Source organism: Geothermobacter hydrogeniphilus (genome assembly GCF_002093115.1).
GTDB classification, from domain to species: Bacteria; Desulfobacterota; Desulfuromonadia; order Desulfuromonadales; family Geothermobacteraceae; genus Geothermobacter_A; species Geothermobacter_A hydrogeniphilus.
On sequence record NZ_NAAD01000016.1, the window covers coordinates 57,672 to 105,387 of the forward strand.

Genomic DNA, 47,716 nt, shown 5'->3' on the forward strand with positions numbered 1-47,716 from the left:
ATACGTTCAAATCCGACGAGATTGATCGTGGCGAGCGTGCCAAGTGGGTGACCGCCAGCATCCTCCTGCCGCTTGGCAGCCCGTTGCTGATCGGTGCCCTATTCACCAAGAAACTCAAGGACAGCTACGAATTCGTCCTCAAGCAGGAAACCCCCCAGGTGGCCCGGCAGGATCAGGAAAAGGTCGCTTTCTGAGTTTTCTTCCCTCTCCGCAGAACTTGAGGCAGACCCCCATGGGCCTGCCTTTTGTATTTTCAGAACCCGTGTGTCCCTTGCCGGCAGACAGCACAAGTCATGGGTCTGCCCGGGTTTCCCCAAAATCACCAGCAAACCTGCGGGTGCGCTTCAGGTTTTTGAAAAGCACATTCAGACCAAGCACTTGCACTCTCCTTCCAACAGGGACTCACGGAGTCAGGTCTTTGTAAGACGGGCCTGGTGTGATGGTTGACAATCCTGTCCCGGTTGATAAACTGCACCCTCTGGCTCAAGATTGTTATTGTTTCCTGATTAAGGCGCGCTTAACTGTTGAGGAGGAGAATCATGGCTGATCTGAAAGGCACCAGAACCGAGCAGCATCTGCAGGAAGCATTTGCCGGCGAATCCCAGGCCAATCGCAAGTATCTGGCCTTTGCCAAGCAGGCTGAAATCGAGGGTCATGCCCATGTGGCCAAACTGTTCCGGGCTGCTGCCGCCGCGGAAACCGTTCACGCTCATGCCCATCTGCGGGTACTCGGTGGCGTGGGTGATACAGTCACCAATCTCAAGGAGGCGGTCGCGGGCGAAACCTTCGAGTTTACCGATATGTATCCGGAGATGATCCGTGAAGCAACCAATGCCGGGTTTGATTCGGCGCTGAAAAGTTTCTCCTACGCCAATACCGTGGAGAAAGTTCATGCTGAACTGTACCAGAAGGCTCTGGACAGCCTTGGCCGTAACGTTGAGATCGATTATTATGTCTGTCAGGTCTGCGGCAATACCATCGAGGGGGCCCCGGATGGCCCCTGTGAAGTGTGCGGCGCGGCGATTGCCGCGTTCAGAAAAATCGATTGAGGCCTGTTGGAAAAGAGCTTAGCAAGCCGGGCCCGCAGGCCCGGCTTTTTTATTGCGGCCGGTTGCCGTTGCCCGGTCCGGCTGATGGGAGGTTGTTATGGAAAAGTGTCCTGTTTGTAAAGAAGAGAGCAAGGGAAAATATTTCTGCAAAAACTGCAAGACCGTTTTTCGTTGCCCGACACAGGGCTGCGAATATGAAATCCGCAAACGCGACCTGGAGACCTGTCCCAAGTGCGGTCTTATTTTCGAAGACTATGTGGAACGCCGCAAGATGTATCGTATGTGCCCGAAGTGCAAGAAAAAACAGGGCGTTTCCGATCCCCAGTGCCGCTATTGCCGCTACTGGTTCAACTGTCCGACCTGTGGTCACAAGGTGCCATCGACCAGTATGCTGACCTGTCCGCGGTGCGCCACCAGTCTGCGCTGAATCGCTGGTTCCGATCCGTTTCCCGTGCGGCCCGCCCTTCCGGCGGGCCGTTTTTCTTGGACAGCCGCCGCCAAGCCTGATACTTTTCTGCTAAGCTACTGTTATCCCATAGTTATTGTCCTTCCTGTCAGCACCTCCAGTGGAATGTCGACCGCATTGCCGGGGGTGTCCATGAGGTGACCACAGTGCTTGACGCCCTTCTCTGGCTGCTGCTGACGGCGGTTTCGATGCTCACCGCCGGGCACGCTCTGCTCAACAAGCGCGATCCGCGGGCCGGGTTGATCTGGGTGCTGCTCTGCTTCTTTCTGCCCGGTATCGGCGTGGTTCTCTACTGGTTGCTCGGGGTCAACCGCATCCGCACCCGCGCCCGGGATGTCCAGTCCCGCGGCGAAGAGCGTCCCTGGCCCGAACCGAGCATCAGCTACTGGCATCCCCGCTTCAGTTACGATCCGATCTTCCTGCATGAGAACAACCATGCTCTGCTCGCCCTGGCCGACAGTGTCACCCGCCGGCCGTTGACCTCGGGCAACCGGGTGGTGCCGATGTTCAACGGCGAGCAGGCTTACCCCGCCATGCTGGAGGCGATCGCCGCCGCCGAGCGGGAAATCAACCTCGCTACCTATATCTTCGGTTCCGGGGCCACCGGCAAGAAATTCATCGCTGCCCTGGAAGCCGCCGCCGCCCGTGGCGTGACCGTCAGGTTGCTGATCGACGCCCTCGGTGAACGCTACAGTTTCCCCCCTGTCCGGCGGCTGATCCGCGACCGGAGAATCAGGGTATTGCGTTTCCTGCCGCCCTCCCTGTTCGGGCGCGGCATCCATTTCAACCTGCGAAATCACCGTAAGCTGCTGATCATTGACAGCCATGTCGGTTTCACCGGCGGGATGAATATTGCCGACCGGCACCTGGCCGCCGATGTCAAGAATCCCCGCGCCACCGCCGATGTCCATTTTCGTATCGAGGGGCCGGTGGTCGGCCAGCTGCAGGAGGCCTTCTGGGAAGACTGGTCGTTCGCCAGCGGCGAGAAGTTTCGGAATCCCGAATACCCGCCGCCGGTGGAGCGGGGGGCGGCCTTCTGCCGTGGTATCAGCGCTGGTCCCAACGAGGATTACGACAAACTGCGCTGGATTTTGATCGGTGCCTTCAACAGTGCCCGCCACCGGATCCGCATCATGACCCCCTACTTCATCCCCGAACGGTCGTTGATCGCCGCCATCAATGCAGCCGCCCTGCGCGGTGTCGATGTCGAGCTCATCCTGCCGGTGAAGAACAATCTGCCCTATGTCGCCTGGGCGGCGCGGGCCTATTTCTGGGAGCTGTTGCGGCATGGCACCCGCATCTACTATCAGCCGCCGCCCTTCGCCCACAGCAAGCTGCTGCTGGTCGACGACCACTACAGCCTGGTCGGATCGGCCAACCTCGACCCGCGCAGCCTGCGTCTCAATTTTGAGTTCAACCTTGAAGTCTTCGACCGCACCCTGTGCGATCAGCTCAGTGAACATTTCGACGCCATCCGTGTCAGATCCCAGCAGATCACCCTCGCCGAAATCGATCAGCGCCCGCTGACCATCAAGCTGGCCGACTCCTTCTGCAAGCTGTTTTCGCCGTATTTGTAAGGGGTTCTTGATATCCGGCGAAGTGTGGTTGTGTCCCTGCCGGCGCTGAAAACGATTTAAATAAATGCTGAAATCCTGAATCAGTGAGCTTATTACCGGCGAATAGCGCAAATCATTAACCTGCCTGCGCTTCCTAAAAATCACCGGCGAACCTATGGGGGCGCCTTAGATTTTTGAAAAGCACAGGCAGGTCAGGCACTTGCACCCTTCATCCGGCACAAACCCACTGATTCAGGGAAATGTTTCAATGAATAGCGAGCGGAAGGTGGGTTGAGCGACCCCGGAACTTCGGGCGCCGAGTTCAGGCGGCCCAGCCGTAATCATCCCCCTCGACGCATTCGCTCATCCCTTCCAGAAAGGACTTCTCCTGCGGGTCGTTGATCAGTTCCGCAACGCCGTGGTTGACCGACCAGCTGCTGCCGCAGATCCGGCATTCGGTGATGTTTTCGTAAAAACCCTCGGCATGAAGGTCGAGATTCTTTTGTTCCTGCTCAAGACTTTTGCAGACTGGACAGTGCATGGTGAGCCCTTTTTCTTATGTGGTTTAAATTACCATTTCGTAGTAGGCACTTTACTCCACGGGGTCGCCATGTCAAGGGAAATATCAGCAAAAGACATTATAAAATAAGGATTTAGCCATGCTGTTGTTTTGCTTGACATACTTATTTTTTATAAAATGCGTTTTGGCGCAGAAGGGTGATTTTGAGTCTGATCTTATCTTCGCGGAATAATTAAGAGAATACTTGAATCAACCGGGATTCTGTTTTTCCCGCACCTACCACCATGCGATGTCTTGCTACGGATATCAGGGTACCGGTTCTTTATCACTATCAGATCAATCCACACCACAGTTCCAAGACGCCTGCTTTTTCATACAACAAAAGCGGCCTTTTCAGGCCGCTTCGTCGTTGCTGTCCGCGGTTTTTTTCTCTTCCTTCCGAACCGGAAGGTCACAGGCGTCGGACATTCAGGTGGAAACACCCATTTTCGGCAGGATCCACTTCTGTAGAACAATCCAGACGGCGACGATGCCGAGCATGATCCAGATATCCATGATCGGGTCCTTTCTCTGTCGACCGGGATGGTCAACTCATTCAAATATCAATATATTGCATTTGCCTGACAGATGCAAGCTCCGGTGATCGTGATCCGGTTCGGGGAAATGCTGTCGGGAGGGCGGGATACCGGTGGGGCAGGGGGCGGGCAGGTCACGACGTCATGCAGATCGGGACCTGCCCGGCGTTATTCATTCAGGCGTTGTTGAGTTCGTCGATATATTTTTCCGCGACAATCGCCGCCACGGCGCCGTCGCCGACCGCGGTGGCGATCTGTTTGAGCAGTTTCTTGCGGACATCGCCGGCGGCAAAGACCCCCGGCATCGAGGTGCGGCATTCGGCATCGGTGAGGATATGACCGTCGGTGTCGAGGTCGAGGACGCCGGCGAGAAAGTGAGCCTTGGGGGTCACGCCGATGGCGACAAACAGCCCCTGCAGCGGCAGGTTGCGGACCTCTCCGGTCCGCGTGTCCCGCAGGTCGACCGACGTCATGCCGCTCTGGTCTCCCTTGACCTCGCTGACGACACTGTTCCACACCATTTCAATCTTGTCGTTGGCGAACACCCGGTCCTGCAGCAGCTTGGTGGCGCGCAGGCTGTCGCGGCGGTGAACCAGGTAGACCTTTTTGGCGAAGCGAGTCAGAAACAGCGCCTCCTCGGCCGCGGTATCGCCGCCGCCGACGATAGCGATCTCCTGTTCGCGGAAGAAGGCGCCGTCGCAGGTGGCGCAGTAGGAGACGCCACGGCCGGTGAATTCGACTTCACCGGGAACGCCGAGCTTGCTCGGTTCGGCGCCGGTGGTGATGATCACCGCCCGGGCTCTCAGTTCCTCGCCATCGACGGTCAGCACCTTCTGCCCACCGTCGAGACGCAGTCCGGTCACATCGCCGGTGGTGGTTTCAAGGCCGAATTCCTGACAGTGCTCCTGGAAGCGGATCATCAGGTCGGGGCCGTCGATGCCGCCGGGGAACCCGGGGTAGTTTTCCACCTTGGTGGTCGTCATCACCTGGCCGCCCATGATCATTTTCTCGATCAGCAGGGTCTTCAGCCGGGCGCGCGAACTATAAAGACCGGCGGTCAGTCCTGCCGGGCCGCCGCCGATAATAACAACATCGTAGAGCTTGTCGGACATCTGTTCTTCTCCTTGGTAAAGTAGCGGCAACTCTAGCACATCGACCGGGCGGCTGTGAACCTTCCGACGATTTTTTGACTTGCCTGCAGCCGGGGCAGGCGCTAGCCTGTGGCGGTATGAAAGGATTGCGACGATTTCTGATCTGGGGGCTGGTCTTCTGTGTCCTGCTGGCGGGGATGGACCAGCTGCTGCTCAAGGTTCCTCTGCCGGCGCCGGGTGTGCGTGAGGTCCAGGTCTTCTACCGTGACTTCCGCAATCGACTGCTGGCCATGTTCGGGGCCACCGGTCGGCCGAGTATCGAACAGCTGATCGACGCGGCGGAGAAAAAACCGGCTGTCAAGCCGGCGACGGCCGTTGTCCCCTTGAAAACAGCGGTGCCGGCCGTCGGCAAGACGTACGTTCCGAGCCGGCGTTACCTCTACGTCGATCAGGACGGCGCCCTGCAGTTCGCCGATTCGCTGCAGCAGGTACCGCGGCGTTTCCGCGCCAGCGCCCAGCCCCTCAAGGACTGAGCCGTTCCCTTCTCACAAGGATTGCCCATGAACAGCGACGATAAGGATTTTGATCCGAATGAAGAGGAAGATTTCGCCGCCCTGCTGGAGCAGAGCCTGAGCACAACCGGTCTCCGCATCGAACCGGGACAGAAGGTCGAGGCGAAGGTTCTGCAGATCGGCAGCGAGTGGATTTTTCTCGATGTCGGCCAGAAAGGGGAGGGGGTCCTCGATGTCAGGGAGCTGCAGGATGCCGACGGGCGGCTGACGGTCACGGTCGGCGATACCCTGGCGGTTTACTTTATCTCCAGTGCCGGCGGCGAGTTGCGTTTCACCACCCGTCTCGGTGGCGGCGCTTCGGGCACCGAACAGCTGGAACAGGCCTGGCAGGGGGGGATCCCGGTCGAGGGACGGATCGAGAAGGAAATCAAGGGGGGCTACGAGATCCGCCTTCCCGGGGGCGTCCGATCCTTCTGTCCCTTCTCCCAGCTCGGTCTGCGGCGGGAGGAGAATCCCGAGACGTTGCTGGGCCAGACCCTGTCCTTCAAGATCAGCCAGTTCAGTGAGCAGGGACGCAACATTGTCGTTTCTCACCGCGAGATCCTGGAGGAGGAGCGGCGGCAACAGCGCGAGGAATTGCGGACAACCCTCAAGGATGGGCAGGTTGTTCAGGGGACGGTCACCAACATCCGTGATTTCGGCGCCTTCGTTGATATCGGCGGCATCGAGGGTCTGCTGCCGATTTCCGAAATCAGTTACGGGCGTGTCGAGGACATCAACGAAGTCCTCCATGTCGGCCAGCAGCTGGAGGTGGCGGTGAAGTCCTGTGACTGGGAAAACAACAGGTTTTCCTTCAGCCTGCGCGACACTCTGGCCGACCCCTGGGACCGGGTGGGAACCGTTTTCGCCGTCGGCACCACCCATACCGGCACCGTCTCGCGGCTGGCCAACTTCGGCGCCTTCGTCACCCTCGATGAAGGCCTGGACGGACTGCTGCACATCTCGAAACTGGGCGGCGGCCGCCGCATCAGGCATCCCAAGGAAGAACTGATGGTCGGCCAGCAACTGCGGGTGACCATTGAACAGGTTGATCGCGAGGCGCGGCGGATTTCCCTGGCTCCGGCGACGGAAGGCGAAACCGGAGAGCAGAACAGCTATCTCGAACAGCCCTCTTCCGGGGGGATGGGCACCTTTGCCGACCTGTTCAAGGCGGGGATGAAAAAGAAGTAGCCTTTTTCCACCCCCGGCAGCAGGAGGCCGAAAAACCACGCTCCCCAGGCTGAGCAAAAATGCCCAGATGCAAGGCGTCCGAAAGCCTGCGGAATAAGGCGTACCGGAAGGTACGTCGTTGACGCAGGGGGAGGACAACGCAGCAGATGGGCGTTTTTCCTCAGCCGACTAGGGCAACTTGCCGTAGACCTCCGGTCGCCGGTCATCGGCGCAGGGGATCTGGGCGCGATAGTCCTGCAGTTGCGCGAATTCGAATTCGGCAATCAGTTCGGTGTCGGTTGCCCCGGCTTCGGCAAGAACGTCGCCGCGCGGTTCAATCAGCAGGCTCATACCGAAAAAATCGAGTTTGCCCTGCACGCCGCAGCAGTTGGTGGCGGCGATGAAGAGCTGGTTCTCGATCGCCCGGGCGCGCAGCAGGGTTCGCCAGTGATCCTGGCGCGGTTTCGGCCATTCGGCCGGAAGACAGATGATCTCCGCCCCTTCCAGGGTCAGCTTGCGGAACAGTTCGGGGAAGCGCAGATCGTAGCAGATTGCCACGCCGAGCCGACCGACACGGGTCGTGACCACCAGACTCTCTTTTCCGGAACTCAGAAACCGGTCTTCCCCCATGAAGGAAAACAGGTGCAGCTTGCGGTAACGGCCCGCTACCCGCCCCCGGTCGATGACGTAGGCGGTATTGAAAACATTCTCCCGCTCTTTTTCCGGCAGGCTGCCGACAATGACCATCCCGCTCTCTTCGCTGATCCGACAGAGCTCGTCCAGGACCCGCGGCGTTTCCATCGCCAGTTCCGGCAGTCGCTTGTAGTCGTAGCCGCAACTCCACATTTCCGGCAGAACGGCCAGTTGCGCACCCTGATCGGCGACCCGGCCGAGGGCGGCTGTCGCCTTCACCAGATTTGTTTTAATTTCACCCAGGGCGATGTGGAACTGAAGACTGGATACCTTCACGCGAGACAGCATAAAACCTCTCTTTGAGAAAAACAGAACGCTGTTTTTATATATCGATTCAGAGTCCTGGAAGATGTGTCAAAGAATTATTATAGCCAACCCGCGGGCAGCCCACAAGCCCGGTCAGGGCCCCGGATTTGCTTGACACCCCCGGAGGGCGGTGCTACAAAACAAGGCGTTTTAAAGGTCCGTCGGGAGGAGACGGGCCTGCTTTTGTTCCACTGGCCACCCCGAAACATTCTGTCCGTGCCGCCCCCTGCCGGCCGGTGTGGATTCCAATCAGGCTTGCCTGTTCAGGAGGACCCGTGAAGCACTTATTTTTGTCCGTAATGTTGTGTCTGTTGGGGAGTTCGTCAGTTCTTGCGAGTGAAGGTGCTCCCCAGATCGATACCGCCCTGGCGAGTACCGGTTACGGCTATCTCGCGCTGATTCTCTTCGTCGCCGCCTACGCGCTGGTGATCCTGGAAGAGAAAATCCACCTGCGCAAAAGCAAGCCGGTGCTGCTGGCGGCCGGTGTCATCTGGGTCCTGGTGGCGCTCGCCTACGCCGCCATCGGCGATCACCACGCTCCCGAAGTGGCGATCCGCCACAACCTGGTCGAATATGTCGAACTGTTCCTGTTCCTGCTCTCAGCGATGACCTATATCAACGCCCTGACGGAGCGCAACGTATTCCAGGCGCTGCGTTCATGGCTGGTACTCAAGGGCTTCACGCTGCGTACCGTCTTCTGGATTACCGGCCTGCTCGCCTTTCTCATTTCGCCGATTGCCGACAACCTGACCACGGCGCTGCTGATGGGGGCGGTGGTCATGGCGGTGGCGCGTGACAATACCAAGTTCGTCGTTGTCGCCTGCATCAACATTGTCGTCGGCGCCAATGCCGGCGGTGCCTTTTCTCCCTTCGGCGATATCACCACGCTGATGGTCTGGCAGAAGGGACGGGTTGATTTCATTGAATTCTTCGCCATCTTCCTGCCGTCACTGGTCAACTGGCTGGTACCGGCGCTGATCATGAGTTTTGCCGTTCCCAAGGAGCGTCCGGAAACCCACGGCGAGATGGTCACCATGAAGGTCGGCGCGCGCCGCATCATGTTTCTTTTTCTGCTGACGATCATTACCGCGGTCTGTTTTCATCAGTATCTCAACCTGCCCCCGGCGGTCGGCATGATGCTCGGTTTCGGCTACCTGGCTTTCTTCGGTTTCTACCTGAAACAGAAAGATCTGCGAGCCGTGCACACCGGGGACAATCCGCTCGATATCACCGGGCATAATGTCGGCGGCGACGGTCATGACGCTCCGGGGTTCGATCTGTTCCGCAAGGTCGCCAAGGCGGAGTGGGACACCCTGCTCTTCTTTTACGGTGTTATCCTCTGCGTCGGCGGTCTGTCCCAGTTCGGCTACCTGGCGCTCGCTTCCAACTATTTCTACACCGACCTCGGTCCAACCTGGGCCAACGTGCTGGTCGGGGTCCTGTCGGCGGTGATCGACAACATCCCGGTGATGTTCGCGGTGTTGACCATGGATCCGTATATGTCGCACGGCCAGTGGTTGCTGGTGACTCTGACCGCCGGAGTCGGCGGCAGCCTGCTGTCCATCGGTTCCGCGGCCGGGGTCGGCCTGATGGGAACGGCCCGCGGCAAGTACACATTCGGCCAGCACCTGAAATGGACCTGGGCCATCGCTCTCGGCTACGCCGCCAGCATCTGGCTGCACTTGATTGTCAATGCCCACCACATGAACGATTTTCACTGAGGGCGGCGGCTGAAAAGCACCCGTCTGCTTCGTTGCTCCCGGTCTCGGTCGCTGCGGAGTAGCTGCCGCTACACCTCACTCCCTCGGCCGGGAGGCGCCTCGCATCCGGGCACTTTTGAGCCGCCTCGTTCTCCGGGGCGGCTCTTTTGTGTTGCCGGAGCACTTCTCCCGTGTCAGGTTTTCCCAGCCTCCAGCTCCCTCTTGGCTTCCGAGGCAAATGGGGCTAGATTGTGTCCATGTCCGGCCTCTACCTGCATATCCCTTTCTGCCGCCGTAAATGCCCCTACTGCGACTTCTATTCCCGGGATGATTGTCTCGACCAGCTGGCCGATTATCATCAGCTGCTGATTCGCCAGCTGCAACTGGCGACGGCCGCCGGCTGGCAGGGCCCTTTTGCCACCGTTTTTTTCGGCGGCGGCACCCCTTCTCTGTTGGCTCCGGCCCAGCTCGGTACGATCCTGGAGGCTGTTGCCGCCGGCCCCGGACTTGCCGCCGATGCGGAAATCAGCGTCGAGATCAATCCGGGGACTCTCACGATGAACTACCTTGAGGATCTCAGGGCCTGCGGCGTCAATCGCCTGTCAATCGGCGTGCAGAGCATGAATGACCGGCGTCTGCGGCAGCTGCGGCGGCTGCATGACGTCGTCGCGGTCAGAAAGGTCGTTGCCCGGGCCCGGGCGGCCGGCTTCGAACAGATCTCCTGCGACCTGATGTTCGCCCTGCCGGGACAGACCCCCGCGGAACTCGCAACCGACCTCGAGCGGCTGCTGGAGCTGCGGACAGAGCATGTCTCCATCTACGGCCTCAGTCTCGAAGAGGGAACCCCCTGGGGCCGTGATCCGCGACCGGCGCTACCGGAGCAGGAAACCTACGCGGAGATGTACGAACAGATTCATCATCGTTTGACGGCCGCCGGTTACGGGCATTATGAGATTTCCAATTTTGCCCGAGCGGGCGCGGAATGCCGCCACAATCTCGGTTACTGGCGGCGGACCGCCTGCCTCGGCCTGGGGGCGGGGGCGCACAGCTTCTGTTCCCGGGCCTGGGGGCAGCGGTTGGCGGTCCCTCCGGATCTGGACAGTTACCGGTCCATGCTGACAGCCGGGATCGACCCGATGCGGTCCCTGGAGAAGTTTGACCGCCGGGGGGCGATGGCGGAAACCGCTTATCTCGGTCTGCGAACCGCCGTCGGAGTGGATGTGGCCGCATTTCAGGAGCGTTTCGGATGCTCTTTTGATACCGTTTTCAACGCCCCTCTGGAGCGCCTGGCCGGGCAACTCACGGCGTGTGATGGCTGCCGGCGTTTCGGCTGGCGGCAGTGGCTGATCTACGATCGGCTGATCCGCGAATTTCTTTAACTTAATCAGATATTTTTTCCATTCCGGCCGCCTTGACAAAGGTCGGGGGCGTTGTTATTTTGTACGCCGCTGGCACTCGAAGACTGAGAGTGCTAACAGAGGACCGGCGGCAGCAGCGCTGTTGGAAAAGGAAGAAGGGCCGGTTTGTCCGGCTCCATTTTTTTCTCGGGTGTCATTATGTCAACCGAACTTGGCGAACGTAATCGTAGTATTCTTGAGGCGATTATCGAAGAGCATATCGCCACCGCCGAACCGGTTGGTTCGCGTACCGTGGCCAAGCGGCACAAGCTCGGCCTGTCTCCGGCCACCATCCGCAACGTCATGGCGGACCTGGAGGAGTACGGGTTTCTGCAGTCGCCGCATACGTCCGCCGGCCGGGTTCCGACCGAAAAGGGCTACCGCTTTTACGTCGACTCGCTGCTGCAGGTGCGCAAGCTCAACAGCGCTGAACGAAAACAGCTGGAAAGTCGTTACCAGCTGCGCGGACGCAAGGTCGAGGAAGTGTTGCGTGATGTCAGCAAAACCCTCTCCTCGATTTCGCATTACACCGGCCTGGTGATGGCGCCGCGGCTCGAAACCACGGTCTTTCGGCACATTGAATTCGTACCGTTGTCCGAGGGACGGGTGCTGGTCGTCTTCGTTACCCGTAGCGGCCTGGTGCAGAACAAGATCATCGAAACCCGTGAGCCGATTTCCCGTCGAGAACTGGAACAGATCTCCAATTACCTGAACCGGACCCTGGCCGGGCTTTCCATCCAGCAGGTGAAAGAAAAGATTTTCGCTGAAATGCAGGAGGAAAAAGCTCGCTATGATCGGCTCATGAGTCGTACTCTGGAGCTTTCCCGGGAAGCACTGAAGGAGAACCTCGGCGGCGAAGTCTTTATCGAGGGGACCAGCAATATTCTTGATCAGCCGGAATTCGCGAATGTTGAAACCATGCGCGGCCTGTTCCGGGCGTTCGAGCAGAAAAGCACCCTGATTGACCTGCTCAACCGCAGTCAGCAGGCGGACGGGGTGCAGATTTTCATCGGCAGTGAGCCGGGCATCACCGGCATTCAGGGTTGCAGCCTGATCACCTGCCATTACGCCAGTAAACGCGGCACCATCGGGGCCCTGGGTGTGATCGGCCCGAGCCGTATGAATTATTCGTCGGTCATTCCCGTTGTTGACTACACCGCCCGCCTGTTGAGCCAGGTGCTTGACGGCGATCTTGACTAGGAGTTGATTCGCAGTGGCTAAAAAGAAAGTGACCAAGCAGCAGAACCAGGAACCGGAAGAAAAATCGACCGGGAATCTGCAGCCGGAGGCTGAAACCGAAGAGGTCGGGGCGCAGGCCGCCACCGAAGACCTGGCGGCAGAGCTGGCCGCCGCTCGCGAAGAGGCCGGTAAAAACTGGGATCTCTATTTGCGCAGCCAGGCCGAAATGGAAAACTTCCGCAAGCGGATGCAACGCGACAAGCAGGACGCGCTGCGTTTTGCCAACGAAGGGATTCTGCGTGAAATCCTGCCGGTCATCGACAATCTCGAGCGGGCGGTGGAGCATGCCCGGGAGAACGATACCGATACCGCCGGTTTGCTTGAAGGGGTTGAGATGACCCTCGACCAGTTCGCGCGCGCCCTCGAAAAGTTCGGTGTCAAACCGGTCGACGCGGTCGGCAAGCCTTTCGACCCCGCCTGCCATGAAGCCATGGGGCAGGTGGTGACCGGTGAGATTCCGCCCAACAGCGTTGTCCAGCAGTTGCAGAAAGGCTACCTGCTCAATGAGCGCCTGTTGCGTCCGGCCCTGGTGATGGTGGCCAAGGCCCCTGAGGTTGAAACAGAGCAGACAAGCGATTCCTCCGCATCCGAAGCGGAAGAAAAACCACAGACCAGTGAAGACTGAGAACAACAGAGTTCAAAGGAGGATATAAACCCATGGGAAAAGTCATCGGAATCGATCTCGGCACCACCAACTCGTGCGTTGCCGTTATGGAAGGCGGCGAACCGAACGTCATCGCCAATGCTGAGGGGGCCCGGACAACCCCGTCGATGGTTGCCTTCGCCGAAAATGGCGAGCGGCTGGTCGGTCAGCAGGCCAAGCGTCAGGCGGTCACCAATCCGGAAAACACCCTGTTCGCCATCAAGCGCCTGATCGGTCGCAAGTTCGACGGCGAAGCGGTGCAGAAGGATATCGAAATCAGCCCCTTCAAAATCATCAAGGCGGACAACGGGGACGCCTGGGTCGAGGCGCGCGGCAAGAAATACAGCCCGCCGGAAATCTCCGCCATGGTGCTGCAGAAGATGAAGCAGACCGCTGAGGACTACCTCGGAGAAGAAGTCACCGACGCGGTGGTCACCGTGCCGGCTTATTTCAACGACTCTCAGCGGCAGGCGACCAAGGATGCCGGCAAGATCGCTGGACTCAACGTGCTGCGCATCATCAACGAGCCGACTGCCGCCGCGCTGGCCTATGGTCTCGACAAGAAGGATGAGCAGAAGATCGCCGTCTTCGATCTCGGCGGCGGCACTTTCGATATCTCGATTCTTGAACTCGGCGACGGAGTGTTCGAGGTCAAGTCGACCAATGGCGACACCTTCCTCGGTGGTGAGGATTTCGACCAGCGCATCATCGATTATGTCGCCGACGAATTTAAAAAAGACCAGGGCATCGACCTGCGTGGCGACAAGATGGCCCTGCAGCGGCTCAAGGAAGCGGCCGAGAAAGCCAAGTGCGAGCTTTCCAGTTCGATGGAAACCGACATCAACCTGCCCTTCATTACCGCCGATCAGTCGGGACCGAAGCATCTCAACATCAAGCTCTCCCGCGCTAAACTGGAGAGTGTCTGCGGCGACCTGCTGGCGAAACTGAGCGCACCCTGCAAGACCGCCCTCAAGGATGCCGGGCTGTCCGCCTCCGAAATTGACGAGGTCATCCTGGTCGGCGGCATGACCCGCATGCCGGCAGTGCAGGAGAAGGTCAAGGAGATCTTCGGCAAGACCCCGTCCAAAGGGGTCAACCCGGACGAGGTGGTCGCCATCGGCGCCGCCATCCAGGGCGGTGTTCTCAAGGGCGAAGTCAAGGATGTGCTGCTGCTCGACGTCACGCCGCTCTCCCTCGGCATCGAAACCCTCGGCGGGGTGATGACCAAGCTGATCGAGAAAAACAGCACCATCCCGAGCAAGAAGAGCCAGGTCTTTTCCACTGCGGCCGACAATCAGCCGGCAGTTTCGGTACACGTGCTGCAGGGTGAACGGGAGATGGCGGCCGACAACAAGACCATCGGTCGTTTCGAACTGACCGACATCCCTCCGGCGCCGCGCGGCGTACCGCAGATCGAGGTCACCTTCGACATCGATGCCAACGGCATTCTCAATGTCAGCGCCAAGGACCTCGGCACCGGCAAGGAGCAGTCGATCCGTATCACCGCATCTTCCGGACTGTCGGAGGAGGAGATCGAGCGGATGGTCAAGGAAGCCGAAGCGCACGAAAGCGAAGACAAGAAGAAACGCGCGCTGATCGAGGCCCGCAACCAGGCCGACGGCCTGATCTACACCACCGAGAAGGCCCTCTCCGAGCATGGCGACAAGGTGGATGCAGGAACAAAAACCGAGATCGAAACCGCTCTTCAGGCACTCAAGGGAGTTCTCGACGGGGACGACGCGGAGGTCATCAACCAGAAGGCCGAGGCCCTGGCCCAGGCGTCGCACAAACTGGCCGAGATCATGTACCAGCAGGCCCAGGCCGAAGGCGGTGAAGCGGCGGCCGCGGGCGAGGCCAAGCCGGATGACAACGTTGTCGATGCCGAGTTTGAAGAGGTCGACGACAGCAAGAAATAATGGTTCCCGAAGGTCGGAGCGGCCGGTACGGCTGCTCCGACCGCCTGTTTTGCCGGTGTTTCCCTGATTCAGGGGGCCGCCTGGACAACAGTCAGAACCTGTCCCCCCGAACAGAATGAGGACCCTTGGCCAAGCGCGATTATTACGATATCCTCCAGGTCAACCGGAACGCCAGCGAAACTGAAATCAAGAAGGCCTACCGGAAACTGGCGATCAAGTTTCATCCCGACAAGAATCCCGGAGACAAGGCCGCCGAGGAAAAGTTCAAGGAACTTTCCGAAGCCTATGCGGTGTTGTCCGACGCTCAGAAACGGGCTCACTACGACCAGTTCGGCCATGCCGGCATGGAAGGAATGGGCGGATTTTCCTCCGGTGGATTTTCCGGCAGTCCGTTTGAGGACATCTTCGGCGATATCTTCGGCGATATCTTCGGCGGTGGTGGAACCCGTCGCGGCAGTCGTGGACGTCGCGGGGACGATCTCCGCTACAACCTGACGATCAGTTTTGAAGAGGCGGCTTTCGGTCTGGAAACCAAGGTCCAGATTCCCCGCCATCAGCCCTGCGATTCCTGCGGCGGCAGCGGCGCCCGCAAGGGGACCGCGCCGCGAACCTGCGGCACCTGTCAGGGGGCCGGGCAGGTCCGTTACCAGCAGGGCTTCTTCTCCCTTACCCGCCCCTGCCCGGACTGCGGCGGCCAGGGGACGGTGATCGAGAACCCCTGCCCCGAGTGCCGTGGCAGCGGCCATATCCGGGGCAAGAAGGCCCTGTCCCTGAAGATTCCGGCCGGGGTCGAGTCGGGCAATCGACTCAAACTGCACGGCGAAGGTGAACCGGGAACCGGCGGCGGCCCTCCGGGCGATCTGTATGTGGTGATTACCGTCAAGGACCACCCGCTCTTCCAGCGGGAAGGAAATGACGTCATCTGTGAACTGCCGATTTCCTTCACCCAGGCGGCCCTCGGCTGCGAATTTGAAGTACCGACCCTTGACGGCAAGATGCGTCTCAAGGTCCCGGCCGGGACCCAGTCGGGCAAGGTTTTCAAGCTCCCTGGCAAGGGTATTCCGGTGCTGCAGGGTTACGGCCGTGGCGACCAGCTGGTGGTGGTCCGGGTTGAAACCCCGACCCGGCTGACCCCCAGGCAACGGGAACTGCTGGAAGAATTCGCCCGCGAAGGGGGCGAGGATGTCAACCCGCTGGGCAAGGGATTTTTTGACAAGGTCAAGGAACTGTTCGACTGAAATGGTCGAGTTGCACTGAAGGAGGTTTCATGATGCGGCGCCTGCTGCTGATTCTGCTGCTGGTCCTGATCGGCCAGGCCCCGGTTGTTCTGCCGGCGGTCGAACTTCCCGGCAGTCTTGCGAGCCGGCCGCTGACCGAACGCGAGACCTTCGAACGCGGGCGGGCCGCCTATCTTCAGGGAGACCTGGACACCGCTCTCGGCCTGTTGCGTGGTTTTGTCGTCCGCTATCCCCATTCCTCATTCAATTCCCGGGCCTACCTGACCCTGACGCGGATTTTTTACCAGCGGCAGCAGTATGCCGACGCCAGGCTCTACCTGGAGCGGATTCCGGAGCTGGAAGAAACACCGGAAGGGCGTCTGCTGCAGGGGGCGCTCGACATCGCCGAGGGGGATCCTTCGCACGGCGTGGAGCGCCTGAGCGCCCTGTCTCCCGGCGATCTGCTGCCTGCCGACCAGGTCCTGCGGGCGGACGCCCTGGCCCGCGGTCTGGCGGCTGAGCAGCGGACGCTGGAGGCACTGCTGGTGCTGCACCGTCAACTGGCAACTGAAAACACAGCAGCCGGGGATCGAACAACCCTGCTGCGACTGGCCCACGAGTTGCTCGACTCCCTGGATGCCGCCGACCTCGACGAAGCCGCGTTCATGTTCACCGGCACCGCCATCGGCCAGGATGCCCTGCTGCAGCAGGCGCAGCGCCTGGTTTCCCGGGGACAGACCGAGCAGGCGTTGCCACTGGTCCGAAAGCTGGTGGCCGATCCGACCCCCTTTGCCTACCGGCGCGACGCGGTGCTGCTGCTCGATCGGTTGACCGGTCAGCCCTGGCTGCAGCGGGCGGTGGGCATCATGCTGCCCCTTTCCGGTCGCTATGCCGCCTTTGGTGAACTGATCCGCAAGGGAATGGACCTCGCCCTGCAGCTGCATCCCGACAGCGGCATCCGCTTTATTTACCGTGATGTGGCCGGTGCCGAAGATGCCGCCCTGGTTGTTGACCGGCTGGCCAACGAAGAGCGGGTCATGGCCCTGGCGGGGCCGATTACCGGCACCCGTGCCCTGACGGCGGCCGGTCAGGCCCAGCAGCAGCAGGTGCCGCTGATTTCCCTCTCCCAGCGTGACGGTATCCCCGAACTCGGCAACTACATTTTTCGCGATACCCTGACCAGTCGGCTGCAGGTCCGGGCCCTGGCCCGTTACGCGGTCGAGGAAAAGGGCTACACCTCCTTCGGCATTCTGCGCCCGCAGAACCGGCTCGGTGAGGAGTTCGCGCGCCTGTTTTCTGAAGAAGTCCTCGCTCTCGGCGGGCTGGTGGTCGATGAGGAGGTCTATCCGACCGATGCCACCGATTTCAGGCGGCAGATCAGGATGCTGATGGGGCAGGATCCCGAAGCGCCGGACGAGCCGGCGGAGATGACCGAGGAGGAGCAGCTTGAGGACCTCTTCGTCCCTGATTTTCCGGCGGTCGACTTCGATGCCCTGTTCATTCCCGATTATGCCGACATGGTGGCTCTGATCGCCCCCCAACTGCCTTTCTACGGGATCGAAAATATTCCGCTGCTCGGCATCAACGGCTGGAATTCTCCTGACCTGGTCCGCAATGCCGGCCGCTATGTCGAGGGCGCGGTTTTTCCGGACGGTTTCTTCCGTCACAGCAGCTACCCCTTCGTCGAGGACTTTGTCCGTCTCTACTATGACCGCTACGGCGAGGAGCCGTCGATTCTTGAGGCTCAGGGTTTCGATGTCGCCGGACTGCTGCTGAGCATCCTTGAACGTCCCGACGTCACGACCCGCGAGGATGTGCGCCTGGCTCTCAGCCGGCTGAGTCATTATCCGGGAGTGACCGGTGCCACCAGTTTCGATTTCCAGGGGGAGGCGGAGAAGGAACTCTTCCTGCTGCAGGTCCAGAACGGCCGTATCGTGCAGATCAATTGATCATGCGACCCTTCTGCACCCAACGTCTGTCGCTGTTGCTCTGCGGACTGCTGTTCGTCATCCTCTGCGGATGCGTTCCGCCTTCGGCATCGGTTTCCCCGGCGGAAGCCGAGGGCGACGCGATGGTGACCGGTGTTGCCGGCCGGGTGGTTGATGCCGGCGGCAAGCCGGCGGCCGGGGCCTGGGTTTATGCCTACCGCAGTGACCGCACCGGGCTGCGCGGCCCGGCCGATTTTGCCGCCCGGGTGGATGCGGACGGCAGCTACCTGCTCGATCTGACCGAAGGAAATTACTGGCTGGTGGCCCGCCTGCGCCAGGGGCGAGCCGACAGCGGACCGCCGCGACGTGGAGACGCCTGGGCGCCTTACCAGCGCAACCCGGTGCGGTTGCAGGCGGGGTCCGTCGAACGGGTCGATTTCATTCTGCAGAAGGTTGTCAGCCCGACGTTGTTGCGTCAGGGCAGCCTGGTCAGCGGCGATACCGGCTTTTCCGGAACCCTGGTCGATGCCCAGGGGCAACCGCTGGCCGGAGCTTTCGCCCTCGCCTACCGTGACGCCGACCTGCGGCGGATGCCCGATTTCACCTCCACACCGGCGACCGAGCGGGGACGCTTCACTCTCTTCGTCAGCCGGCCGGGACACTACTGTATCGCCGCTCGGCTCAAAACCCGCGGCCAGCCGCAGCCGGGTGAGCCCTACGGGGTCCTCGGGCGGGGGAAAGCCGGCTGTCCCAGGGTTGAAGCGGGGCAGATTCTGGATGTCGGCCCTATCGTCCTCAGCCCTTTTCACCAGTAACCGGCCGGGCAAAAACCTCCCTCTGCGGCGTTGCCCTCACCCCGCAAAGTCTTCCTCCCCCAGGTCGAGCAGAGCGTGCAGCATGGCGACCTGGGGCATCTCCGCGCCCACCGCCGCCGCCCGTTTCAGGGGTTCCGCGTAGATCGCCGCCAGTTCCAGCGGCCGCTGCTGCTGACGGTCAATCATCATGCTCGGCCGGTAATGGTCCATCTGCCCGGTCATCGTCAGCAGTTGGCCGATAAATGCCGGTCCGTCAATCGTCTCGCGCAGCCCTTGGCGGTTGGCGGCGGCGACCACTTCCGTCATCATCTTTTCGACCAGGGCGCGGCTGCCGGCATGCGCCAGAAGTTCGGTCACATCCCGCCCGGTCAGGGCGCAGAGGCCGTTGAAGGGGATATTCCAGACCAGCTTTTCCCAGCGGCAGCGCAGCAGATCGGCAACCGCCTCGCAGGGGATGCCGGCTGCGCAGAACCGCTCGGCCAGTTCTTTGGCCCGCGGCGTCAACCCGGCGGCGAATTCCCCTAGGCGGATGCGGCCCTCGCCGAGGTGCAGCACCTCTCCCGGTTCACCCCGGTTGGAACAGAGAAAAGCCACGCCGCCGAGGATCCGTTCGGCGCCGAAGGCGGTCGCCAGCAGTTCCTCGTTGCCGAGCCCGTTCTGCAGGGTGAGAATGGCCGTCCGCGGCCCGAGCAGCGGGCGGACCAGATCGACCAGTACCGGGTTGGCGAAGGTCTTCAGGCCGACCAGCACCAGGTCGACCGGGCCGATTTCGCGGCTGTCGCGATAGCCCCGGATTTGCGGCAGATGGAAATCCCCATGGACGGAACGCACAATCAGTCCGTCCCGACGGAGGGCTTCATAATCACGCCGCAGCAGAAAGTGCAGATCCTCTCCGGCGCGCTGCAGCATGGCCCCGTAGTAGAGGCCGAGGGCACCGGAACCGACGACGGCAATCTTCATGGCAGGACTCCTCCAGGTCGGGTCGTGATGGATCAGAAGCGGGTCCGCCATTTCAGCATGGCTGTCTTGCGGCCCAGTTCCAGGTCGAGACCGTGGCGGTCGCGCAACCGCTGCAGGGTGTCCAGGCGTTGGTCGCGGTTGGACTTGTGGGCGCCGTTGACGGCATTGTAGATGTTGCCCGAATACCAGCCCAGTTCGAAAAAGACCAGGATGCCGCCGAGAACCTGGTTGTCGTTGTCGAATGCCTCGATGGCGGCAAGAATAAAGGCGGCGTTGAGCGCGAAGGAGATGCCGGCGTCACGAGTCCGGCCGACATAGAGCTGCCCGGCGCCAGGCAGCAGGGCCGACAGGCTGCCGGCCAGGAGAGGGGATTTTTCCTCCAGCTGCCGCAGCAGGTCGAGATCGGCCGCCAGTTCCGCGGCCTGTGGCTGGGCCAGGCGGGAGAGTTCGTTCCCGGCGGCGGAATAATCCTGTTGTTCAATAAAGGTCCAGGCAACCCGGTATCGGGCCGAAGGAGCCTGCTCCGGATGCAGTTCGCCCAGCAGCCGGTAGCGTTGTCGGGCCTGGGTATAAAGTCCCCGGCGAAAGGGGATCTCGGCGTAGAGCAGAGCCCCGCGGAGGGCCTCGGGGCTGGTCGGCCAGTTCTTCTGCAGCTGCTGCAGCTGTTCTTCCGCCTGCTCCCAGCGGTCCCCGGCCAGAAAGGCGCGGGCAATGCGCAACCGGGCGTGGGCCCCTTCGTCCGCTTGTGGATGCTGGAAAAGGAAGCGTTTGTATTCGGTGATGGCGCGGTAGTAATCGCCCTCGGCATAGAGGGAATCGGCAAAATCGAGTTGCGGCAGGCCGGTGGCGGCAAAGGCCGGAGCGGCGACCATCAACAGCAGCAACAGGGTGGCGGGACACAGGCGGGACATGATCGCTCCTGGGCGGTTGGAGGCTTGTCAGTTCAGGATCCGGGCGCGTCTCGCGGGGATCGTCGACTTGCAAAAAGCGTGAGGGCTCGCTAAAATAAACCCCGGTTCGTCAACGGCGGGATGTGCCAGCCGAATCCTAGCACAACGGCCCTTTTTCGAGCCAGACCAAATCCCTAAGTCCCTGTTTCTAAAGCCTTTCAGAATTGACTTCAAAAACAGCCTGTGTTAAACTGGAAAAATGCAAAAAACAAATGAGTTCAAAATCGGCGATCGAGCGGTTTACCCGTCCCAGGGCGTGGGTGTCATTGAAGCAATTGAGTCCCGCGAATTCTCCGGAGTAGAAAACAAATTTTACGTCCTGCGCATCGTTGACAGCGACATGACCATCATGGTTCCGGTGGGCAATGTTTCCCAGGTCGGTCTGCGGCGCCTGGTCAACAAGAAACAGGTGGCCACTGTCTATGAGCTGCTTGAAGACAAGGCGGACATGTCGGGGGGGGTGGCGTCCTGGAGCCGCCGGCAGCGTGAATACAACGAGAAGATCAAGTCGGGCGACCTGATGGAAGTTGCCGAGGTACTGCGCGAACTCTACCTGATCAAGGAAGACAAGGAACTCTCCTACGGCGAAAAGAAGGTTCTGGAACTGGCGCGCAAGCTGCTGGTTTCCGAGATCGCTCTCGCCGAGGGCAAGGCCGAGGAAAAGATCGCCCAGCGAGTCGAGAGCATGCTGCTCAACTGAATCGCTGCCGGCAGATACTGCACGAGGCCGGGCCGTTGCGCCCGGTCTTTTTTATTTACCCTGAATCAGTGAGTGCCTTGTCGGCGGACAGCACTCGCCTTCCAACAGGAACTCACGGATTCAGGGTCTCCTCAATCAGCGAATCCTTCACCAGGTTCAGGTTGAACCGTAGATGACACGAGCGGAGTTGGAAAGATGGCAGTTCTGGCGTTGATTCCGGCCGCCGGTATCGGTCGGCGGATGGGGGCCGATGTCAGCAAGCAGTTTCTGACGCTCGCCGGTCGTCCGATCCTCGCCCACACCCTGGATATTTTCCAGTCCAGCTCCCTGGTCGATGCGATTATCCTGGTCGTGCCGCGGCAGGAGCAGGATCTCTGTCGTCGCCAGGTTCTTGCCTCCGGCCGTTATTCCAAACTGCGCCCGCTGGTTGACGGCGGTGCCGAACGTCAGGATTCGGTCCGCAACGGGTTGCGGGCAAGTGGTGCCGCCGCTGATGATATCGTCCTCATCCATGATGGCGTCCGGCCGTTGTTTGACCCGGGCCATCTGCCGGAACTGATTGACGCAGCAGAGACAACCGGTGCCGCGGTTCTTGGGGTGCCGGTCAAGGATACCGTCAAGCGGGTCGCCGCTGGACGGGTCACGGAAACGCCGCCGCGCAGTGATCTGTGGCTGACACAGACACCGCAGGCCTTTCCCTTTGCCGTCATCGCCGAGGCCCATGAAAAGGCTCTGACAGAGGGCTTCGCCGGGACTGACGATGCCTCGCTGGTGGAACGCCTGGGGCGTCCGGTGGCGATGGTGGAAGGCGATTATCGCAATCTGAAAATCACCACTCCGGAGGACCTGCTGGTCGCCGAAGCCCTGATGGACAGAGGAGGGAACAGGCCATGATGCGTATTGGCCATGGTTATGATGTTCACCGCCTGGTTTCAGGCCGTCGACTGGTGATCGGAGGGGTCGAAATCCCTTATCGCCTCGGCCTGCTTGGCCACTCCGATGCCGATGTGCTGCTGCACGCCATCTGCGACGCGGTTCTCGGCGCGGTCGCCGAAGGAGATATCGGCCGTCACTTTCCCGACAGCGATCCGGATTACGCCGGCATCGACAGCCGCAAGCTGCTGGCCGAATCGGTGCGCGTCGCCGAAGGCCGGGGCTACCGGATCGGCAACATCGACGCCACCATCATCGCCCAGCAGCCGAAGATGGCGCCGCACATTCGCGCCATGGTCGAGAATATCGCCGGTGCCTGCGGGATCGATGTCCGCCAGGTCAACATCAAGGCCACCACCACCGAGGAACTCGGTTTCACCGGCCGCGGCGAGGGGATTGCCGCCCATGCCGTGGTGCTGCTGAAGAATGTCGACATCAGCGCCGAGCTGGATGTTTGAAAACGGATAGAAGCAACCACGAAGGCAAGCAATTTCCACCACAGAGTCACAGAGGACACAAAGAGAATCTATAAGACGGGTTGGGATATTCGTCCTTCATGTTTTTGCGGGTTCGCGTCTGTGCTCTCTGTGACTCCGTAGTGTGGTTTACGCAGAAACGAAGAACTCGGCAACAACCCGTTTTCACCACAGTGGCGCCGAGGACACAAAGAGACTTCTGTAAAGAGAGGTTTAGGTGTTTGGGGTTCACCTCTGTGTTCTCTGTGACTCTGTGGTGAGATTCAAAGGTTTTAGGATAAAAACTGATTATGAGCGAAGCAATCACGACACCGAGCAATTTCATCCGCAACATCATCGATGCCGACCTCGCCGACGGCAGGCGCACTGAGGTGGTGACCCGCTTCCCGCCGGAGCCGAACGGTTACCTGCATATCGGCCACGCCAAGAGCATCTGTCTCAATTTCGGCCTGGCCGAGAGCTACGGCGGTCGCTGCCACCTGCGCTTCGACGACACCAATCCGGCCAAAGAGGAGGATGAGTACGTCGAGGCGATCAAGCGGGACGTCGCCTGGCTCGGTTTCGACTGGGGCGAGCATCTCTACTTCGCCTCCGACTACTTCGACCAGCTCTACGCCTGGGCGGTGCAGTTGATCAAGGACGGCAAGGCCTACGTCGACAGCCAGAGCGCCGAGCAGATGCGCGCCAATCGCGGCACCCTGACCGAGCCCGGCGTCGACAGCCCCTACCGGAACCGCAGTGTGGAGGAGAATCTTGATCTGTTCGAGCGGATGAAGCAGGGCGAGTTTCCGGACGGAGCCCACATCCTGCGGGCGAAGATCGACATGGCCTCGCCCAATCTCAACCTGCGCGACCCGGCGATGTACCGGATTCTGCATGCCGAACATCACCGCACCGGCGACAGCTGGTGTATCTACCCGATGTACGACTTCGCCCACGGTCAGGAGGACTCCATCGAGGGGATCACCCATTCGATCTGCACCCTTGAGTTCGAGGCCCATCGGCCCCTTTACGACTGGTTCATCGCCCAGCTCGGCATCCATGCCCCGCAGCAGATCGAGTTCGCCCGGCTCAACCTCTCCTATACGGTGATGAGCAAGCGCAAGCTGCTGCAGCTGGTCGAGGAGGGCCTGGTCGCCGGCTGGGATGATCCACGCATGCCGACCATCTCCGGGATGCGCCGGCGCGGCTACCCGGCGGCGGCAATCCGTAATTTCTGCGAGCGCATCGGGGTCGGCAAGGCGGACGCCTGGATCGATCTGTCAGTGCTGGAAGACTGTGTCCGCGAGGTGCTCAATGAATCCGCCCTGCGGCGGATGGCGGTCCTCAAACCGCTCAAGGTGACGATTACCAACCTGCCGCAGCCGGAAATGGCCTGTCGCGGCGCCAACCACCCGCAGCAGCCGGAGCGCGGTGAGCGTGAACTGCTGCTGACCCGTGAGATCTACGTCGAGCGGGACGATTTCATGGAGGACGCGCCGCGCAAGTTCTTCCGTCTCGCCCCCGGCCGCGAGGTGCGGCTGCGCAACGCCTGCGTGATCAGGTGCGACGAGGTGATCAAGGATGATGCCGGCGAGGTGATCGAACTGCGCTGCAGTTGCGACCCCGAGACCTTCGGCGCCAATCCTGCCGACGGCCGCAAAATCAAGGGCACCATCCACTGGGTTTCGGCTGTCCATGGCCGGCAGCTGCCGGTGCGGATCTACGACCGCCTGTTCCGGGAAGAAAATCCGGACAAGGCCGGCGACTTCCGCGATTGCCTCAACCCCGAGTCACTGCACGAAACCCGCGCCTGGGTTGAACCGGCACTGCTCGATATCGCCCCGGGAGAAACCGTACAGTTCGAACGCACCGGCTACTTCACCGCCGACGCGATCGACTCAAAGCCCGGCGCCCCGGTCTTCAACCGTACCGCGACCCTGCGTGACAGCTGGGCGAAGGTGAAGAAATAGTCAAAAGGCTTAAAAGACAGCCACCAAGACGCCAAGAGCACCAAGAAGGACAAAACCAAAAAGATTTTCGGGTGTTCTTGGTGTTCTTGGTGTCTTGAGCGAACGCAGTGAGCGGGTGGCCCAAAAAATTTCAGGAGCGTTCCAATGAGTCTGCGTGTTTACAATACCCTCAGCGGGAAGAAGGAAGAGTTCAAACCGATCGAGCCGGGCAAGGTGCGGATGTACGTCTGCGGCGTCACGGTTTACGACTATTGCCATATCGGCCACGCCCGCGCCAATATCGTCTTCGACATCATCTACCGCTACCTGCAGTATGCCGGCTATGATGTCACCTACGTGCGCAACTACACCGACGTCGACGACAAGATCATCAAGCGCGCCAACGAGCGGGGCATCTCCAGCAGGGAGCTCTCCGAGGAGTTCATCCGTGCCTTCGACGAGGATATGGCGACCCTCGGCCTGGCGCTGCCGACCCATCAGCCGAAGGCGACCGACTATATCGCCGAGATCATCGCCATCTGCGAGAAGCTGATTTCCAAAGGTCTCGCCTATGAGGCCGGCGGCGACGTCTACTACCGGGTGCGGAAATTCCCCGGTTACCTGAAGCTCTCCAAGCGCAATATGGAGGAGATGCAGGCCGGAGCGCGCATCGCCCCGGGGGAGCAGAAGGAAGATCCGATGGATTTCGCCCTCTGGAAAGCGGCCAAGCCGGGTGAGCCGAGCTGGGAATCCCCCTGGGGCGCGGGGCGGCCGGGCTGGCACATCGAATGCTCGGCGATGAGCTCCTCGCTGCTCGGCGAGACCTTCGACATCCACGGCGGCGGCCGTGACCTGATCTTCCCCCACCACGAGAACGAGATCGCCCAGTCGGAAGGGGCGAGCGGCAAACCATTCGTCAACTACTGGCTGCACAACGGCTTCGTCAATGTCGACCAGGAGAAGATGTCGAAATCCCTCGGCAACTTCTTCACTATCCGCGACATTCTCAAGAGCTACGATCCCGAGGTGCTGCGTTTCTTCATCCTCACCGCCCACTACCGTTCGCCGATCGACTTCTCCGACCAGAACCTCAAGGAGGCGAAGGCCGGCCTGAGCCGTTTCTACGAGGCTCTCAAGGCGGCGGATGAAACCCTGCGCAGCCACCCGTTGCCCGAGCGGCCCGTCTGCCCGGAGATCAGTGACGCCGAGCGGGAGATCTACGACCGGATCGAGAACCTGGAGGATCTGTTTGCCGCGGCGATGGACGATGACTTCAACACTGCCGCCGCCATCGGCCACCTGTTCGAAGCGGTGCGCGGCATCAACCGGCTGATCGGTGAAGCGCGTTTCGATGAGTGCAACCTGTCGCTGCGGGTGATCGAGGACGGCGCGAAAAAGCTGCGCGAACTCGGCGGCGTACTCGGTCTGTTCGGTTCCGACCCGGTTGCCTGGCTGGAAGGGCAGAAGAGCGCCGGGCTGCAAGGCGCGGGACTGAGCGCCGAGGCGATCGAGGAGTTGATCGAGGAACGCCGGGCGGCGCGGCAGAACCGCGACTTCGCCCGCGCCGACCAGATTCGCGACGCCCTCGCCGCGCAGGGGATCGAGCTGCTCGACTCCAAGGACGGGACGAGCTGGAAGGTCAAATAAGTCGGGTTCGTTCAGAAAAACACGAAGCCCCCGCAACCGGGAACCGGTTCGGGGGCTTTTTATTTTTTGGGGCCGCCAAGGCGCCAAGAAGGTCAAAAACCTTATTAACGCAGAGGCGGAGAGGGGCTGAGATGGAGAGAAAACCAAAAACAGCCTTTTGTTTTTTCTGCGTACTCTCCCTCTCTGCGACTCTCCGTTGAAAAAGGTTTTCTTGGCGCTCCTGGCGTCTTGGCGGCCCAAAGCCTACTGCCCGTACTTCTCCCGCAGCACCCGCTTGTTGATCTTGCCGACACTGGTCTTGTCGATCTCCTCCACCAGCCGCACCTTGAGCAGCAGCGCCTGTTTCGACATCATCCCCTTGTCGATGAACTCCCGGACCAGGCCGACCAGTGATTTCTCGTCCGGGACCGCGTCCCCTTTCGGAACCACCAGCGCCAGCGGTCGCTCACCCCACTTGTCATCGACGATGCCGATCACCGCCACCTCGGCGACGGCCGGGTGCTGGCCGAGAATATCCTCCACCTCCAGCGACGAAAGCCATTCGCCGCCGACCTTGATCACGTCCTTGATCCGGTCGGTGATTTTAACGTAGCGTTTCCGGTCCATGCCGGCGACATCGCCGGTGTGCAGGTAACCGCCGCGCCAGAGGGTCTCGGAGTTGCGGTGATCCTTCAGGTAACCCTGGGTCAGCCAGGGGGCGCGGACAACGATCTCACCGACCGACTCGCCGTCCGCGGGAACATCCCGTAACTCTTCATCGACCACCCGCAGATCGACCAGCGGTATCGGCCGCCCGGTTTTGCAGCGGATCTCGACCTCATCGTCGGCCGACAGGTCCTCTTCACCGATATGGGCAACGGTCAGCACCGGGCAGGTTTCCGACATGCCGTAACCGGCAAAGATGTCGATGCCGCGATCCAGGGCGGCGCGGCACATTGCCTGCGGCAGGGCGGCCCCGCCGATCAGCACCTTCCAGCCGCTCAGGTCGATGGTGTCGATTTTCGGGTGACTGAGCAGCATGTGCAGAATGGTCGGCACGCAGTGGGAGAGAGTGACACCCTCGTCCTTGATCAGCTCCAGCAGGGTGTCGGGCGCGTAACGTCCGGGATAGACCTGTTTGATACCGAGGGCGGTGGCGAGATAGGGGAAGCCCCAGGCGTGGACATGGAACATCGGCGTGATCGGCATGTAGACATCTCCCTGGTGGAAGCGTCCCTGGCTGGTCGGGGTTCCCAGAGCGGCCAGTACCCCGAGGGTGTGCAGCACCAGCTGGCGGTGGCTGAAATAGACACCCTTGGGCATGCCGGTGGTGCCGGTGGTATAGAAGGTGGTGGCACGGGTGTTTTCGTCGAATTCGGGGAAATCGAACGTCGTAGGGCTCTCTTCCAGCAAGGCTTCGTATTCGCCGGCAAAGGCGACGGTTGAAGCGGGTGCGGAGTCCTCATCTTGCAGCAGAATGTAGTTTTTCACCGTGTCGATGCGGCCCTTGATTGCTTCGAGAATCGGCAGGAAGTCGGCATGAATCAGCAGCAGGTCGTCTTCGGCGTGGTCGATGGTGTAGAGAATCTGCTCCGGTGACAGGCGAACATTGACCGTGTGCAGCACCGCGCCGAGCATCGGCACGGCAAAAAAACACTCCAGGTAGCGGTGGCTGTCGTAATCCATCACCGCCACCGTGTCCCCCGCCTTGATGCCGAGTCGCTGCAGGGCGCCGGCCAGTTGGCAGACTCGCCGGCGGAAGGCACGGTAGTCGTGGCGGCGCAGTTCGCGGTAGACGATCTCCTGCTCCGGGTTGTCGACCACCGGGGCGTTGAAGAGGTTCTTGATCAGCAGGGGATAGGTATAGGCGGAGGCGGTGCGTTCGATCAATGTGGACATGACAGGGCTCCTTGGCGAAAAGGGATATGGTGGAAAGGTAACTTTTGTTTGCCTGGACTGAATTCTGTCTAGCATGCACGGCCACGGGGCTCAAGGAAAAAGGAGGAGGAAGGCGGATGGTTTCCTTTTTCTTTTCCCGAGCATTTTGCGGGACACAATTAATTTCAAGAATTCCCGGCCCTGTCTGCCCGCCATTCCCGTTCGGTAAGAAAGAGCTTGTCTTTTGGGGTGCCTGACGATAATCTTACCGAAAAGGAAGATTTGTGTTCGCGGAGGGCCCATGGTTGCCGAAAAAATATCGTACGGGAAGATTGATGGTCTTGAACAACTGGGAGTGGTGATCCGCCAGGCGCGCAAGGAACAGGGGGTGACCCAGGAAGAGCTTTCTGCCCTGGTCGGCGTGGGGCCACGGCTGATCGGAGAGATTGAGCGTGGGAAACCGACAGCGGAAATCGGCAAGGTGTTCCGGCTGCTGTCCGGCCTCGGCCTGTCGCTGTCTATCCAGCCCCGTACATCCAGAGACTGGCGGGAGTAAACCATGGAACAGTTGCAGGTCTATCTGAAGGATCGTCTCGTCGGGCGTTTGAACCGTGACCGTGGCCGGCTGTCGTTTGGTTACCATCGCAACTGGCTGGATGATCCCGCAGCCCATCCTCTGTCGCTGTCTCTGCCCCTGCGCGAAGCCCCGTTTGACGATGCTGAAGCCCGCAGCTGGTTCGGCAACCTGTTGCCGGAGGGGGATTTTCTCAATCTCATCGCCCGGCGCCTGGGGCGCAGTACGGGCGATGTTTTCGGTCTGCTGGTCGATCTGGGGGGTGAGTGCGCCGGAGCGGTCAGCCTGCTGGAACCGGGGCGCATGCCGGAGGAAGGGGACTACCGACGGCTTGATGAAGACGCGCTTTACCACCTTGTCACCGACGAGCCTTCCCCGGCCTGGCTGGGAGAGGATCGGGGTGTCCGCCTGTCTCTGGCCGGGGCGCAGAACAAGGTGCCGGTTTATGTCGACGATTCCGGCATCCACCTGGCCACCGGCCGTCAGGCGACCAGCCATATTCTCAAGCCCCGGATTCGCGCCGTCATCGATCTGCCGCATACGGTGGAAAATGAAGTCTTCTGCATGCAGCTGGCAGGCCGGTTGGGGCTGGCGGTTCCCGCTGCACAGATCGGGGAGGTGCGCGACCAGATCTATTATCTGGTCGAGCGGTTCGACCGCTGTCGCGTCCAGAACCGGATCGAGCGGCTTCACCAGGAAGATTTCTGCCAGGCGCTCGGTGTCGAGGCCAACCTCAAGTATGAGGAGAATGGCGGGCCGTCGACCGCCGCAATCTGGCGGTTGCTGCAGCGTCACAGCTCGGCCCCGGCTGCAGACGGGCGTCAGATGCTGCGCTGGATAGGATTCAATTTCCTGATCGGCAACGCGGATGCTCACGGCAAAAATATCGCCCTGCTTTATCGTGGCGACGGTCGTATCCGCCTGGCCCCCTTCTATGACCTGCTCTGCACTGCCGTTTATCCTCCCCTTGACCGGCGGCTGGCCCTGCGCCTCGGTGGGGAGCGCCGCCCGGAGCGCCTGCGTCGACGCCACTGGGAACGGTTGGCCCGGGACTTGGAAATAGCCCCTCGCGCCATTTTTGCCGAACTCGAAAAGCTGACCCGGGCCATCGAAAAAAACGCTGGAGCCCTTGCCGGGCAATTCACTGACCGATACGCCTGCGAAGAGACGATGAACGGCATTCTGGAAATCATCCGTCAGCGCAGCAGCTGGGCCTGGGCGGTGCTGGGTGGCCGGCCTGATTGAGGGAAGGTCGGGGACAGAAACTATGGTCTGGCTATTTAGGCACCGGCAGACGAAGGGGCCGGAAACGATAAGCTGCGCCTGTGGTGAAAAGAACCGGCTCTTTATTCTACCCTATTGCCGCCCCCTGACCTGTCCCGGTCAGCCGGTTCCCGTCCATCGGTTTCCGCCCGCCGTTTCTTCAGCTGCTGCTTCCAGATGGCGGCTTTTTCCAGCGCATACTGCTGCATGTCTGCCACTTTGTCGGCCTCATCGACAATTTCCCGCCCCAGCAACGTTTCCAGCGCATCTTCCAGGGTCACTATGCCGGAATACTGAAGATAGGAATCATGCACCAGAAAGAGGTGTTCCTTGCGCCTGATGAACTGATCCATAAGATGAAACACCGGCGTATCTTTCGGAACCCGGTGAATGGGCGTCATGATCTCCTTCAGAGGCTGGTTCAGCTTCCTGTTCTGGGACGCGGCCTTGAGAATCGTTCTGGCAAAGACCAACCCGGTAATATTGTCAGGCGTGTGTTCAAAAACGGGGATGCGCGAAAAGATGTAAAGGTCATCATGCGCCAATGCATTCTTGATTGTTTCAGCGCCATCCAAGGCAAAAACCACGCTGCGGGGCGTGAGAATGTCCTTGACCTTGACCTGTTTCAGCTGCAGCAGGTTTTCAATCAACTGACTTTCCTCTTCGGCGAGAATCCCACTCTCTTCGCTCATTTCCGCCATCGCGGCAATTTCCTCCCGGGTCGGAGCGCTGTCGGTGGGTTGCTGGATGTGCCGGGTAATGAGACGGGAAACCCACAACAGCGGCAACAAGATGCGGGTCAGGAACTTGACGATATAAGCTGTAGGCCTGGCCAGCTGCCGCCAGTAGGTCGCACCAATGGTCTTGGGAATGATTTCCGAAAAATACAGGATCAGCAAAGTCAGGATGATCGCGATCAGGCTTTGCCACTGAACACCGAAAATCCGCACCGCTTCGGCGCCGACCCCTGCAGCCCCCATGGTATGAGCAATCGTGTTCAGAATCAGGATGGACGATATGGAGGTGTCGATATCGTTTTTCAACTCCCCAAGGAGCCCCTTCACCGGGGAGTTGTCATCCATTGATGCGATATGGGATGGTGTTATGGAAAACAGCACAGCCTCGAGCACCGAACACAGAAAAGACACCAACAGCGCCAGCGACAGGTAGAAAAAGAGTAAGCTCATAGAATTCGGCCGCTATTCCGGTTTGCAGATTGAGTAGCCCCTGAATCAGGTATCCCCCCGCGACGGTTGCTGCCTGATCTTGCCGGTCCGGTTGAAAAAACCGCCCGCCCGTGCGCCCTGTTCCAGTGCAAAACCAGGGAGGGACTTGCTGATACAATGTCCAGACCCGTCTATCACACTAATGTTAACAGAGTCGACAGCGCTGTAATTCCAAAAGTAAAAATGTCTGAATCAGCAGGTCCGACCGCCCGGGAACATTATCAGAAAAAAACGGCCAGCGAATTGTCTCCCGGATGGCCTGTGTGCGTGGTCTGTCATGTCCCCCTCCTGAAGTCGGTTTTTCCTTGTTAGTGGTTTTTGTCTCCGTGCCACGGATTCCAGCCAGATAGCTTCCCGCTCGCCGGAACATTCCCCGTTCACCATTGCTGACGCAACCCGCCCGGTTGTGGTTAAATGATCACATTATGGCGAAATTCGAACTGATATCCGACTATCAGCCGTGCGGCGATCAGCCGCAGGCGATCGACGAGCTGGTCGCCGGGCTTGCACGCGGCGACCGGCACCAGGTGCTGCTCGGCGTCACCGGCTCGGGCAAGACCTTCACCATGGCCAACGTGGTCGCCGAGGTGCAGCGGCCGACCCTGGTGCTGGCCCACAACAAGACCCTGGCGGCGCAGCTCTACGGCGAGTTCAAGGAGTTGTTTCCGAAAAATGCCGTCGAGTATTTCGTGTCCTATTACGACTACTACCAGCCGGAGGCCTACGTGCCGGTCACTGATACCTTCATCGAGAAGGATTCGGCGATCAACGAGGAGATCGACAAGCTGCGCCACAGCGCCACCCGTTCGCTGCTGACCCGTCGCGACGTGCTGATTGTCGCTTCGGTCTCCTGCATTTACGGGCTCGGCTCGCCGGAGGCCTACTACGGCATGCTGGTGCGGCTCGAAGAGGGGATGGAACTGGACCGCAACGAGCTGCTGAAGAAACTGGTCGAGACCCAGTACCAGCGCAACGATGTCGATTTCCATCGCGGCTCCTTCCGGGTGCGCGGCGACGTGGTCGAGGTCTTTCCCGCCTACGAGGAGGAGCGGGCGCTGCGGATCGAGTTCTTCGGCGACGAGGTCGAGGCGATCAGCGAGATCGACCCCCTGCGCGGTCAGGTCATCGACCGTCTCCAGCAGACCGCCATCTTTCCCGCCAGCCACTATGTCGCCACCCGGCCGACCCTCGAGAAGGCGATCAAGCTGATCCAGGATGAACTGCAGGAGCGCATCCAGTTCTTCCGCGCCAACAACCAGCTGCTGGAGGCGCAGCGCATCGAGCAGCGCACCCTGTTCGACATCGAGATGATGGAGGAGATGGGCTACTGCCAGGGGATCGAGAACTATTCCCGCTACCTCGACGGCCGTGAGGCGGGTACCGCCCCGGCGACCCTGTTCGATTACTTTCCCGACGATGCGCTGATGTTCATCGACGAGTCGCATGTTTCGGTCAGCCAGGTCGGCGCCATGTACCGCGGCGATCGTTCACGCAAGGAAACCCTGGTCAACTACGGCTTCCGCCTGCCCTCGGCGCTCGACAACCGGCCGCTGATGTTCAGCGAGTTCGAGGCCAAGGGCATTCAGACCGTCTATGTCTCGGCCACGCCGGCCGATTACGAACTGGAGCAGGCTCAAGGGGTGGTGGTCGAACAGATCGTCCGCCCCACCGGGCTGGTCGACCCGCCGATCGAGGTGCGATCGGCCCGCGAACAGGTCGACGACCTGATCGCTGAGATAAGGACGACCGTCGAACAGGGCTACCGCATCCTGGCAACCACCCTGACCAAGCGCATGGCCGAAGATCTGACCGGCTACCTCGACGAACTCGGCATCCGCGTGCGCTACCTCCATTCCGACATCAAGACCGTGGAACGGATGCAGATCATCCGTGATCTGCGCGAGGGGCAGTTCGACGTGCTGATCGGCATCAATCTGCTGCGCGAAGGTCTCGATATTCCCGAAGTCGCCCTGGTCGCCATCCTTGATGCCGACAAAGAAGGCTTTCTGCGCTCGGCTCGCTCGCTGATCCAGACCTGCGGCCGTGCCGCGCGCAACGTCGACGGCCGGGTGATCATGTATGCCGACACCGTCACCCGTTCGATGCGCGCCTGCATCGACGAGACCGAACGTCGCCGCACCGCCCAGCTGGCCTACAATGAGGAACACGGCATCACCCCGCAGTCGGTGAAAAAGGGCATGCGCAGCATTCTCGAAGATATCGCCGCCCAGGATGGTTCCGCTCCGGCCCTGGCCGCCGAGGAACTGGCGAGCTACGGCAACGATCCGCGGCAACTGCGCAGGAAGATCAAGCAGCTCAAGCAGGAAATGCTGACCGCTGCCGCCGATCTTGAATTCGAAAAAGCGGCTGAGCTTCGTGACCGCATGCTGATGCTGGAGAAGCGGGAACTGGAGTTGCTGGGTTAGACCCAAATCCACCGGCAATTTCGGGATTCGGCTGTCGTTACCCTGAATCAGTGAGTTTCTGTTGGATGGAGAGTGCAAGTGCTTGGCCTGAATGAGATTTCCGGGAATCTGAAGCGCACCCATTGGTTCGCTGGGGATTATTGGGAAGCTCAGGCAGGTCAATGACTTGCGCCATCCGCCGACAAGGGGCTCACTGATTCAGGGTTGCGGTTGAATCTGCTTCGTTGCCTTCACCGCATCGGTACTCAACGTAGCTCGGCTACGTTTGCGCCCGAAGCGGCGCGGCGCCTCGCATCTTCACCCGTCCCGCCACCCTCGGTCCGCAAAACAGCCGGTGGATTTGGGTTAGACGGATCCGTTTGCCCTTCCCCTTGTTCTCTTGTCCTCCGTGCGAGCCGCCCATTCCCTGTTATCCTTGGAAAGGACGGATCGGAGGACTCGCATGATGGACAACAACACAGACAAACAACGCTCCCTCGCCGTGGCCGAGGCGGCCCGTGAGACCGAGTGGCGCAAGCCGAGTTTCGTCGGCGAACTGTTCATGGGACGGTTGCCGCTGGAGCTGGTTTTCCCCTTCCCCGAGCAGTCGGCGGAAGATAGGGAAGCCGGTGATAAGCTTCTGACCGAACTGCGTTCCTTCCTGGAGCGGGAGGTCGACGCCGACCGTATCGACCGGGAGAAGAAGATTCCGAAAAAGGTGATCGCCGGTCTGGCGAAAATGGGCCTGTTCGGCATCAAGCTGCCGACCGAATACGGTGGTCTCGGCCTTTCCCAGGTCAACTACAACCGCATCGTGCAGCTTATCGCCAGTCACTGCGCCTCGACCGCGGTGCTGCTCTCGGCCCACCAGTCGATCGGCGTGCCGCAGCCGCTCAAGCTGTACGGCAGCGACGAGCAGAAACGGAAATACCTGCCGCGGCTGGCGAAGGGGGCCATCAGCGCCTTCGCCCTGACCGAACCGGATGTCGGCTCCGACCCGTCGAGCATGGCCACCACCGCGACGCTCAATGCCGAGGGGAGCGAATGGATCCTCAACGGTCAGAAACTGTGGATTTCCAACGGCCCGATTGCCGACCTGCTGATCGTCATGGCCCGCAGCAACGACCCGGCGGCCGACCATCCGGAAATCACCGCCTTTATCGTCGAAGGCAACAGTGAGGGACTCAGTGTCGCCCATCGCTGCGATTTCATGGGCATCAAGGGGGTCCAGAACGGGCTGCTGCGTTTCGAGAATGTCCGGGTGCCGAACGACAATATCGTCCTCGGTCGCGGCCAGGGGCTGCGGCTGGCGCTGCAGACCCTCAACACCGGACGGCTGACCCTGCCGGCGGCAGCCGGTGGGGTGCTGCAGCAGGCCAATGCCATTGCCCGCCAGTGGGCCAACGAACGGGAGCAGTGGGGAGCGCCGATCGGTCGCCACGAGGCGGTGGCGGGCAAAATCGCTACCCTGGCGGCCGATACCTTTGCTGTCGAGAGCCTGACCTGGCTGACCTCGGCGATGGCCGACCGTGACGACCTCGACATCCGCCTCGAAGCGGCGATGGCCAAGCTCTGGTGTACCGAGGCGATGTGGCGGGGGGTCGACAGCCTGCTGCAGATTCGTGGCGGGCGCGGCTACGAAACCGCCGACTCGCTCGCCGGCCGGGGGGAGTTGCCGATGCCGGTGGAACGGATGCTGCGCGACGCACGCATCAACCGCATCATCGAGGGCACCAGCGAAATCATGCACCTTTTCATCGCCCGCGAAGCTCTCGATCCGCATCTGCGCATCGCCGGCGCGTCGACCACCTCGGCCAAAATCAACCTCGGACGGGCCGCCGCTTTCTATGCCGGCTGGTATCCGCAGCTCTGGCTGCCGCGCCTGACCCTCTCCGGGGCGCCGCCCATGCCGGGGCTGTTGGGGCGCCATCTCCGTTTTGTCGCCAACGGCAGCCGCATGCTGGCCCGTGACCTGTTCCACATGATGCTGCTCTATCGCCGGGGGCTGCAGCAGAAGCAGGCGATTCTCGCCCGCCTGGTCGATATCGGCGCCGAACTGTTTGCCATGACCGCGGTTCTCTCCCGCGCCGCTTCGCTGCACGGGCCGAGCGGCAGCGAACCGGTTGCCGACCTCTTCTGCCGACAGGCGCGGCGGCGTATCGGGGTGCTGCACCGGGCGGTCTACCGCAACGATGACCAGTTCGCCTATGACCGGGCCCTGGATGTTCTCGACGGCCGCTACCCCTGGCTCGAAGAGAACATCGTCAGCACCTGGAGAAAGCCGCCAGCCTGATGTCCCGACACCCCGATCTCGCCATTCTCGGCAGCGGCACCACCGCCTTCGCCGCCGCCCGTCGCGCCGCCGCCGCCGGCAGAAAGGTGCTGATGATCGAACAGAGTCACCTCGGCGGCACCTGCGTCAACTGGGGATGCATTCCGAGCAAGACCCTGATCGACAAGGCCGAAATGTACCACGCCGCGCGCCGCGGAGAAGCCTGGGGGCTGAACCTCAAGGCCGGACCGCCCGACTGTCGCACCTTGATGCGTCTCAAGCAGCGGGCGGTGGAAACCCTGCGTGAAACCCATTACCAGCACGAGCTGGAAAAAACCCCGGGGCTGGAGGTGCTGCGCGGTCATGGACGGTTTCTTTCGCCGCGGGCGTTACAGGTCGGCGCTGAAATCGTGCGCCCGGAACAGATTCTCATCGCGGTCGGCGGCGCGCCGCGGGTGATTCCCCTGCCCGGTCTCGACACGGTCGACTACCTGACCAGCTACAGCGCCCTGCATCTGCCCGACTTTCCCCAATCGGTACTGATGCTTGGCGGCGGCGTGATCGCCCTGGAAATGGGGCAGATGTTTGCCCGTTTCGGCACCCAGGTCATCATTCTGGAACGGGGAAAAAGCCTGCTGCACGAATTCGATCCGCGTCTGACCCGGATGTTTGCCGATATCCTTCATGATGAGGGGGTTGAAATCATGACCGAGGTCGAGACCGAGCGGGTCGAGGGAAGGCCGCAGGGGGTCTGTCTCTACTCGAAGGTTCGGGGAGCGCCGGTCGGGCTCTGCGCCGAACGGCTGATGCTGGCGGTCGGCACCGCGCCGGCAACTGAAGATATCGGTCTTGACCGGGCGGGAGTGGAGGTCGACGAGAATGGTTTCATCAAGGTCGATGCCGGCATGCGCACCAGCACCACGGGCATCTGGGCCGCCGGGGATGTTACCGGACCACCGCTGATCGCCCCGGCCGGAGCCCGCGAGGCGCTGGTCGCCGTCAACAACATTCTCGATCCGCGGGCGGACAGTCGCATCGACCACACCCACACGCCGATGGCGGTTTTCTGCGATCCGGAATTCGCCACCGTCGGTTTGACTGCTGCGCAGGCACGGGTCCGCGGTCTCGAGGTCGAGGAGGCCTATGTCGATCTTGACCAGGTTCCCAAGGCGCACGTGATGGGCGATCGCCGCGGCGGGGTGATCCTGGTTGCCGAACGGCCCTCAGGGCGGGTGCTCGGCTGCCAGATGCTGGCCCCGCGTGCTGCCGACATCATTCACGAAGCGACCCTGGCGGTGCGCTTTGGTCTCGATGTCAGCCAGCTGACCACCACCGTCCACGTCTATCCGAGCATCAGTGACGGTCTGCGCCTGGCCGCGCGCGCTCTTGCCCGCCGACTCGGCCTGCCGATTGTCTGAAGGCTGAAGGAGGGGTGGATCCGTCAAACGGGTGATTTTTTCAATGGAGCGTGGAAGAGGCGGTTGCGGTTGAGAGCGGGGAGTTTCGGTCGTTGCGCAGAGGTCGCGGTGGGCCGCAGTTCAATGATCCGCAATTGCGGCCTGACGGCCCGGATCGCCCTGGAAAGCGCCGCCGTGGTGGCTTCTTCCACGCCGGCAAGCAGGACCAGTTGCCACTCCTGTTGTTTGAGGCGAAGCATCAGTTCGGCGCTGGTTCGGCAGAGATAAAAGTCTCCGGTTGTCGGCAGCAGCGTCTGGAGAGCGCCGGGGCCCCAGACGAGGATTGCGGCAGAAGGAGCCATACGTTTACCGCTCCCCGGTGTCCACCGGAGCGGACACCGCTCGATCCAGAGAAAATTCGGGGGTCAGCAATCCCAGGGCGCAGGCCCTGGCCACCGCCTGCTGGCGGTTGGCGGCGCCGAGTTTGCGCAACACGTTGTTGAGATGGTAGATCACCGTTCGTTCACCGATATGCAGGATACTGGAAATTTCCCAGGAGGTTTTACCCTTCGCGGTCCACAGCAGGCAGTCCTTCTCTCTCCCGGTCAGAGGGACGGTCGCCGGCGGCTGTGCCTGTTCGTCGCTGCAACGCAACAGGCCGTCAACCAGGTAGCCGGCGACCAGGCAGGCCCTGGGCAGGGCCTGCTGCAGGCTTTTCTCCGGCTGCGGGTGGTCGCTGCCGTTGGCCAGGGTGAGAACTCCGAACAGCCCTGCCGGACCATGCACCGGAATCGTCAGTCCGGCAACCAGGCCATGGGTTCCGGCATCAGCAATGAAGTCCCTCCCCTCGTCTTCCAGTGATTGCGGCAGGTCGTCCCAGAAGAGCGGCAGGTGGGATTGCAGGGCATGCTTCAGGGTCGGATCCCTTTGAAAACGTTCCGGTCGGCAGAGCAGAGACCACCAGTCATCGGGGAGCCCGGAAAGGGCCGAGAGACCGGCTTCGGCCGGATTGGTGAGCTGGCCGCCGAGGACCAGGAAATGGTCAATCTTCAACTGCCGGCAGATGCTGCAGCAAAGGGTGTGCAGCCCCGCGAGATCAGGGGCCTGCCGGATATGACTGAGGCAACGGTGCCACCAGGAGTGCTTCATAGGGCTTCAGTCGGGTTAGGGTCCGGAAACAGCCGCGGGAAAGCCCCCCTCTCCGCCCTCTTGATGCACGGCAATTCCCATAGCAGAACTTCTAAACTAGCATGAAGAGCGGTCCCGTTCATCTCCTTTTTTGCAAACCTGTAAGGATTTAGGGGGGATGGAGGAGTGTTGAGTTCCGCGGACAGCTCCGTTATGATGCGGACGTCCACCGCATGAGGAACAACAGATGGGATATCGAAATCTTCAGGACTGCATCGCCGACCTGGAACGACGGGGCGAGCTGATCCGCATTGAACAGGAACTCGACCCGCGCCTGGAAATCGGCGCCGTACAGCGCCGCGTCTACCGGGCCGGCGGACCGGCGTTGCTCTTCACCCGGCCGCGGGGCAGCCGGTTTCCGATGCTCGGCAACCTGTTCGGCACCCTGGAGAGAACCCGCTGGCTGTTTCGTGACGCCCTGCGCGGTGTGGAAACCCTGGTCCGGGCCAAAATCGACCCGCGGGAACTGCTGAAGAGTCCGAGCGCCCTGCTGCGGGCGCCGCTGGCCGCTCGGTACCTGCTGCCGAGGCGGGTGCGGAAGGCGCCGATCCTGGCGCACCGGACCGGGCTGGAACAGCTGCCGCAGCTGGTTTCCTGGCCCCGGGACGGCGGCGCCTTCATCACCCTGCCGCAGGTCTACAGTGAAGATCCGGCCGCGCCCGGTTGGCGCCATTCGAACCTCGGCATGTACCGGGTGCAGATTTCCGGTAATGATTACGGTCCCGCTGAGGCGGGGATGCACTACCAGATCCATCGCGGCATCGCCATTCACCACCGCAGAGCCCTGGAAGCCGGGCAGCCGCTGCGGGTCAATGTCTTCGTCGGCGGTCCGCCGGCCTTGAGCGTGGCGGCGGTGATGCCGTTGCCGGAGGGGATGCCGGAAATCGCCTTTGCCGGGCTGCTCGGCGGCCGGCGGATTGACCTGACCAGTGCCGCCAACGGCTTGCCGATGCCGGCCGAGGCCGACTTCTGTCTCACCGGCTGGCTCGATCCGGCGGTGTTGAAAAAGGAGGGGCCGTTCGGCGACCATCTCGGCTACTACAGTCTCGGCCACGAGTTTCCGGTCTTCCGGGTCGAAACCGTCCATCACCGGCCCGATGCCATCTGGCCCTTCACCACCGTCGGTCGTCCTCCGCAGGAGGATACCAGTTTCGGCGCCTTCATTCATGAACTGACCGGCGAACTGATCCCCGAGGTTCTGCCGGGGGTTCACGCCGTCCACGCGGTCGATGCCGCCGGTGTTCATCCGCTGTTGCTGGCGGTCGGCAGCGAGCGCTACACTCCTTACGCCGAACCGGGTCGTCCCCAGGAACTGCTCACCCAGGCCAATGCCATTCTCGGCCAGGGACAGCTGTCGCTGGCCAAGTATCTGCTGATCGCCAACGCCGGCGACAATCCGCCCGAGTTGCAGCGGATCGACGATTTCCTGCGCTTCATGCTGGAACGGGTTGACTGGCGGCGTGACCTGCATTTCCAGACCCGCACCACCATCGACACCCTCGATTACTCGGGGCGCGGTCTCAATCGGGGCTCCAAGCTGGTGGTGGCGGCGGTCGGAAAACCCTTGCGCCGCCTTGCCGCAGTCCTGCCGGAAAACCTGCGCCTGCCGGACGGCTTCTCCGATCCGACCCTGCCGCTGCCCGGCGTGCTGGCGGTCCGGGCTCCGGCCTGGGGCGCCCCGCCCCACGGCAACGACCCGGTCCTCGACCAGTTCTGCCGCCGACAGGAAAAACTCGGCATGGATGAAGGCATCGCGCTGGTGGTGCTGGTCGATGATCCGCAGTTTGTCGCCCGTTCCCTCGACGACTGGCTGTGGACGGTCTTCACCCGCTCCGATCCGGCGGTCGATATCGACGGCCTCGGCGCGGACACGCTTCACAAGCACTGGGGCTGCACCGGCCCGCTGGTTATCGATGCCCGTCTCAAGGCGCACCACGCCCCGCCGTTGGAAGAGTTGCCCGAGGTGGAAAAGAAAGTTGACGAACTGGGCGGGCCGGGCGGCCCGCTGCACGGGATTATCTGACGCCCGCAACGGGGCCGGTAAAAAAGGAGAGGGGAGACCAGCTTCCGGATCAGTGCTGGAAACGTTCCGTCTGGCCGCGCAGCTTCTCGACCAGGGTCTCCAGGACCTCGATATTCTCCAGGATGACCTTGGCGCGGTCGGCATTCTTGCGCAGCCGCTCTTCAGAGGCGGTGAAATGTTCGAAGATCTCGCTGGAGATCTGCCGCTGAAAGCCGGTCGCGTCCTGAATCGCCTTGATCTGCCGTTCACGGTCGGCCAGTCCGCGATCGAAATCCCGGTTGGCCTGCACCTGTTCCTCCATGCCGTGGGCGATCTGGTCGGAGGCGGCTTTCATCTGCGTGACCCCTTCCTGGATGCGGGCGATGGCGGACTGCTGCTCCTGGATGGCGCGGGCAATTGCCTTGACTGAACGCAGACTGTGGCCGGCATCGTCCAGCAGGGTGCGGGCGCGCTCGGCCTGGGAGCCGGTCACCCGGGCGATTTCTTCCGAGGCATTGACCGCTTCGACCGAGCTGGTGAGAATCTTGCGTAGCGCCTCGCCGGCGGAGCGGGAGAGTTCCTTGCCCTTTTCGATCCGCTCACTGGTGGCGGCCACCGCCGAGGTGACCTCCTTGGTTTCCCCGCCGATCGCCTTGACGATGCGCTGGATATCCTGGGCGCTGCTGGTGGTGCGGTCGGCGAGGTCGCGAATTTCATCGGCCACGACCGAAAAGCCTTTGCCCTCCTCGCCGGCCTTGGCGGCGATGATCGCGGCGTTGAAGGCGAGCAGTTCGGTGTCGGATACCAGGTCCCGGATCACTTCGATGATCTTGGCCACCTCGCCGGTCTGCTGCGCGAGGCGCTCCATGGCGGCCATCGCCTTGCGGCTTTCGTCCTCGATCAGGTCCATTTCGTCAATCGAGCGCTGTACCACCAGCAGGCCGTTTTCGGCATCCTGCTTGACATTCTCGGCCTGTTCGGCGCCCTGCTGAACGCCGCTGCGAATCTGCTCCAGGGCAGCGCCGGTGGCATCCAGGTCCTGCGCCGTCCCTTCGACCGAACGGGCGATCTCTTCGGCCTGGCTGGAAACCTCAATGACGCTGGACGCCAGTTCGTCGACGCTCGACGAGGTTTCGAGAAACTTGGCGGTCGAATGGTCCATGGCCGCCGCCATCTCTTCAAGCGACGCGGAAAGTTCGCGCGACATGGAGGCTTCATCCTGTGAGCGGTTGGTCAGCTGCCGTACCTGTTCCTCGATCTCCTGCTGCTTGGCATCCATCTGCTCGACGTTCTGGCGGGTCTGGATGGCCGCCGCCAGGCCGTCCCGGGCCCGGTCGGAGAGATAACGGCTGCCGTCCGCCATGCCGTGATAGAGGGGGACGAACTCGTCGATGGTCCGCAGCAGCCCGCGTACCAGTTGATCGACCTGGTTGACCGAGGCCGCTACCGCCTGGTGCATCCCCTCAACCGTCTCCTGCTCGATATCGATGGTGCCGAGCAGCGGCTGCAGCAGGTCGAGTTGCTGGCGGAGCTGCTTTTTCAGGGTGATGCGGACAAAAAAGAACATCGCCGCGCCGACGGCGTAGCCCATGAACAGGCAACTGAGAATAAACGGCCAGCTGCGGGCGGCCGGGCCGAGCAGCGGCGAGACCGCGAAGGGGAACAGCAGGCCGGTGAGGATGCCGGTGGCATGGGTGAAATAGAAAACCTTGCGGATGTAGGAGATATTGCTGGCGGACGCGTCGGCCATGACGGGACTCCCTCCGATGATGGTCAATGATTGGCAGTCGCCGCAAACTGGGCAATTCATTTGTAAGTATCATGGCTTAGCTCCACAGGCAAGTAAAAGCGGGGTTTTGCCGGCCGCTTCGTTGTGCTAGCATGCCGACCATGAAAGAAGGCGTTTCACGACTTTTCGACAGCCATTGCCATCTCGACCGGCTGGCTCCCGAAACCACCGCCGGGGCGGCTCTCAGCGCCGCGCGCCGGGCCGGAGTCGGCGGTTGGCTGCTGCCGGGAGTCCGCCGCCGGCACTGGCCGGACCTGCTGGCGATCGCCGCTGCCGATGCCGATGTCCGGGCGGCACCGGGGCTGCATCCGATGATGGCCGCGCAGTGGGATGACTCCGCCGCGACGGAGTTGGCCGGGTTGCTGCAGCAACCGGAGTGCGCGGCGGTCGGGGAGATCGGCCTGGACGGGATGATCGACATCCCGCGCCGGCTGCAGGAGACGGCCTTTCACGAGCAGCTGCAGTTGGCGGTCGCCGCCGGCAAGCCGGTACTGATCCATTGCCGGCGGGCCTGGGGAGAGGTGCTTGCCATCCTCCGCCGGGAACGGGCCGAACGGGTTGGCGGCATTCTGCACGGCTTCGGCGGCAGTCCGCAGATCGCCCGCGAGGCTGTCGATCTCGGTTTCGTCATCGCCTTCGGCGGACCGTTGACGTATCCCAATGCCCGCAAAAGGGTCGAAGTGCTGCGCGGTCTGCCGGATGATGCCATTGTTCTTGAAAGCGATGCCCCGGATCTGCCGCCGCATCCCCATCGCGGCGAACCGAACCGGCCCGAGTGGCTGCCGCTGATCGCCGCGAAAGTTGCGGAGATCAGGGGCTGGGACAGTGAGGAAACGGCCAGAATTACGACGGAAAACACCCACCGGATCCTGCGCCGGCAATCGCAACCAGGAAATGAACCCTGGACATGACCGAGTCGCAGTGGTTTTTCCTCGACCCTTGAGCCTTTCGCCTTTAGCCGAATTGAGTATTATGAGTGAACATCGTTTTTCCCGCCTGCAACTGCTGCTCGGCGACGACGGCCTGCGGCGCCTGCGGGAGGCCTCGGTCGTCGTGTTCGGGGTCGGCGGGGTCGGCAGCTATGCCGCCGAGGCGCTGGTGCGCGGCGGGGTCGGCAAGCTGACCCTGGTCGATTTCGACGAGATCTGCCTGACCAATGTCAACCGCCAGATCCATGCCCTGAAAGGGACCATCGGCCGGTCCAAGGTCGAGGTGATGGCCGAGCGCTGCCGGGCGATCAACCCGGACTGCGAGGTGCGGCCGCTGCAGGCCTTCTACGAGGCCGAGCATGCCGAGGAATTGCTCGCCGGCGACTACGACTACGTGCTTGACTGCATCGACCACATTACCGCCAAGCTGCACCTGATCGAAAGTTGCATCGAGCGCAAGATCCCGATCATCGCTTCGATGGGGGCTGCCAACAAGCTCGACCCGACCCGGATCCGGGTCGCCGACCTGGCCGACACCACCACCTGCCGCCTGGCGAAAATCATCCGCCGGGAGTTGCGCAAAAGAGGTATTGAGCGCGGCGTCAAGGTGGTTTATTCAACCGAGGAGTTCCGCGAGCTGTCAGATCGGACCGCGGTCTGCGCCGAGAACTGCATCTGTCCCAACAAGGAGGATCAGCGCTGGCGCTGCACCGACCGACGGGTGATTCTCGGCAGCTCAAGTACCATCCCGCCGATCTTCGGCCTGACCATGGCCGGGGAAGTGATCCGGGAGCTGGCGGGGGAATAGTTTGCAGCAGTTTCTCTTCGCAAACTTTCAGTTTGATCTTCAATTTACGAGGATGAATAGGTACGGTAAATTTCGGGAAGATTGTTTTTTTTAAGCTGGAGATGTCATGGCTAGCAGCAAGCTGACAAGAATCGATCCGGTCGATATTCTGGCCCGGCTCGACTGGACCGAGAATGACGATCTCGAATTTAAGTCGGCCAGGGGCGGCCTGCCGCGCAGCCTGTGGGAAACCTACTGCGCCATGGCCAATACCCACGGCGGCGCGATTCTGCTCGGGGTGGAGGATGACGGCCGGGTCAGCGGAGTCGACCACCCGGAGAAACTGAAGAAGAATTTCTGGGATACCATCAACAACCGGGGCAAGGTCAGTCAGAACCTGCTCTGTGATACCGATCTGGCCGAAGTGCCACATCCGGACGGGCTGATACTCGCTATTCGCGTGCCGCAGGCAACCCGTTACCAGCGCCCGGTCTTTCTTGGCCAAAACCCGCTGACCGGAACCTACCGGCGCAATTTCGAGGGGGATTATCACTGTACGGAACAGGAAGTCGGCCGGATGCTCTCCGACCGTGCCGAGCAGCCGGCCGACAGCCGAATTCTCGAAGGCTTCACCCTGGACGACCTGGACCGGACGAGTCTGCAGCAGTATCGGCAGCGTTTTGCCTCACACAAACCGACCCACCCTTGGTTGAGTGAGGACGATGTCGGCTTGCTCGCCAAGTTGGGCGGCTGGCGCCGCGACCGGCTGAGCGGCATCGAAGGGGTGACGGTGGCCGGGCTGCTGATGTTCGGTCGTGATGAGGCGATCCGCGAAGCGGTGCCGCAATACCATGTCGATTACCGGGAAAAGCTGTCGACTGATCCTGAAATCCGTTGGACCGACCGTTTGACTGTTGACGGAACCTGGCCGGCGAATCTGTTTCAGTTCTATCTGCGGGTGATCCAGAGGCTGGCCCAGGATCTGAAGCTCCCCTTCCAGCTCGACAGCGATCTGTTTCGTCGCGGCGAGACCATTGTTCACGAAGCAATTCGCGAGGCCCTGGTCAATGCGCTGATCCATGCCGACTATCAGGGGCAGGGCGGTATCGTGGTCGAAAAGCACAAGGATCGTTTCGAGTTCTCCAATCCGGGAACGTTGCTGGTTTCCTTCGATCAGCTGATGCGCGGCAATGTCAGCGAGTGCCGCAACAAGTCGCTGCAGACCATGTTCATGATGATCGGCGGGGCGGAAAAAGCCGGCTCCGGGGTCGACAAGATCCTTCAGGGATGGAATTCACAGCATTGGCGCTCGCCCATGGTCAGGGAACAGGTCCAACCCGATCGGGTACTCTGGGTGTTGCCGATGGTCAGCCTGATCCCCGAGGATTCCCTGCAACGGTTGCAGACGTGTTTCGGAGCCAGGTTCGGCCGTTTCAGTAAGCTCGAGGTCCAGGCGCTGGTGACAGCCGATATCGAGGGAGCGGTCGATAATGCCCGAATGCGGCAGATCTCTGGGCGACATGCCAGTGACGTGACGCGAATTCTGCAGGGTCTGGTCTCGAAAGGAGCCTTGCAACAGGAAGGGCAGGGGCGCTGGACACGCTATCGTCTGCCGGATTCTACACTGCCTGGTGACCTTGACTCCGTACATAAGGACCTTGACTCCGTACATAAGGACCTTGACTCCGTACATAAGGACCTTGACTCCGTACATAAGGACCTTGACTCCGTACATAAGGACCTTGACTCCGTACATAAGGACCTTGACTCCGTACATAAGGTTGACCCGCTACTCCTGAAGATTGCCGAACCGGCCAGACGCAGTCAGCGACTGCCGCCGGAGCAAATGGAAAAGCTGATTGTTGAAATGTGTCGCGGACGCTGGCTGACCCGCCGGGAACTGGCCGGGTTGCTGCAACGTAACCCGGACAGCCTGCGCGCCAGGTATTTGACCCCCATGGTGGCCCATGGGGTGCTTCAGTTACGTTATCCCGATAAGCCCAATCGAGTTGATCAGGCTTATTCGGCTGGCTCGGGGGCTGATTGATGAAACTGAAACCTTGCAACCGTCAGAGAATTCGACGTCTCTTTTGTGATTCAGGCTTTGAGTTCGACAACGATAAAGCGAAGCAGCAATTCGAGAATGATGCCAGGTTGCGTGACGGCAGCAGCTATCTGAGCAAGATATTTGCGGCCTTGAGTTGAGTCCCCCTCATGCCTCTCGACTACACCACCCTGGAATTGCTCCGCCAGAGCCACCCGGCCTGGCGGTTGCTGTGCGCCCGTCACGCGCCGCTGGTGGCCGGTTTTCTGCACCGGGTGTTTATCGTGCCCAATGTCCGCAATCTGTCTCAGGCAGACCTGGTCGAGGCCCTGGAAGACGAGCTTTTCGTCCTGCGCGAGCAGCTGGGGGCTGAGGCCTTTCCCTGGGGCGGCAAATGGTTGAAACACAGGATTGGACGGACTGACGATGAAACGCCCCAGAAAAGGTTTGCTTGCCAAACAACAGGAAGAACTCCCATACTCAGATGAGCATTTCGCCTATATTGCCGGCTATACGGAGGGCGGTTTTCCCTACGGAATCACGTGGGAAGAAATGCGGGAGATCGAAGCGGCGGAAAAGAAATCCGCTGGTGTTCAATCGTCCAAGGAGTCGACGGAGGCCCCGCCGGATGATATCGACGATATTTTCTGATCAAGAAGGATGATCTGATGGACCCCTACCTCTGGCAACTCCCGCTCTTATTCGCCGTCGGCGTAATCGCCGGCATCCTCAACGTGCTGGCCGGCGGCGGTTCGCTGCTGACCCTGCCGCTGCTGATCTTCATGGGCCTGCCGGGGGCGATGGCCAACGGCACCAACCGCATCGCCATCTTCTGCCAGAACATCTTCGCCATCCGCGGTTTCCGCAAGCGCGGCATGCTGCCGCTGCAGCTGGCGTTGCTCTGCACCCCACCGGCGCTGCTCGGCAGCTGGTTCGGGGCGAATCTGGCGATCAGTCTCGATGACCAGCTGTTCAAGCGCATCCTGGCGCTGATCATGATCGGGGTGATGGTCTTCACCGCCCTCGACCCGATGAAACGCTTCCGCCGCGAGGATGTGGTCTTCGGTCCGTTGCGCAAGCTGATCCTGGTGATCAGTTTCTTCGGCGTCGGCGTCTACGGCGGTTTTGTTCAGGCCGGGGTCGGTTTCCTGGTCATCACCGCGCTGCTGGTCCACGGTCTCGACCTGGTGCGGATCAACGCCGTCAAGGTGTTTGTCATCTTCACTTACACCTTCATCGCCCTCGGGGTGTTCATCTACCACGACCAGGTCAACTGGGCGCTCGGCCTGGCGCTGGCGGCCGGCAACTCGGTCGGCGGCGTGATCGGGCCGAGGCTGGCGGTGGCCAGGGGGCATGACTGGATCAAGAAGGTGGTGACGGTCACGGTGCTGGTCTTCGCCCTGAAACTGCTGCTTTTCCCCTGACCCTGAGTGAATTCCTTGTTGGTGGACAGCCCAACGAAAAGAACGTTTGCGTCGAATCGGTTCTCGCGTTCTTTTCATCTCACATCTCACATCTCACATCTCACATCTCACATCTCACATCTCACATCTC

At 61.2% G+C, this 47,716-nt stretch carries 40 protein-coding genes and 1 pseudogene (1 of these 41 running past the window's edge); 31 read left to right on the forward strand and 10 right to left on the reverse strand.

The genetic code is table 11. From position 1 onward, the window contains the following. The 4 genes from B5V00_RS12560 to cls all read left to right on the forward strand — a co-directional run. On the forward strand, window positions 1-194 hold the final stretch of the coding sequence (locus B5V00_RS12560; RefSeq protein ID WP_085011154.1) for a PEGA domain-containing protein. It extends 211 nt beyond the left edge of the window; the window shows 194 of its 405 coding nt (coding positions 212-405); its start codon lies off the left edge, out of view; the stop codon is at window positions 192-194. Between the two features lie 345 nt (window positions 195-539). Beyond that, window positions 540-1,049 (forward strand): rubrerythrin family protein, encoded by a 510-nt coding sequence (locus B5V00_RS12565; protein ID WP_085011155.1) that lies wholly within the window; start codon window positions 540-542, stop codon window positions 1,047-1,049. A gap of 97 nt (window positions 1,050-1,146) precedes the next feature. After that, window positions 1,147-1,476, forward strand: coding sequence for a hypothetical protein (locus B5V00_RS12570; RefSeq protein WP_085011156.1), 330 nt, complete (start codon window positions 1,147-1,149; stop codon window positions 1,474-1,476). A gap of 185 nt (window positions 1,477-1,661) precedes the next feature. Further along, complete coding sequence (cls, locus tag B5V00_RS12575) at window positions 1,662-3,092, forward strand: cardiolipin synthase (RefSeq protein WP_245803967.1); 1,431 nt, start codon at window positions 1,662-1,664, stop codon at window positions 3,090-3,092. A 301-nt stretch (window positions 3,093-3,393) separates the two neighbouring features. On the opposite strand, the gene B5V00_RS12580 is transcribed toward cls, so the two are convergent. Next, the gene (locus B5V00_RS12580; protein ID WP_085011157.1) at window positions 3,394-3,612 is read right to left on the reverse strand and encodes a hypothetical protein; all 219 of its coding nucleotides are present in this window, start codon (window positions 3,610-3,612) and stop codon (window positions 3,394-3,396) included. 730 nt (window positions 3,613-4,342) lie between these two features. After that, window positions 4,343-5,278, reverse strand: coding sequence for a thioredoxin-disulfide reductase (trxB, locus tag B5V00_RS12585; RefSeq protein WP_085011158.1), 936 nt, complete (start codon window positions 5,276-5,278; stop codon window positions 4,343-4,345). 125 nt (window positions 5,279-5,403) lie between these two features. On the opposite strand from trxB, the gene B5V00_RS12590 reads away from it, so the two are divergent. Beyond that, window positions 5,404-5,790 carry a hypothetical protein gene (locus B5V00_RS12590; protein ID WP_139800765.1) on the forward strand — a complete coding sequence of 129 codons (387 nt, stop codon included), beginning with the start codon at window positions 5,404-5,406 and terminating at the stop codon, window positions 5,788-5,790. A gap of 27 nt (window positions 5,791-5,817) precedes the next feature. Beyond that, window positions 5,818-6,999, forward strand: coding sequence for a 30S ribosomal protein S1 (gene rpsA, locus B5V00_RS12595; protein ID WP_085011160.1), 1,182 nt, complete (start codon window positions 5,818-5,820; stop codon window positions 6,997-6,999). Between the two features lie 168 nt (window positions 7,000-7,167). Here the strand turns inward: rpsA and B5V00_RS12600 are convergent, their stop codons facing one another. Further along, window positions 7,168-7,959 carry a carbon-nitrogen family hydrolase gene (locus tag B5V00_RS12600; protein WP_085011161.1) on the reverse strand — a complete coding sequence of 264 codons (792 nt, stop codon included), beginning with the start codon at window positions 7,957-7,959 and terminating at the stop codon, window positions 7,168-7,170. Between the two features lie 317 nt (window positions 7,960-8,276). Between B5V00_RS12600 and nhaD the strand changes: the two genes are divergently transcribed. The 8 genes from nhaD (at window position 8,277) to B5V00_RS12640 (ending at window position 18,832) form a co-directional block, all read left to right on the forward strand. Beyond that, window positions 8,277-9,698 (forward strand): sodium:proton antiporter NhaD, encoded by a 1,422-nt coding sequence (gene nhaD / locus B5V00_RS12605; protein WP_085011162.1) that lies wholly within the window; start codon window positions 8,277-8,279, stop codon window positions 9,696-9,698. Window positions 9,699-9,934: 236 nt separating this feature from the next. Then, a complete protein-coding gene (hemW, locus tag B5V00_RS12610) occupies window positions 9,935-11,056 on the forward strand; it encodes a radical SAM family heme chaperone HemW (RefSeq protein ID WP_085011163.1) in 1,122 nt (373 codons plus the stop codon). A 177-nt stretch (window positions 11,057-11,233) separates the two neighbouring features. Further along, complete coding sequence (gene hrcA / locus B5V00_RS12615; protein ID WP_085011193.1) at window positions 11,234-12,274, forward strand: heat-inducible transcriptional repressor HrcA; 1,041 nt, start codon at window positions 11,234-11,236, stop codon at window positions 12,272-12,274. A 28-nt stretch (window positions 12,275-12,302) separates the two neighbouring features. After that, the gene (gene grpE, locus B5V00_RS12620) at window positions 12,303-12,938 is read left to right on the forward strand and encodes a nucleotide exchange factor GrpE (RefSeq protein WP_085011194.1); all 636 of its coding nucleotides are present in this window, start codon (window positions 12,303-12,305) and stop codon (window positions 12,936-12,938) included. Between the two features lie 32 nt (window positions 12,939-12,970). Then, window positions 12,971-14,872: a molecular chaperone DnaK gene (dnaK, locus tag B5V00_RS12625; RefSeq protein ID WP_085011164.1), complete on the forward strand. Its 1,902-nt coding sequence runs from the start codon at window positions 12,971-12,973 to the stop codon at window positions 14,870-14,872. Between the two features lie 125 nt (window positions 14,873-14,997). Then, window positions 14,998-16,110, forward strand: coding sequence for a molecular chaperone DnaJ (gene dnaJ, locus B5V00_RS12630; protein WP_085011165.1), 1,113 nt, complete (start codon window positions 14,998-15,000; stop codon window positions 16,108-16,110). Between the two features lie 29 nt (window positions 16,111-16,139). Beyond that, window positions 16,140-18,038 (forward strand): penicillin-binding protein activator, encoded by a 1,899-nt coding sequence (locus B5V00_RS12635; RefSeq protein WP_085011166.1) that lies wholly within the window; start codon window positions 16,140-16,142, stop codon window positions 18,036-18,038. A gap of 2 nt (window positions 18,039-18,040) precedes the next feature. Continuing rightward, window positions 18,041-18,832 carry a carboxypeptidase-like regulatory domain-containing protein gene (locus B5V00_RS12640; RefSeq protein ID WP_085011167.1) on the forward strand — a complete coding sequence of 264 codons (792 nt, stop codon included), beginning with the start codon at window positions 18,041-18,043 and terminating at the stop codon, window positions 18,830-18,832. A 36-nt stretch (window positions 18,833-18,868) separates the two neighbouring features. Here the strand turns inward: B5V00_RS12640 and B5V00_RS12645 are convergent, their stop codons facing one another. Then, complete coding sequence (locus B5V00_RS12645; RefSeq protein WP_085011168.1) at window positions 18,869-19,792, reverse strand: putative 2-dehydropantoate 2-reductase; 924 nt, start codon at window positions 19,790-19,792, stop codon at window positions 18,869-18,871. A 32-nt stretch (window positions 19,793-19,824) separates the two neighbouring features. After that, on the reverse strand, window positions 19,825-20,703 hold the full coding sequence (locus tag B5V00_RS12650) for a tetratricopeptide repeat protein (RefSeq protein ID WP_085011169.1): 879 nt from the start codon (window positions 20,701-20,703) through the stop codon (window positions 19,825-19,827). 238 nt (window positions 20,704-20,941) lie between these two features. Between B5V00_RS12650 and B5V00_RS12655 the strand changes: the two genes are divergently transcribed. The 5 genes from B5V00_RS12655 to cysS all read left to right on the forward strand — a co-directional run bounded on the left by B5V00_RS12655 (window position 20,942) and on the right by cysS (window position 26,429). Next, window positions 20,942-21,442, forward strand: a complete 501-nt coding sequence (locus tag B5V00_RS12655; RefSeq protein WP_085011170.1) for a CarD family transcriptional regulator — start codon at window positions 20,942-20,944, stop codon at window positions 21,440-21,442. A 195-nt stretch (window positions 21,443-21,637) separates the two neighbouring features. Continuing rightward, window positions 21,638-22,336: a 2-C-methyl-D-erythritol 4-phosphate cytidylyltransferase gene (gene ispD / locus B5V00_RS12660; RefSeq protein ID WP_085011171.1), complete on the forward strand. Its 699-nt coding sequence runs from the start codon at window positions 21,638-21,640 to the stop codon at window positions 22,334-22,336. After that, on the forward strand, window positions 22,336-22,833 hold the full coding sequence (gene ispF, locus B5V00_RS12665; RefSeq protein WP_085011195.1) for a 2-C-methyl-D-erythritol 2,4-cyclodiphosphate synthase: 498 nt from the start codon (window positions 22,336-22,338) through the stop codon (window positions 22,831-22,833). Before ispD ends, ispF begins: the two co-directional genes overlap by 1 nt. A 308-nt stretch (window positions 22,834-23,141) precedes the next feature. Next, window positions 23,142-24,803 carry a glutamine--tRNA ligase/YqeY domain fusion protein gene (locus B5V00_RS12670; RefSeq protein WP_085011172.1) on the forward strand — a complete coding sequence of 554 codons (1,662 nt, stop codon included), beginning with the start codon at window positions 23,142-23,144 and terminating at the stop codon, window positions 24,801-24,803. Window positions 24,804-24,947: 144 nt separating this feature from the next. Continuing rightward, entirely contained in the window at window positions 24,948-26,429 is a 1,482-nt protein-coding gene (cysS, locus tag B5V00_RS12675) for a cysteine--tRNA ligase (protein WP_085011173.1), read from the forward strand. Window positions 26,430-26,672: 243 nt separating this feature from the next. Here cysS and B5V00_RS12680 read toward each other — a convergent pair whose 3' ends face one another. Further along, window positions 26,673-28,307, reverse strand: a complete 1,635-nt coding sequence (locus B5V00_RS12680) for a fatty acid--CoA ligase (RefSeq protein WP_085011174.1) — start codon at window positions 28,305-28,307, stop codon at window positions 26,673-26,675. 280 nt (window positions 28,308-28,587) lie between these two features. Here B5V00_RS12680 and B5V00_RS12685 point away from each other — a divergent pair, with 280 nt between their 5' ends. Beyond that, a complete protein-coding gene (locus tag B5V00_RS12685; protein ID WP_085011175.1) occupies window positions 28,588-28,842 on the forward strand; it encodes a type II toxin-antitoxin system Y4mF family antitoxin in 255 nt (84 codons plus the stop codon). 3 nt (window positions 28,843-28,845) lie between these two features. Beyond that, the gene (locus B5V00_RS12690; RefSeq protein WP_085011176.1) at window positions 28,846-30,105 is read left to right on the forward strand and encodes a type II toxin-antitoxin system HipA family toxin; all 1,260 of its coding nucleotides are present in this window, start codon (window positions 28,846-28,848) and stop codon (window positions 30,103-30,105) included. A 101-nt stretch (window positions 30,106-30,206) separates the two neighbouring features. Here the strand turns inward: B5V00_RS12690 and B5V00_RS12695 are convergent, their stop codons facing one another. Continuing rightward, complete coding sequence (locus tag B5V00_RS12695) at window positions 30,207-31,310, reverse strand: CNNM domain-containing protein (RefSeq protein ID WP_085011177.1); 1,104 nt, start codon at window positions 31,308-31,310, stop codon at window positions 30,207-30,209. A gap of 464 nt (window positions 31,311-31,774) precedes the next feature. Here B5V00_RS12695 and uvrB point away from each other — a divergent pair, with 464 nt between their 5' ends. The 3 genes from uvrB (at window position 31,775) to B5V00_RS12710 (ending at window position 37,444) form a co-directional block, all read left to right on the forward strand. Next, complete coding sequence (gene uvrB, locus B5V00_RS12700) at window positions 31,775-33,775, forward strand: excinuclease ABC subunit UvrB (protein WP_085011178.1); 2,001 nt, start codon at window positions 31,775-31,777, stop codon at window positions 33,773-33,775. 442 nt (window positions 33,776-34,217) lie between these two features. After that, entirely contained in the window at window positions 34,218-36,047 is a 1,830-nt protein-coding gene (locus B5V00_RS12705; protein ID WP_085011179.1) for an acyl-CoA dehydrogenase family protein, read from the forward strand. Next, a complete protein-coding gene (locus tag B5V00_RS12710; RefSeq protein WP_085011180.1) occupies window positions 36,047-37,444 on the forward strand; it encodes a dihydrolipoyl dehydrogenase family protein in 1,398 nt (465 codons plus the stop codon). The genes B5V00_RS12705 and B5V00_RS12710 overlap by 1 nt, the downstream gene beginning before the upstream one ends. 23 nt (window positions 37,445-37,467) lie before the next feature. On the opposite strand, the gene B5V00_RS12715 is transcribed toward B5V00_RS12710, so the two are convergent. Both B5V00_RS12715 and B5V00_RS12720 read right to left on the reverse strand, forming a co-directional pair. After that, on the reverse strand, window positions 37,468-37,785 hold the full coding sequence (locus B5V00_RS12715) for a hypothetical protein (RefSeq protein WP_085011181.1): 318 nt from the start codon (window positions 37,783-37,785) through the stop codon (window positions 37,468-37,470). Window positions 37,786-37,789: 4 nt separating this feature from the next. Beyond that, a complete protein-coding gene (locus tag B5V00_RS12720) occupies window positions 37,790-38,572 on the reverse strand; it encodes a LuxR family transcriptional regulator (protein ID WP_085011182.1) in 783 nt (260 codons plus the stop codon). A gap of 226 nt (window positions 38,573-38,798) precedes the next feature. On the opposite strand from B5V00_RS12720, the gene B5V00_RS12725 reads away from it, so the two are divergent. Further along, a complete protein-coding gene (locus B5V00_RS12725) occupies window positions 38,799-40,634 on the forward strand; it encodes a UbiD family decarboxylase (protein ID WP_085011183.1) in 1,836 nt (611 codons plus the stop codon). A gap of 49 nt (window positions 40,635-40,683) precedes the next feature. Here B5V00_RS12725 and B5V00_RS12730 read toward each other — a convergent pair whose 3' ends face one another. Beyond that, complete coding sequence (locus B5V00_RS12730) at window positions 40,684-42,363, reverse strand: methyl-accepting chemotaxis protein (RefSeq protein WP_139800768.1); 1,680 nt, start codon at window positions 42,361-42,363, stop codon at window positions 40,684-40,686. 140 nt (window positions 42,364-42,503) lie between these two features. On the opposite strand from B5V00_RS12730, the gene B5V00_RS12735 reads away from it, so the two are divergent. The 6 genes and pseudogenes from B5V00_RS12735 (at window position 42,504) to B5V00_RS12755 (ending at window position 47,586) form a co-directional block, all read left to right on the forward strand. Next, a complete protein-coding gene (locus tag B5V00_RS12735; protein WP_172399746.1) occupies window positions 42,504-43,313 on the forward strand; it encodes a TatD family hydrolase in 810 nt (269 codons plus the stop codon). 61 nt (window positions 43,314-43,374) lie between these two features. After that, window positions 43,375-44,139 carry a tRNA threonylcarbamoyladenosine dehydratase gene (locus B5V00_RS12740; RefSeq protein WP_085011186.1) on the forward strand — a complete coding sequence of 255 codons (765 nt, stop codon included), beginning with the start codon at window positions 43,375-43,377 and terminating at the stop codon, window positions 44,137-44,139. Between the two features lie 106 nt (window positions 44,140-44,245). Next, window positions 44,246-46,165: an RNA-binding domain-containing protein gene (locus B5V00_RS12745; RefSeq protein WP_216355488.1), complete on the forward strand. Its 1,920-nt coding sequence runs from the start codon at window positions 44,246-44,248 to the stop codon at window positions 46,163-46,165. A gap of 167 nt (window positions 46,166-46,332) precedes the next feature. Then, window positions 46,333-46,545, forward strand: a pseudogene (locus B5V00_RS12750) (DUF3375 family protein); the annotation flags it as partial. A gap of 43 nt (window positions 46,546-46,588) precedes the next feature. After that, the gene (locus B5V00_RS16995) at window positions 46,589-46,813 is read left to right on the forward strand and encodes a hypothetical protein (protein ID WP_139800769.1); all 225 of its coding nucleotides are present in this window, start codon (window positions 46,589-46,591) and stop codon (window positions 46,811-46,813) included. A gap of 17 nt (window positions 46,814-46,830) precedes the next feature. Next, complete coding sequence (locus B5V00_RS12755; protein ID WP_085011187.1) at window positions 46,831-47,586, forward strand: sulfite exporter TauE/SafE family protein; 756 nt, start codon at window positions 46,831-46,833, stop codon at window positions 47,584-47,586. Window positions 47,587-47,716: the final 130 nt, after the last annotated feature.

Bases quoted from the DNA above. Each gene is read 5' to 3' on its own strand.
- B5V00_RS16995 (WP_139800769.1), top strand. From the start codon at position 46,589: ATGAAACGCCCCAGAAAAGGTTTGCTTGCCAAACAACAGGAAGAACTC.
- nhaD (WP_085011162.1), top strand. From the start codon at position 8,277: ATGTTGTGTCTGTTGGGGAGTTCGTCAGTTCTTGCGAGTGAAGGTGCT.
- B5V00_RS12690 (WP_085011176.1), top strand. From the start codon at position 28,846: ATGGAACAGTTGCAGGTCTATCTGAAGGATCGTCTCGTCGGGCGTTTG.
- hrcA (WP_085011193.1), top strand. From the start codon at position 11,234: ATGTCAACCGAACTTGGCGAACGTAATCGTAGTATTCTTGAGGCGATT.
- B5V00_RS12720 (WP_085011182.1), bottom strand. From the start codon at position 38,572: ATGAAGCACTCCTGGTGGCACCGTTGCCTCAGTCATATCCGGCAGGCC.
- cysS (WP_085011173.1), top strand. From the start codon at position 24,948: ATGAGTCTGCGTGTTTACAATACCCTCAGCGGGAAGAAGGAAGAGTTC.
- B5V00_RS12725 (WP_085011183.1), top strand. From the start codon at position 38,799: ATGGGATATCGAAATCTTCAGGACTGCATCGCCGACCTGGAACGACGG.
- B5V00_RS12735 (WP_172399746.1), top strand. From the start codon at position 42,504: ATGAAAGAAGGCGTTTCACGACTTTTCGACAGCCATTGCCATCTCGAC.
- B5V00_RS12755 (WP_085011187.1), top strand. From the start codon at position 46,831: ATGGACCCCTACCTCTGGCAACTCCCGCTCTTATTCGCCGTCGGCGTA.
- hemW (WP_085011163.1), top strand. From the start codon at position 9,935: ATGTCCGGCCTCTACCTGCATATCCCTTTCTGCCGCCGTAAATGCCCC.
- B5V00_RS12645 (WP_085011168.1), bottom strand. From the start codon at position 19,792: ATGAAGATTGCCGTCGTCGGTTCCGGTGCCCTCGGCCTCTACTACGGG.
- B5V00_RS12685 (WP_085011175.1), top strand. From the start codon at position 28,588: ATGGTTGCCGAAAAAATATCGTACGGGAAGATTGATGGTCTTGAACAA.
- B5V00_RS12730 (WP_139800768.1), bottom strand. From the start codon at position 42,363: ATGGCCGACGCGTCCGCCAGCAATATCTCCTACATCCGCAAGGTTTTC.
- B5V00_RS12740 (WP_085011186.1), top strand. From the start codon at position 43,375: ATGAGTGAACATCGTTTTTCCCGCCTGCAACTGCTGCTCGGCGACGAC.
- B5V00_RS12715 (WP_085011181.1), bottom strand. From the start codon at position 37,785: ATGGCTCCTTCTGCCGCAATCCTCGTCTGGGGCCCCGGCGCTCTCCAG.
- uvrB (WP_085011178.1), top strand. From the start codon at position 31,775: ATGGCGAAATTCGAACTGATATCCGACTATCAGCCGTGCGGCGATCAG.
- B5V00_RS12670 (WP_085011172.1), top strand. From the start codon at position 23,142: ATGAGCGAAGCAATCACGACACCGAGCAATTTCATCCGCAACATCATC.
- ispF (WP_085011195.1), top strand. From the start codon at position 22,336: ATGCGTATTGGCCATGGTTATGATGTTCACCGCCTGGTTTCAGGCCGT.
- B5V00_RS12570 (WP_085011156.1), top strand. From the start codon at position 1,147: ATGGAAAAGTGTCCTGTTTGTAAAGAAGAGAGCAAGGGAAAATATTTC.
- B5V00_RS12635 (WP_085011166.1), top strand. From the start codon at position 16,140: ATGATGCGGCGCCTGCTGCTGATTCTGCTGCTGGTCCTGATCGGCCAG.
- B5V00_RS12680 (WP_085011174.1), bottom strand. From the start codon at position 28,307: ATGTCCACATTGATCGAACGCACCGCCTCCGCCTATACCTATCCCCTG.
- B5V00_RS12640 (WP_085011167.1), top strand. From the start codon at position 18,041: ATGCGACCCTTCTGCACCCAACGTCTGTCGCTGTTGCTCTGCGGACTG.
- B5V00_RS12655 (WP_085011170.1), top strand. From the start codon at position 20,942: ATGCAAAAAACAAATGAGTTCAAAATCGGCGATCGAGCGGTTTACCCG.
- B5V00_RS12600 (WP_085011161.1), bottom strand. From the start codon at position 7,959: ATGCTGTCTCGCGTGAAGGTATCCAGTCTTCAGTTCCACATCGCCCTG.
- dnaK (WP_085011164.1), top strand. From the start codon at position 12,971: ATGGGAAAAGTCATCGGAATCGATCTCGGCACCACCAACTCGTGCGTT.
- B5V00_RS12745 (WP_216355488.1), top strand. From the start codon at position 44,246: ATGGCTAGCAGCAAGCTGACAAGAATCGATCCGGTCGATATTCTGGCC.
- B5V00_RS12705 (WP_085011179.1), top strand. From the start codon at position 34,218: ATGATGGACAACAACACAGACAAACAACGCTCCCTCGCCGTGGCCGAG.
- B5V00_RS12580 (WP_085011157.1), bottom strand. From the start codon at position 3,612: ATGCACTGTCCAGTCTGCAAAAGTCTTGAGCAGGAACAAAAGAATCTC.
- ispD (WP_085011171.1), top strand. From the start codon at position 21,638: ATGGCAGTTCTGGCGTTGATTCCGGCCGCCGGTATCGGTCGGCGGATG.
- B5V00_RS12650 (WP_085011169.1), bottom strand. From the start codon at position 20,703: ATGTCCCGCCTGTGTCCCGCCACCCTGTTGCTGCTGTTGATGGTCGCC.
- trxB (WP_085011158.1), bottom strand. From the start codon at position 5,278: ATGTCCGACAAGCTCTACGATGTTGTTATTATCGGCGGCGGCCCGGCA.
- rpsA (WP_085011160.1), top strand. From the start codon at position 5,818: ATGAACAGCGACGATAAGGATTTTGATCCGAATGAAGAGGAAGATTTC.
- B5V00_RS12710 (WP_085011180.1), top strand. From the start codon at position 36,047: ATGTCCCGACACCCCGATCTCGCCATTCTCGGCAGCGGCACCACCGCC.
- B5V00_RS12565 (WP_085011155.1), top strand. From the start codon at position 540: ATGGCTGATCTGAAAGGCACCAGAACCGAGCAGCATCTGCAGGAAGCA.
- B5V00_RS12695 (WP_085011177.1), bottom strand. From the start codon at position 31,310: ATGAGCTTACTCTTTTTCTACCTGTCGCTGGCGCTGTTGGTGTCTTTT.